Source organism: Streptomyces sp. NPDC001604 (genome assembly GCF_042893475.1).
Lineage (GTDB): Bacteria > Actinomycetota > Actinomycetes > Streptomycetales > Streptomycetaceae > Streptomyces.
This window is the reverse complement of record NZ_JBIAUY010000001.1, coordinates 1012352-1069284: the sequence shown is the minus strand read 5'-3', so window position 1 is coordinate 1069284 and position 56933 is coordinate 1012352. Positions and strand designations below refer to the sequence as shown.

General features: G+C 70.2%; 48 protein-coding genes and 1 other RNA gene (2 of these 49 running past the window's edge). 29 read left to right on the top strand and 20 right to left on the bottom strand.

Annotation, left to right across the window (positions count from 1 at the left end; translation table 11 throughout):
* The 5 genes from ACFY1E_RS04915 to ACFY1E_RS04895 all read right to left on the bottom strand — a co-directional run.
* Positions 1–740, bottom strand: partial view of a CDP-glycerol glycerophosphotransferase family protein gene (locus ACFY1E_RS04915; protein ID WP_389071432.1) — the beginning only. Its footprint begins 1468 nt before the window's first position; 740 of the gene's 2208 nt are visible here — the first part of the coding sequence; the start codon lies at positions 738–740; its stop codon lies off the left edge, out of view.
* A 158-nt stretch (positions 741–898) separates the two neighbouring features.
* Positions 899–1780, bottom strand: coding sequence for a carbohydrate ABC transporter permease (locus tag ACFY1E_RS04910; RefSeq protein WP_389071429.1), 882 nt, complete (start codon positions 1778–1780; stop codon positions 899–901).
* Positions 1777–3129 (bottom strand): carbohydrate ABC transporter permease, encoded by a 1353-nt coding sequence (locus tag ACFY1E_RS04905; RefSeq protein WP_389071427.1) that lies wholly within the window; start codon positions 3127–3129, stop codon positions 1777–1779. Before ACFY1E_RS04905 ends, ACFY1E_RS04910 begins: the two co-directional genes overlap by 4 nt.
* Before the next feature lie 10 nt (positions 3130–3139).
* Positions 3140–4519, bottom strand: coding sequence for an ABC transporter substrate-binding protein (locus tag ACFY1E_RS04900; protein WP_389071424.1), 1380 nt, complete (start codon positions 4517–4519; stop codon positions 3140–3142).
* A 240-nt stretch (positions 4520–4759) separates the two neighbouring features.
* Positions 4760–8212 (bottom strand): FHA domain-containing protein, encoded by a 3453-nt coding sequence (locus ACFY1E_RS04895; RefSeq protein ID WP_389071422.1) that lies wholly within the window; start codon positions 8210–8212, stop codon positions 4760–4762.
* Between the two features lie 369 nt (positions 8213–8581).
* Here ACFY1E_RS04895 and ACFY1E_RS04890 point away from each other — a divergent pair, with 369 nt between their 5' ends.
* The 4 genes from ACFY1E_RS04890 (at position 8582) to ACFY1E_RS04875 (ending at position 14029) form a co-directional block, all read left to right on the top strand.
* Positions 8582–10222, top strand: a complete 1641-nt coding sequence (locus tag ACFY1E_RS04890; RefSeq protein WP_389071420.1) for a serine/threonine-protein kinase — start codon at positions 8582–8584, stop codon at positions 10220–10222.
* Positions 10223–10377: 155 nt separating this feature from the next.
* Positions 10378–11619 (top strand): serine/threonine-protein kinase, encoded by a 1242-nt coding sequence (locus ACFY1E_RS04885; protein ID WP_389071418.1) that lies wholly within the window; start codon positions 10378–10380, stop codon positions 11617–11619.
* 177 nt (positions 11620–11796) lie between these two features.
* The gene (gene prfB / locus ACFY1E_RS04880; RefSeq protein WP_389071415.1) at positions 11797–12903 is read left to right on the top strand and encodes a peptide chain release factor 2; all 1107 of its coding nucleotides are present in this window, start codon (positions 11797–11799) and stop codon (positions 12901–12903) included.
* 292 nt (positions 12904–13195) lie between these two features.
* A complete protein-coding gene (locus tag ACFY1E_RS04875; RefSeq protein ID WP_389071413.1) occupies positions 13196–14029 on the top strand; it encodes a hypothetical protein in 834 nt (277 codons plus the stop codon).
* Between the two features lie 105 nt (positions 14030–14134).
* Here the strand turns inward: ACFY1E_RS04875 and ACFY1E_RS04870 are convergent, their stop codons facing one another.
* Positions 14135–14326, bottom strand: a complete 192-nt coding sequence (locus tag ACFY1E_RS04870) for a hypothetical protein (RefSeq protein WP_016438128.1) — start codon at positions 14324–14326, stop codon at positions 14135–14137.
* Between the two features lie 325 nt (positions 14327–14651).
* Here ACFY1E_RS04870 and ftsE point away from each other — a divergent pair, with 325 nt between their 5' ends.
* From ftsE to ACFY1E_RS04830, 8 genes are all read left to right on the top strand, one after another.
* Positions 14652–15341, top strand: coding sequence for a cell division ATP-binding protein FtsE (ftsE, locus tag ACFY1E_RS04865; protein ID WP_030943440.1), 690 nt, complete (start codon positions 14652–14654; stop codon positions 15339–15341).
* 34 nt (positions 15342–15375) lie between these two features.
* A complete protein-coding gene (gene ftsX / locus ACFY1E_RS04860) occupies positions 15376–16296 on the top strand; it encodes a permease-like cell division protein FtsX (protein WP_389071410.1) in 921 nt (306 codons plus the stop codon).
* 67 nt (positions 16297–16363) lie between these two features.
* Positions 16364–17542, top strand: coding sequence for a S41 family peptidase (locus tag ACFY1E_RS04855; protein ID WP_389071408.1), 1179 nt, complete (start codon positions 16364–16366; stop codon positions 17540–17542).
* A gap of 91 nt (positions 17543–17633) precedes the next feature.
* On the top strand, positions 17634–18176 hold the full coding sequence (gene smpB / locus ACFY1E_RS04850; protein ID WP_344402999.1) for an SsrA-binding protein SmpB: 543 nt from the start codon (positions 17634–17636) through the stop codon (positions 18174–18176).
* A gap of 100 nt (positions 18177–18276) precedes the next feature.
* Positions 18277–18671: a transfer-messenger RNA gene (ssrA, locus tag ACFY1E_RS04845) on the top strand.
* Between the two features lie 160 nt (positions 18672–18831).
* Positions 18832–20181, top strand: a complete 1350-nt coding sequence (locus tag ACFY1E_RS04840; RefSeq protein WP_389071407.1) for a hypothetical protein — start codon at positions 18832–18834, stop codon at positions 20179–20181.
* 70 nt (positions 20182–20251) lie between these two features.
* Positions 20252–20725, top strand: a complete 474-nt coding sequence (locus ACFY1E_RS04835) for a hypothetical protein (protein ID WP_389071405.1) — start codon at positions 20252–20254, stop codon at positions 20723–20725.
* Between the two features lie 90 nt (positions 20726–20815).
* Entirely contained in the window at positions 20816–21802 is a 987-nt protein-coding gene (locus ACFY1E_RS04830) for an alpha/beta hydrolase family esterase (RefSeq protein WP_389071403.1), read from the top strand.
* Here ACFY1E_RS04830 and ACFY1E_RS04825 read toward each other — a convergent pair.
* The 7 genes from ACFY1E_RS04825 to ACFY1E_RS04795 form a co-directional block, all read right to left on the bottom strand.
* Positions 21789–24698, bottom strand: a complete 2910-nt coding sequence (locus ACFY1E_RS04825; protein WP_389071400.1) for a glycoside hydrolase family 3 C-terminal domain-containing protein — start codon at positions 24696–24698, stop codon at positions 21789–21791. The two genes, ACFY1E_RS04830 and ACFY1E_RS04825, sit on opposite strands and share 14 nt — an antisense overlap.
* Before the next feature lie 41 nt (positions 24699–24739).
* Positions 24740–25747, bottom strand: coding sequence for a LacI family DNA-binding transcriptional regulator (locus ACFY1E_RS04820; protein ID WP_389071399.1), 1008 nt, complete (start codon positions 25745–25747; stop codon positions 24740–24742).
* Complete coding sequence (gene yicI, locus ACFY1E_RS04815; protein WP_389071396.1) at positions 25747–27996, bottom strand: alpha-xylosidase; 2250 nt, start codon at positions 27994–27996, stop codon at positions 25747–25749. The genes ACFY1E_RS04820 and yicI overlap by 1 nt, the downstream gene beginning before the upstream one ends.
* A gap of 11 nt (positions 27997–28007) precedes the next feature.
* Positions 28008–28832, bottom strand: a complete 825-nt coding sequence (locus ACFY1E_RS04810; protein ID WP_389071394.1) for a carbohydrate ABC transporter permease — start codon at positions 28830–28832, stop codon at positions 28008–28010.
* Positions 28829–29788 (bottom strand): carbohydrate ABC transporter permease, encoded by a 960-nt coding sequence (locus ACFY1E_RS04805; protein ID WP_389071392.1) that lies wholly within the window; start codon positions 29786–29788, stop codon positions 28829–28831. The genes ACFY1E_RS04810 and ACFY1E_RS04805 overlap by 4 nt, the downstream gene beginning before the upstream one ends.
* Positions 29785–31080 (bottom strand): ABC transporter substrate-binding protein, encoded by a 1296-nt coding sequence (locus ACFY1E_RS04800; protein WP_389071389.1) that lies wholly within the window; start codon positions 31078–31080, stop codon positions 29785–29787. The genes ACFY1E_RS04805 and ACFY1E_RS04800 overlap by 4 nt, the downstream gene beginning before the upstream one ends.
* A gap of 129 nt (positions 31081–31209) precedes the next feature.
* Positions 31210–32577, bottom strand: a complete 1368-nt coding sequence (locus ACFY1E_RS04795) for an MFS transporter (protein ID WP_389071386.1) — start codon at positions 32575–32577, stop codon at positions 31210–31212.
* A 96-nt stretch (positions 32578–32673) separates the two neighbouring features.
* Here ACFY1E_RS04795 and ACFY1E_RS04790 point away from each other — a divergent pair, with 96 nt between their 5' ends.
* Positions 32674–33657, top strand: a complete 984-nt coding sequence (locus ACFY1E_RS04790) for a LysR family transcriptional regulator (RefSeq protein ID WP_389071384.1) — start codon at positions 32674–32676, stop codon at positions 33655–33657.
* 95 nt (positions 33658–33752) lie between these two features.
* On the opposite strand, the gene ACFY1E_RS04785 is transcribed toward ACFY1E_RS04790, so the two are convergent.
* Genes ACFY1E_RS04785 through ACFY1E_RS04775 form a run of 3 tightly spaced genes read right to left on the bottom strand, consistent with a single transcriptional unit; the run spans position 33753 to position 36216 of the window.
* Positions 33753–34568, bottom strand: coding sequence for an ABC transporter permease (locus tag ACFY1E_RS04785; protein ID WP_389071381.1), 816 nt, complete (start codon positions 34566–34568; stop codon positions 33753–33755).
* Positions 34565–35512: an ATP-binding cassette domain-containing protein gene (locus ACFY1E_RS04780; protein WP_389071379.1), complete on the bottom strand. Its 948-nt coding sequence runs from the start codon at positions 35510–35512 to the stop codon at positions 34565–34567. Before ACFY1E_RS04780 ends, ACFY1E_RS04785 begins: the two co-directional genes overlap by 4 nt.
* 38 nt (positions 35513–35550) lie before the next feature.
* A complete protein-coding gene (locus ACFY1E_RS04775; RefSeq protein WP_389071376.1) occupies positions 35551–36216 on the bottom strand; it encodes a DUF4097 family beta strand repeat-containing protein in 666 nt (221 codons plus the stop codon).
* Between the two features lie 245 nt (positions 36217–36461).
* On the opposite strand from ACFY1E_RS04775, the gene ACFY1E_RS04770 reads away from it, so the two are divergent.
* Together ACFY1E_RS04770 and ACFY1E_RS04765 are read left to right on the top strand one after the other, a co-directional pair.
* Positions 36462–37214: a helix-turn-helix domain-containing protein gene (locus ACFY1E_RS04770; protein ID WP_389071373.1), complete on the top strand. Its 753-nt coding sequence runs from the start codon at positions 36462–36464 to the stop codon at positions 37212–37214.
* 96 nt (positions 37215–37310) lie between these two features.
* Entirely contained in the window at positions 37311–37925 is a 615-nt protein-coding gene (locus ACFY1E_RS04765) for a Uma2 family endonuclease (protein ID WP_389071371.1), read from the top strand.
* Between the two features lie 47 nt (positions 37926–37972).
* Here ACFY1E_RS04765 and ACFY1E_RS04760 read toward each other — a convergent pair whose 3' ends face one another.
* Together ACFY1E_RS04760 and ACFY1E_RS04755 are read right to left on the bottom strand one after the other, a co-directional pair.
* Positions 37973–38290, bottom strand: coding sequence for a helix-turn-helix domain-containing protein (locus tag ACFY1E_RS04760; RefSeq protein WP_389071368.1), 318 nt, complete (start codon positions 38288–38290; stop codon positions 37973–37975).
* Positions 38287–38673, bottom strand: coding sequence for a type II toxin-antitoxin system RelE/ParE family toxin (locus ACFY1E_RS04755; protein WP_389071366.1), 387 nt, complete (start codon positions 38671–38673; stop codon positions 38287–38289). The genes ACFY1E_RS04760 and ACFY1E_RS04755 overlap by 4 nt, the downstream gene beginning before the upstream one ends.
* Before the next feature lie 327 nt (positions 38674–39000).
* On the opposite strand from ACFY1E_RS04755, the gene ACFY1E_RS04750 reads away from it, so the two are divergent.
* Positions 39001–40380: a nitrate/nitrite transporter gene (locus ACFY1E_RS04750; RefSeq protein ID WP_389071363.1), complete on the top strand. Its 1380-nt coding sequence runs from the start codon at positions 39001–39003 to the stop codon at positions 40378–40380.
* Positions 40381–40496: 116 nt separating this feature from the next.
* On the top strand, positions 40497–41657 hold the full coding sequence (locus ACFY1E_RS04745) for a uroporphyrinogen-III synthase (RefSeq protein WP_389071361.1): 1161 nt from the start codon (positions 40497–40499) through the stop codon (positions 41655–41657).
* 100 nt (positions 41658–41757) lie between these two features.
* On the opposite strand, the gene ACFY1E_RS04740 is transcribed toward ACFY1E_RS04745, so the two are convergent.
* Positions 41758–42252 (bottom strand): DUF1772 domain-containing protein, encoded by a 495-nt coding sequence (locus ACFY1E_RS04740; RefSeq protein ID WP_389071358.1) that lies wholly within the window; start codon positions 42250–42252, stop codon positions 41758–41760.
* 188 nt (positions 42253–42440) lie between these two features.
* On the opposite strand from ACFY1E_RS04740, the gene ACFY1E_RS04735 reads away from it, so the two are divergent.
* From ACFY1E_RS04735 to ACFY1E_RS04710, 6 genes are all read left to right on the top strand, one after another.
* The gene (locus ACFY1E_RS04735; protein ID WP_389071357.1) at positions 42441–43040 is read left to right on the top strand and encodes a CGNR zinc finger domain-containing protein; all 600 of its coding nucleotides are present in this window, start codon (positions 42441–42443) and stop codon (positions 43038–43040) included.
* Positions 43041–43357: 317 nt separating this feature from the next.
* On the top strand, positions 43358–43879 hold the full coding sequence (locus tag ACFY1E_RS04730; RefSeq protein ID WP_010039908.1) for a sigma-70 family RNA polymerase sigma factor: 522 nt from the start codon (positions 43358–43360) through the stop codon (positions 43877–43879).
* Positions 43879–44700 carry an anti-sigma factor family protein gene (locus tag ACFY1E_RS04725; protein WP_389071354.1) on the top strand — a complete coding sequence of 274 codons (822 nt, stop codon included), beginning with the start codon at positions 43879–43881 and terminating at the stop codon, positions 44698–44700. The genes ACFY1E_RS04730 and ACFY1E_RS04725 overlap by 1 nt, the downstream gene beginning before the upstream one ends.
* A 92-nt stretch (positions 44701–44792) precedes the next feature.
* Positions 44793–47171 (top strand): HelD family protein, encoded by a 2379-nt coding sequence (locus ACFY1E_RS04720; protein WP_389071352.1) that lies wholly within the window; start codon positions 44793–44795, stop codon positions 47169–47171.
* Between the two features lie 324 nt (positions 47172–47495).
* Positions 47496–48908 carry an NAD-dependent malic enzyme gene (locus ACFY1E_RS04715; protein ID WP_389071349.1) on the top strand — a complete coding sequence of 471 codons (1413 nt, stop codon included), beginning with the start codon at positions 47496–47498 and terminating at the stop codon, positions 48906–48908.
* A 344-nt stretch (positions 48909–49252) separates the two neighbouring features.
* Entirely contained in the window at positions 49253–49534 is a 282-nt protein-coding gene (locus ACFY1E_RS04710; RefSeq protein ID WP_007382399.1) for an HU family DNA-binding protein, read from the top strand.
* A 166-nt stretch (positions 49535–49700) separates the two neighbouring features.
* Here the strand turns inward: ACFY1E_RS04710 and murA are convergent, their stop codons facing one another.
* Entirely contained in the window at positions 49701–51041 is a 1341-nt protein-coding gene (gene murA / locus ACFY1E_RS04705) for a UDP-N-acetylglucosamine 1-carboxyvinyltransferase (RefSeq protein WP_389071346.1), read from the bottom strand.
* A 252-nt stretch (positions 51042–51293) separates the two neighbouring features.
* Here murA and ACFY1E_RS04700 point away from each other — a divergent pair, with 252 nt between their 5' ends.
* From ACFY1E_RS04700 to ACFY1E_RS04675, 6 genes are all read left to right on the top strand, one after another.
* Positions 51294–51866 carry a YqgE/AlgH family protein gene (locus ACFY1E_RS04700; protein ID WP_266955832.1) on the top strand — a complete coding sequence of 191 codons (573 nt, stop codon included), beginning with the start codon at positions 51294–51296 and terminating at the stop codon, positions 51864–51866.
* A 30-nt stretch (positions 51867–51896) separates the two neighbouring features.
* Entirely contained in the window at positions 51897–52178 is a 282-nt protein-coding gene (locus ACFY1E_RS04695; RefSeq protein ID WP_078912757.1) for a DUF3039 domain-containing protein, read from the top strand.
* A 139-nt stretch (positions 52179–52317) separates the two neighbouring features.
* Positions 52318–53967 (top strand): beta-N-acetylhexosaminidase, encoded by a 1650-nt coding sequence (locus ACFY1E_RS04690; RefSeq protein WP_389071342.1) that lies wholly within the window; start codon positions 52318–52320, stop codon positions 53965–53967.
* A 245-nt stretch (positions 53968–54212) separates the two neighbouring features.
* Positions 54213–55106 carry a xanthine dehydrogenase family protein subunit M gene (locus ACFY1E_RS04685; protein ID WP_030943523.1) on the top strand — a complete coding sequence of 298 codons (894 nt, stop codon included), beginning with the start codon at positions 54213–54215 and terminating at the stop codon, positions 55104–55106.
* A complete protein-coding gene (locus ACFY1E_RS04680) occupies positions 55103–56878 on the top strand; it encodes a 2Fe-2S iron-sulfur cluster-binding protein (protein ID WP_389071340.1) in 1776 nt (591 codons plus the stop codon). The genes ACFY1E_RS04685 and ACFY1E_RS04680 overlap by 4 nt, the downstream gene beginning before the upstream one ends.
* Positions 56875–56933 carry the beginning of a xanthine dehydrogenase family protein molybdopterin-binding subunit gene (locus ACFY1E_RS04675; protein WP_389071338.1) on the top strand. The gene runs 2251 nt beyond the window's last position, so 59 of the gene's 2310 nt are visible here — the first part of the coding sequence; it begins with the start codon at positions 56875–56877; its stop codon lies off the right edge, out of view. Before ACFY1E_RS04680 ends, ACFY1E_RS04675 begins: the two co-directional genes overlap by 4 nt.

Sequence of the window (56933 nt, the reverse complement as noted above, 5' to 3'; positions counted from 1 at the left end):
TGGGCGAGTTGGGGGCGCGCGTCGAGGAACGCGAAGACACGGTCGTACTGTTCGAAGAGGTCGAAGTGCTTACGGCTGGTGGTGGAGAGGATGCTGCCCTGGCGGCGCTGCCGGTAGTGCACGCACACCCGGTCGAGGGTCGTGATGGACTCCGCGGCCATCAGCACCGGGAACGTCCACGGGGTGTCCTCGTAGTAGCCGGGCGGGAAGGTGAAGCCCTCGCGCTCGACGAACTCCCGCCGGTACGCCTTGTTCCAGGCCACCATCAGCAGCTTCAGCAGGCCCGGGCGGTCCTCCAGACGGAAGGGCGCCGGGCCCTGCTCGGTGAGCTGGTCGGCGGCGACGTTGCGGACGGTCTCGCCCGACCAGTAGGTGCGCGCGTAGTCGTAGACCACGACGTCCGGCTCGCCCGTCTCCTTGAGGCGGTCGGCGATGGCGCGCAGCGCGTGCGGGGTGAGGGTGTCGTCGCCGTCCAGGAAGACCAGGTAGTCGCCGCTCGCCCGCGCGAGACCCGCGTTGCGCGCGCGGCCCAGGCCCTGGTTCTCGGCCAGGTGCAGGGGCTGCACGCGCGGGTCGTGGGCCGCGAACTCGTCGATGATCGCGCCGCTCGCGTCCGGGGAGCAGTCGTCGACGGCGATCAGTTCGAGATCGGGATACGACTGCGACAGCACCGATTCCAGGCATTCGTGCAGATATGCCTGAACCTTGTACGCGGGGACGATGACACTGAACCTGGGCAAGGCACATCCATGGGGTCGGCGCGGACGACGGGGCCTTGCCCGGGAACGGCCGATGGAGTGACTTGGTTACGCCGGCTGCGGCATACGGGGGACCTCGGGTGAACGGAAGGGGGCGGGACCGTAACGTCCCACCCCCTGCGGCGCGTTGTCCCCCAGGACTATTTGACAGCGCCCGCCATGACACCCGAGACGAACTGCCGCTGGAACGCGAAGAACACCACCAGCGGGATCACCATCGAGATGAACGCGCCGGGGGCCAGGACGTCGATGTTGTTGCCGAACTGCCGTACCTGCTGCTGCAGGGCGACCGTCAGGGGCTGCGACTCGGCGTTCGAGAAGACCAGCGCCACCAGCATGTCGTTCCACACCCACAGGAACTGGAAGATGCCGAGCGACGCGATCGCCGGCGCGCCCAGCGGCATGACGACGGTGAGGAACAGCCGGGTCTCGCCCGCGCCGTCCAGCCGCGCCGCCTCCAGGAGTTCCCGCGGGATCTCCGCGAAGAAGTTCCTGAGCAGGAAGATCGCGAACGGCAGTCCGAAGCCGACGTGGAAGAGGACCACGCCGATGATGTCGCCGAAGATCCCGATCCTGCCGAAGAGGTCGGCGAGCGGGATCAGGGCCACCTGGACCGGCACGACCAGCAGCGCCACCACGACCAGGAACCACCAGTCGCGGCCCTTGAAGTCCATCCAGGCGAAGGCGTATCCGGCCATCGCGCCGAGCAGCACCACGAGAAGCGTGGCCGGCACCGTGATCCAGACCGTGTTGAACAGCGCGTGCGTGATCGCGTCCTTCTCCAGGAGCGACTGGTAGCTCTTGGCGGTCAGTTGGCTCGGCGCCGTGAACACCTTCCACCAGCCCGAGGTGGCGATGTCGGTCGGGTCGCGGAACGACGAGACCAGCAGGCCGAAGGTGGGCACCAGCCAGAACAGGGCGACCAGGATCAGGAAGATCCGCATCACCCCGCCCGCCGCGCCGCTCGCCACCCGCGTGGCGAAAGAGCGCTTGGCGCGCACGGTCGTGTCGAGGGCGGTCACCGCTGACGCTCCTTCCTCAGCCGGCGGATGTTCACGAACATCACCGGCAGCACGAGCAGCAGCAGGATGACGCCGATCGCGCTGCCGACACCCTCGTTGCCGCCGCCGCCGAAGGACGACAGGAACAGCTGCAGGGCAAGGACGTTGGCGTCGTCCTGACTGGGTTGCGGGGCGATGATGTAGACCAGGTCGAAGATCTTCATCACGTTGATCATCAGCGTGATGAGGACGACCACCAGGACCGGTGCGAGCAGCGGGACCGTGACCCTTCTGAAGACCTGCCACTCGTTGGCGCCGTCCACCCGGGCCGCCTCCAGCAGATTGCGGTCCACGCCCGCCAGGCCCGCCGCGATCAGCACCATCGCGAAGCCCGCCCACATCCACACGTACGCGCCGATGATGGCCGGGGTGACCAGCGTCGGACCGAGCCAGTCGATGCCGTTGTACGGAGCCGAGAAGTTCGAGGCGGGCAACCGCAGTCGGGCCCCGTCTGCCTCGGCCGGCAGGGAGAAGGTGCCGTCGGCGCCGCTCTTGGCGGAGGCGACCACCTTGCCGCCCTTCACGGCCTCCACCTTGACGCCCTTCAGCGCCTTCTCACCCGGGTCGACCCTGCCCTTCGTACCGCCGCCGCCCAGCTTGAAGTCCAGCCAGACGGTGCCGGTGACGCCCGAACCGCTCGCCGTCCTCGCGTTCTCCGGGGTGCCGGGCAGCCTGTTGGGCGCGATGCCGACCAGCGGGAGCAGGGCCGGGGTGCCCGCCTTCACGGTGCCGGTCGTCGTGAACGAGCCGCCGCCGGACGGCTTCAGATCGGTCGCCGTCCCGTTCGGCCGCGCACCCGGGTACACCGACGACGACACGAACGTGTCGTGGATGGACTTGGCGACCGCGTTGGCGGCACCGAGGTTGGGGTCCTGCTCGTAGACGAGCCGGAAGATGATCCCGGCGGCGAGCATCGAGATCGCCATCGGCATGAAGACGATCAGCTTGAACGCCGTTCCCCAGCGCACCCGTTCGGTCATCACGGCGAAGATCAGACCGAGCGCGGTGACGATCGCGGGCGCCACCGCCACCCAGATCGCGGTGTTGCGTACGGCGGTCAGAGTGGCGTCGTTGCTGAAGATGTCGCCGTAGTTCTTCAGCCCGACGAAACCGGAGCCGTCGGCGTCGTACAGACTGCGCCAGACGGAGTACCCGATCGGGTAGACCACGAGCGCCCCGAGAAGCACGAACGCGGGCAGCAGAAACAGCACCGCCACCCACAGCCGGGTCCCCGTGACGCTCTTGCGCGGCGAGACGGAGGGCGTCGGCAGTGCGCCGGCGCCCCCCGTCGAGTTCGCTACGGACGTCATGGCCGCGCCGTCAGCCCGCCGCGTATGCCTTGGCCGCGTCGGCCTCCAGCTTCTGCTGGGCGCCGGCGACGTCCTTCGGGTTCCTCAGGAAGTCCTGCAGGTCCTTCCACTCGCCGATGCCGGCCGTGCCACCGAAGGCGGCCGGGGCCTGGTCGGACATGTCGAAGCGGAAGTTGTCACCGGCCGCGAGGAGCTGCTTGGCGATCTGCGCGGTGATCGCGTCCTTGTACTTGGACTGGTCCATCTCCTTGTTCGGGGAGAGGATGCCGCCCTGCGCCGCCCAGATCTCCGCCGCGTCGGTGGAGGCCAGGAACGTCAGCAGTGCCTGGGCGCCCTTGTTGTCCTTCAGCGCCACGGCCACGTCGCCGCCGCTGACCACGGGGGCCTGGGAGCCGACCGCCGGGAACGGGAACACCTTCGCGTCCGTGCCCAGCTTCGCCTTGGTGTCGCCGTTGATGTTCGCGGCCACGAAGTCGCCCTCGAAGACCATCGCCGCCGGGGTGCTGCCGGAGAAGGTCTGGGTGACCGACTTCGGGAACTCCGTGTTCAGCGCGCCCTTGGTGCCGCCCGCGATCAGGTCGTTCTTGCCCCAGAGCTGGGCGAGCGTGGTGAGCGCGTCCTTGACGGACGGGTCCGTCCACTTGATCTTGTGCGCGGCCAGCTGGTCGTACTTCTCGGGGCCCGCCTGGGAGAGATAGACGTTCTCGAACCAGTCGGTGAGGGTCCAGCCGTCCGCGCCGCCGATCGACACGGCGGGCGAGCCGGCGTCGGAGAGCGTCTGCGCGGTGCTGAGGAAGTCCTTCCAGGTCTTCGGCGTCTGCGTGATGCCCGCCGCCTCGAAGGCCTTGGTGTTGTACCAGACCAGGGACTTGTTCGCGGCCTTGGCGTAGACGCCGTACTGCTTGCCCTTCCAGGCGCCGAGGTCGACCCAGCCCTTGCTGAAGTTCTTGTCCAACTGGGCCTTGGCGTCCGCGCCGAGCGGCTTGAGCCAGCCCTTGTCCGCGAACTGGTGCAACACGCCGACCTGCGGCAGGAACGCGACGTCCGGCGGCTGGCCGCCCTGGATCTTGGTACCGAGGAACGTGGAGGTGTTGTTGCCCGTCGGCACGAAGTTGACCTTCGCTCCGGTGCGCTTCTTGAACTCGTCCATGACCTTCATGAAGTTGTCCTGCTCGGCGCCGGTCCAGACGGCGGCCACTTCGAGGGTCTGGCCGTTCAGCTTGGGCAGCTTGACGGAGCCGGAGCTTCCCGAGCTGCTGCCGCCGCCGTCGCTGCTCTTGTTGTCATTGCCGCCGCACCCCGTGAGTGCCAGCGCGAGTGCCGCCGCCAAGAGGGCGGCTGCGGATTTGGCGGCCCTGCGTGTCCGGTTCTTGCTGCTCGTGCTGCGCATCACTGCCCCGTTCTCCGTTCTTCGTCGAACGTCGAGCGCTGTCCCGTGTGATCTGGTCTACGCCTGCGGGAATGGGTCGGCAAGTGTGCGTCCGCTGTCAACCGGGGGATCGTGACCGCCTCGTGACCAGGCGTCCGGCGGTGGTGTGGCCGTCGACTGGGGGCTGCCGCCCCCAGACCCCCTTTCGGCCTGAACGGCCTCGTCCTCAAACGCCGGACGGGCTGAATGGACCTACCGGCGCTAGAGAAGTGACGGGACTTCGGGCGCCGAGACCTCCCGTGCCGCTCGCTCCAGTGCGCTGGCCAGCAACGCCAGGTCCGTCGGGCCGTTGCCGAGTTCTCGTACGGGTCTGCGGGTCGGGGGGTCGCCCATGCGCTGCCAGTCCAGGGGGACGACCGTGGGGCGGAGCGTTGCCGTGCGGGGGATGCGGCCCGTGACGCGGCCGCCCTGGAAGGGGGTTGTCCGGCCGTCGGGGCGGGTCAGGCTGCCGCGGCCGGGTGCCGGGTCGTCAGGGCCGGTGCCCGGGGCGTCGAGGCTCACCCGGAGGGTGGCCTTCCGGGCCGGTTCCGTGTCCGCCGTACGGCCGCCGGGGGCGGTTGCGGCCACCAGGTGGACGCCGAGTCGCTCGCCCTCGCGGGCCACCGCCTCCAGCGCCCGCATGACGGAACCCGCGGCCGGGCGGCCCGGTGAGCCGAGTGCGGGGGAGACCAGGGCGTCCAGGTCGTCCACGACCACCACCAGCCGGGGGAGGGGCGGTGCGGCCTCCGTCTGGCGGCGCGCCGCCCCCGGACGCAGCCGAATGGTCGAGCTGGGCGGGGAGTCCAGATCGCCGGTCGCGGTCGTACCGGTCGCCCGCTGGGCCACCAGGCGGCCCGACAGCTCCCGGCCCGTGTGCCACTCGGCGAAGGTGGAGCGGCCCAGCAGCTCGGCCCGGCGCTTCAGCTCGGCGCTCAGGGACTGTGCGAACTCCCGCATCCGGACGGGGTCGTTGGCGTTGAGGTGGGTCGTGACGTGCGGGACATCCGTACAGACCCGCAGGCCGTCGCCGCTCCCGGAGGACGTACCCCCGGCGCTCACGCCGTCCCGGCCGTCCATCAGGACGATGCCGAGCCGGTCGGGGCGCTCGGCCGCGGCCAGCGAGGCGACCACGGCCCGCAGCAGCTCCGTACGACCGCTGCCCGCGGGCCCCTCGATCAGCAGGTGCGGGCCGTCGGCGGCGAGGTCCGCGCTGACCGGGCCGCGCGGACCGGCGCCGAGCACGGCCCAGGCCCGCCCGCCGAGCGACTCCGCGTCGTCCGCCGCATCCGCCCAGCGCGCCATCAGCGACGCCGGCGTGGCCCTCGCGAGCCCCAGCTCGTCCAGCAGCCGAGCCGCTTGGGGCAACGGCACCGACACGCGTGCGTGCCGCTCGGTCCCGGAACCGTCCGTCCTGAGCGGCGCCAGCGCCCGCGCGAACCGTTCGGCCCAGGCGGGCGAGACGGCGTCCACCGCGGCCACGGTGCCGGGGCCTATGGGGCCGGGGTGCGGATGGGCGGTGTCCGTGGTCACAGGCGCGGGCACGGGCCTGGGCATGGTGTGTGTGTCGGCCGGTGACGCCGCATCCGGGCGGACGGCCGGGTCCGCCGACGTCGGCGGGAGGTCCGCGGCCGCGCCTCCGGGGATCGCGGAACCGGTCCGCGCCACCCGCATCAGCCGCAGCGCCGTCGCCACGTCCCCGCTCAGCAGCGCGACCGCGCCGCAGTCCCGGAACGCCGGTGCCACCGCGCACGCCGCCTCGTACGTCTCCGTCACCGGCGACGCGGGCGAGGCCGACACCGTCTCGGCGAGGCAGACGACATGTATCCCGGCCCGCGGCCCGTCCAGGGCCAGCCGCGCCACCGCTTCCCGCACCGCGGCACCTCCGGGGTCGCCGTCCACGACGACCACGGTGTACGGCCCGGGGAAGCCGTCCGGTTCCTCCGCGCCGTCGTCCGTCCGGGCCCACGAGGGCCTGCGGGCCTGGGAACGGACGTCCGGGGTGCGGGGCGCCGGCCGTGTTCCTTGCCGTGCCTCCGTCTGCTGGTCCTCCAGGCGCCGCAGCAGCTCGTCGGTGCGGGCCGTGGCCTGTTCGCGGTCGTAGGCGAGGAGCAGGCGGCAGTCCTGGCCGTGGCCGGGGCGCAGATGGGGGAGCCAGCCGAGCCAGGACCATTCCGCGGTGCGCTCCTCCAGTGGGCGGGAGCGGTCCGCGGCGATCAGGACGATCTCCAGGGTTTCGGGCGAGTGCAGCGCGGCCAGCTGGGCCAGCACCGCACGCGCCAGCCCGGACAGCCGGGTGCGCGGGCCGGCCAGGCCCAGCGCACCGGCCTCGCGCAGATCCGCGGTCACCGGCACCGCGGGCAGCAGCCCGGAGCCGTCGGGCGCCGCCCGGTCCGCCGTGCCGAGCCGCACCGTGAGCGCCTCCGGGTGCCCCGGCCCGCGCTCCCACAGCCGGGGGCCGGGGCCGAGCGCCGTCAGCAGCAGCGCCGCCGGGTCGGGCCAGGTCTCCGGGAGCTGGGGGCCGGTGCGGGGTGCGGGCACCGCCGTCGGGTCCGGGCCGTCCTCCTCGTCGTACGCGTCATGCCCGGCCATGGCCTGCTCGCCGCGGCCGCCGGCCAGCCGTCGTGCCCATGCGGAGAGCCCCCCGCGCCTGCGCAGGCCCGGTGGTACGTCGGTCCCGCGGAGCGGGGTTCCCTTGCGGCGGCCGGTCTCGGGGGCGTCCGTGCCCTCCGGCGGGTCCCATACGACCGCGCCGAAGTGGCCTGCGTGAGTGTCGCCACCCGCTGCGGATGGTCCCGCGGCCCTCATCTCCATCCGCGGTGCACCGCCCTGCTCGGGTACCAGCGGGGATTCGCCGGAGACGTGTCCCTGGGCGGAGGGCAGGCCGCGGGAGGGGGTGGCAGAGGGGTCGCCGCCGTCGGCCACGCGTGCGTGAAGCGTCGCTTCGGGCGCCGGGGCGCCACTCACCGGGGCCGCCGGTGTCCCGTCGGCGGTCGCCGGCTCGCCATCGGAGACCACCCGGACGTGCCCTTCCCCGTCCGGGGCGGTCGGCACCCGCGCGCCCGGTCCCCCGGCCGGAGTAACCCGCAGCGCCGATTCGCCGATCCGGAGCAGGGCGCCCGGGACGAAGCGCACCGGCCGGTTGCTCAGGCGGGTGCCGTCCAGGGTCGTGCCGTTCGTGGAGTCGAGGTCGGCGACCGAGACCTGGCCGTCCGCGGCGACCGTGACCGCGCAGTGGAGGCGGGAGACGTCCGGGTCGTCGAGCGGGACGTCGGCGTCGGCGGAGCGGCCGATGCGGATCTCGCCGCCGTGCAGGAGATGCACGCCGCCCGCGTCCGGACCTGCGACGACATGCAGCTGGGTCGGGGCGTCGTCCAGCTCGGGGTGCGGCTCCGGCTCGGCCGGGGCGCCCAGGGAGAGCACCGCGCCGTCGATCAACGGGGGCTCGCCGAGCGTGCTGCGGCGGTCGTCCAGGCGCTCCGCGCCCGCGTACAGCACCACCGCGCCGCCCGAGGCCGAGGCGCTCGCGTCGCCGGCGACCGCAGAGGCCAGCGCCGACGCCACCGCGGCCAGGGCCGTACCCGCGGGCGCCGTGACCAGTACGTCACAGCCCGCCGTGCGGCCCCGCGCGCGGTCGTGCGGGCCCAGGGGGTCTACGACGGTCAGCCGGATCTGCATCGCCGTCAGCGGTCCCTTCTGCGCGGGTCTGCGCGGGCGCGGACTACCCCCACCCCACACGAGCACATCGGCCAGTACTGGTACTCAAGGCATCCTCGCATCTGCCACTGACAACGCGCCCGCCGCTCGGGGGCAAGTGATCTTGATTGGTCGGCTCTGCCCGCAAAAGTGCCTGACAGGTGACCTACCGGCGATCGCTTGAGATCGGTCACGTCTGCTTCGGGCAACCGGCGGACCAAGTCGAGCGTCTTTCCTTCGAACATGCACGGGGAGGCGTACGTAAGACGCTGGGACGGCGACAGGTCGGTGCCGCGCACAGCGGCACTACAGTGGGTCGGAACGGTAAGCAAGCAGCAGGGAGCACATGACGTGCGGCCGGTAGGCAGCAAGTACCTGCTCGAGGAGCCGCTCGGTCGCGGCGCCACGGGCACCGTCTGGCGGGCCCGCCAGCGAGAGACCGCGGGGGCCGAGGCCGCCGTGCCCGGTCAGCCCGGCGAGACCGTCGCGATCAAGGTCCTGAAGGAAGAGCTCGCCAGCGACGCGGACATCGTGATGCGCTTCCTCAGGGAGCGTTCCGTGCTGCTGCGTCTGACCCACCCGAACATCGTCCGGGTCCGCGACCTGGTCGTGGAGGGTGATCTGCTGGCGCTGGTCATGGACCTCGTCGAGGGCCCCGACCTGCACCGCTACCTGCGCGAGAACGGCCCCTTCAGCCCGGTGGCCGCATCCCTCCTCACCGCCCAGATCGCCGACGCGCTCGCCGCCAGCCACGCCGACGGCGTCGTACATCGCGATCTGAAGCCCGCCAACGTCCTGCTCAAGCAGGACAGCGGCCAGATGCACCCGATGCTCACCGACTTCGGCATCGCCCGCCTGGCCGACTCCCCGGGCCTGACCCGCACCCACGAGTTCGTCGGCACGCCCGCGTACGTCGCACCGGAGTCCGCCGAGGGCCGGCCGCAGACCTCCGCCGTCGACATCTACGGCGCCGGCATCCTGATGTACGAGCTGGTCACCGGCCGTCCCCCGTTCGGCGGCGGCTCGGCCCTCGAAGTACTGCACCAGCACCTGAGCGCCGAGCCGCGCCGCCCGTCCACGATTCCGGACCCGCTCTGGACGGTCATAGAGCGCTGCCTGCGCAAGAACCCGGACGAAAGGCCCAGCGCCGAGAACCTGGCGCGCGCCCTGCGCGTCGTCGCCGAGGGCGTCGGTGTGCACGCGAACGCCGCGCAGATCGCCGCCGCGGAGGCCGTCGGCACCCTGCTGGCCCCCGACCCCATGCCGGCCGCCGTTCCCGGCTCGGCCGACCCCACGCAGGTCCTGCAGCACGGAGCGGGCTCGTACGACCCGAACGCGGCGACCAGCTTCCTGCCCCACACCGGCGGCGCACCGGGCGCGGCCGACCCCACCGCCGTGCTCCCGAACACGGGGGCCGCGGACCCGACCGCCGTCATGCCGCCGATGCCCCAGGGACAGCCCGGGCAGCAGCCCGAGCAGCCGCATCCCTGGCAGAACCAGCTGCGCGCCGCCCGCGACCGCAACGAGCAGACACAGGTCCAGTACCTCGACCCCGACGAGGACCCGCTGCGCCGCCGCCCCCAGCGGCAGGCCGCCCGCCCGCAGCAGCAGCGCCCCCGGCAGCAGCGACCGCAGCAGGCGTACGGTTATCCGCAGCAGCAACAGCCGCAGCAGTACGCCCCGCCGCAGCACCAGCAGCCCCAGCGGTACGCACCTCCGCAGCAGCCGCAGCAGCCCGCGCGTGAGCCTCGCCGGTCGCGAGAGCCCAGCCCCAACCGCATGAAGATCCCCGGGCTCGGCTGTCTGAAGGGCTGCCTGTTCACGATCGTCATCCTGTTCGTCGCGGGCTGGCTGGTCTGGGAGCTGAGCCCGCTCCAGGAGTGGATCGGCACGACCAAGAGCTACTGGCAGCAGCTGTCCGACATGTTCAGCACCGTGAGCGGCTGGATCGGGAAACTGGGCGACCTCGTCGGCAGCAAAGGCGGCAAGTGAGCAGCGAGCTTGGTGATTTGTCGACACCTGGCGGGTGATTTCCGTCTCTGCGGTGAAGGTTGGCTCCTCGGACGCGTAGTTTTGTCGGCTGGGGGTCTGGGGGTTATCCCCCAGGAAGGCGCAGCAGCGACACAACGCGTCCCGTAGGAGCAGTCTTGGCACGGAAGATCGGCAGCCGGTACACCGCGAACCAGATCCTGGGGCGGGGCAGCGCCGGCACGGTGTGGCTGGGCGAGGGGCCCGAGGGACCCGTCGCCATCAAGCTGCTGCGCGAGGATCTCGCGTCCGACCAGGAACTCGTCGGCCGTTTCGTGCAGGAGCGCACGGCGCTGCTCGGCCTCGACCACCCGAACGTCGTCTCCGTACGCGACCTGGTGGTGGACGGCAACGACCTCGCGCTGGTCATGGACCTGGTCCGCGGCACCGACCTGCGCACCCGTCTCGACCGCGAACGCCGGCTCGCGCCCGCGGCGGCGGTGGCGATCGTGGCCGACGTCGCGGACGGCCTGGCTGCCGCGCACGCGGCGGGCGTCGTGCACCGCGACGTCAAGCCGGAGAACGTCCTGCTCGACATGCAGGGCCCGCTGGGCCCCGGCGGCTCCCATCCCGCCCTGCTGACCGACTTCGGCGTCGCGAAGCTGATCGACTCCCCGCGCCGCACCCGCGCGACGAAGATCATCGGCACCCCGGACTACCTGGCCCCGGAGATCGTGGAGGGCCTGCCCCCACGCGCGGCGGTCGACATCTACGCCCTCGCGACCGTCCTCTACGAGCTGCTGGCGGGCTTCACCCCGTTCGGCGGCGGCCACCCCGGCGCCGTGCTGCGCCGTCACGTCACGGAGACGGTGGTCCCGCTCCCGGGGATCCCGGACGAGCTCTGGCAGCTCCTCGTGCAGTGCCTGGCCAAGGCACCGGCCTCCCGGCTGCGCGCCTCGGAGCTGGGCGCCCGGCTGCGGGAACTGCTGCCGCTGGTCGCGGGCATGCCGCCACTGGACGTGGACGAACCGGACACGGAGCCGACGGAGGAGCCGGAGCCGGCGGCCGGGGAGACCGCGGCCCCGGCCCGCGAACGGGTACGGCGCGGCGCGGTCCCCCTGGTACCGGGCGCCAAGCCGGCCGACTCCAACCGGGACACCCATACGTCGATGAGGGTCCCGGCCCCGGACGAGCTGGCCGGCGGCGCCCGCGGCACGGCCCGGGTACCGCGGCCGACGGGCGCACCGCGGCCGGGTTCCGCCCGGCACCGCGCCGTGACGCGCCGTCGCCGGATGGTGCTGGGGACGGCCGCGGCGCTGCTGGTGGCGGCGGCCGGGGTGGGAACGTGGCTGGCGACCTCGGGGGACGACGCGGGGGCGACACCACAGGACTCGAACCACTCGGCACCGGCTTCACCCTGAGTTCTGTGCTGCCGGTCGGCGATCTCAGCCCGTCCGGCGTTTGAGGACGAGGCCCCTCAAGGGCCGAAGCGGGGGTCTGGAGGCGGCGGCCCCCAGCAGACGGCGCCGACACCCACGGCCAAAGCCCAGCGCAGCGGCCCGGCGCTGCTCGCTTGGCGGAGCCGTTACGCTGGAGGCGTGGCAGTCGTCGATGTATCCGAAGAGCTCAAGTCCCTCTCCTCGACCATGGAGTCGATCGAGGCCGTTCTGGACCTCGACAAGCTGAGGGCAGACATCGCCGTGCTCGAGGAGCAGGCGGCCGCGCCGTCCCTGTGGGACAACCCGGACGAGGCGCAGAAGATCACCAGCAAGCTGAGCCACCTGCAGGCCGAGGTCAGGAAGGCCGAGGCGCTGCGCGGGCGGATCGACGATCTCGCCGTGCTCTTCGAGATGGCCGAGGAGGAGGACGACCCGGACACCCGTGCCGAGGCCGAGTCCGAGCTCGCCGCCGTCCGGAAGGCGCTGGACGAGATGGAGGTCCGCACGCTTCTGAGCGGTGAGTACGACTCCCGTGAGGCGCTCGTCAACATCCGCGCCGAGGCCGGTGGCGTGGACGCCGCCGACTTCGCGGAGAAGCTGCAGCGGATGTATCTGCGCTGGGCGGAGCAGAAGGGCTACAAGACCGAGCTCATCGAGACCTCGTACGCGGAAGAGGCCGGCATCAAGTCGACCACCTTCGCCGTGCAGGTGCCGTACGCCTACGGCACGCTCTCGGTCGAGCAGGGCACCCACCGGCTGGTGCGCATCTCGCCGTTCGACAACCAGGGGCGGCGGCAGACCTCCTTCGCGGGCGTCGAGGTGCTTCCCGTGGTCGAGCAGACCGACCACATCGAGATCGACGAGTCCGAGCTGCGCGTGGACGTGTACCGCTCCTCGGGCCCCGGCGGCCAGGGCGTCAACACCACCGACTCCGCGGTGCGCCTCACCCACATCCCCACCGGCATCGTCGTCTCCTGCCAGAACGAGCGGTCGCAGATCCAGAACAAGGCCACCGCGATGAACGTCCTGCAGGCCAAGCTCCTCGAGCGCCGCCGCCAGGAGGAGCAGGCCAAGATGGACGCCCTGAAGGGCGACGGCGGCAACTCCTGGGGCAACCAGATGCGTTCGTACGTCCTGCACCCGTACCAGATGGTCAAGGACCTGCGCACCGACTTCGAAGTCGGAAACCCCGAAGCCGTGTTCAACGGTGAGATCGACGGGTTTCTCGAGGCCGGAATTCGCTGGCGCAAGCAGCAGGAGAAGTAGCCGAGCGAAGTAACTTTGTCGACTTGCCAACTGCCGCCCCATGGGCGGCAGTTGCTGTTTGTCTGGGTTTTACATCACACTCACAGGTTCCAACTCGCTGTAAACGGCCCGCAAGTGGACATTGCGCACGCAACGCCCTTGACGTTGCTTTGAAAAATGGGAAGGGTAAAGCGCGGCATGCGTATCTCTGGGGCGCATGTGAACCGGGGGAATGTGCAGCGTAGTTACCTCCGTCGATCACGGCCCCCGAGCGCCGCCTCAATGACGATGAGCTACTGGGGGTAGCAACCTTATGACGAAGAAGACGCGGCTCCGCGTCGCGCGGGTAGCCGCTGGCGCAGTGATCGCTGCCGGTGCCTCGCTGACCGCCGCCGGTGCCGCTTCCGCGGTGGGTATCGACGTGAACGTGGCCGGTGTCGGCGTGGGTGTGAACACCGGCGGCGACGACACCGGGGGTACGGGCGGCGGCCCGTGCGACGTCGTGGTCGACCCGACCTGCGACCCCGGCGGCACCACGGGTGGCAGCACGACCGGCGGTGACACCACGGGCGGTGCGACGACCGGCGGTGACACCACGGGCGGCGCGACGACCGGCGGTGACACCACGGGTGGCGCGACGACCGGCGGTGACACCACGGGTGGCGTGATCGGTGGCGTGATCGGTGGCGGCACCACGGGCGGTGACACGACCGGCGGTGCGACGACTGGCGGTGACACCACGGGCGGTGCGACGACCGGCGGTGAGACCACGGGCGGTGCGACGACCGGCGGTGCCACGACGGGCGGCGCGACGACCGGCGGTGAGACCACGGGCGGCGGCAACGGCAACTCGGGTGGCAACGGGAACGGCAACGGCAACGGCAACGGGCACAACGGTGGTGGCAACTCCAACACCAACCCCGATGGCAACGCCGGCACCTCCACCCAGGACCAGGGCTCCTCGGTCCTCACGGACACCGGCTCGAACACCGAGACCCAGACCAAGGGCAACGGTCAGCAGCTCGCCGAGACCGGTGCCGGCCAGACGACCTTCCTGATCATCGGTGCCGCCACCATGATCGCCGGTGGCGTCGGCTTCCGCATTCTGCCGCGCCTCGTGGGCGGCCGTGGCGGTGCGGCTGCCTGACGGTAGCCGTGCGCACACGCCATGTGTGCGACGACGTACGACGAGGGGCCCGGAGCGTGCATCGCTCCGGGCCCCTCGGGCGTCTCGGTGTCCCTGTGACGCGCTCTACGCGGTCTGGTGCGCCAGTAGCGCGACCGCGGCGATCAGCACTGCCAGCAGTGCGATCAGGGCCATGGGGTTGAGCCCCGCGAAGAAGTTCTCCTGCTGCAGCCGCTCGCGGTTCGCACGGCACACGGGGCACCGGCCCTCGCTCACGGGCGCCGCGCAGTTTGCGCACACCAGCCGGTCGTACGTCATGCGCTCGCCCTCCTTGCGAATACGTTCCACTGGGAGAACGGTTTGTGGTTGCCGAACGTTCCCCTCTCTACTGTGCCAGGTTCCTCCGGAGGTCGCGCGGTTCGCTCCCAGAGGGGTGCGTGGGCTTCGTCTCGCGGCTGCGGGCCGGTGGGGGCTTGTCGCGCAGTTCCCCGCGCCCCTCGGGCGGCTGCGCCTAGGCCGCCGGAGAGGTGCTCGGTGGCACAAATCGGCACAAGCCTCACCCAACCCCAACCGCTGCCTGCGCTTGTGCACCCGACTCGCGTATGGTCACGCTCATCTACCCCCGGCGACCCGTGGTGCATCCGTGATCCGATTCGACAACGTCTCCAAGGTCTACCCCAAGCAGACCCGTCCTGCACTCAGGGATGTGTCCCTGGAAGTGGAGAAGGGCGAGTTCGTGTTCCTCGTGGGGTCCTCGGGCTCCGGAAAGTCCACCTTTCTGCGGCTGATCCTCCGCGAGGAGCGGTGCAGTCACGGTCAGGTGCACGTTCTGGGCAAGGACCTCGCGCGCCTGTCCAACTGGAAGGTGCCGCAGATGCGCCGCCAGTTGGGGACGGTGTTCCAGGACTTCCGGCTGCTGCCGAACAAGACGGTGGCGGAGAACGTCGCCTTCGCGCAGGAGGTCATCGGCAAGTCGAAGGGCGAGATCCGCAAGTCCGTGCCCCAGGTGCTCGACCTGGTCGGCCTGGGCGGTAAAGAGGATCGGATGCCCGGTGAGTTGTCCGGTGGTGAACAGCAGCGCGTGGCCATCGCGCGCGCCTTCGTCAACCGGCCCAAACTGCTCATCGCGGACGAGCCGACCGGCAACCTCGACCCGCAGACCTCCGTCGGCATCATGAAGCTGCTCGACCGGATCAACCGGACGGGCACCACCGTGGTGATGGCTACGCACGACCAGAACATCGTGGACCAGATGCGCAAGCGCGTCATCGAGCTGGAGAAGGGCCGCCTCGTCCGCGACCAGGCACGCGGCGTCTACGGCTACCAGCACTGACCGCCACGTCCACGGAAAGGCTCAACCAGTCGCCATGCGCGCACAGTTCGTACTCTCCGAGATCGGTGTCGGTCTCCGCCGCAACATGACCATGACCTTCGCGGTCATCGTCTCCGTCGCCCTGTCCCTGGCCCTGTTCGGCGGGTCGCTCCTGATGAGCGACCAGGTCAGCACGATGAAGGGCTACTGGTACGACAAGGTCAACGTCTCGATCTTCCTCTGCAACAAGAGCGACGCCGAGTCCGACCCGAACTGCGCCAAGGGCGCGGTCACCGACGACCAGAAGAAGCAGATCCTCTCCGACCTGGAGAAGATGACCACGGTCGTCCAGAAGGTCACCTACGAGTCCCAGGACGCGGCGTACAAGCACTACAAGGAGCAGTTCGGCGACTCCCCGCTGGCCAGTTCCCTCACGCCGGACCAGATGCAGGAGTCGTACCGGATCAAGCTGAAGGACCCGGAGAAGTACCAGGTCATCGCGACCGCCTTCGACGGGCGCGACGGTGTGCAGTCCGTGCAGGACCAAAAGGGCATTCTGGACAATCTGTTCGGGCTGCTCAACGGCATGAACTGGGCCGCGCGGGCCGTGATGGCGCTGATGCTCGTGGTCGCGCTGATGCTGATCGTCAACACCGTGCGGGTGTCCGCGTTCAGCCGGCGGCGCGAGACCGGGATCATGCGCCTGGTCGGTGCCTCGGGCTTCTACATCCAGGCGCCGTTCATCATGGAGGCGGCGGTCGCCGGGCTCATCGGCGGGACGGTCGCCTGCGGGTTCCTGGTGGTGGCGCGGTACTTCATCATCGACCACGGTCTGGCCCTGTCCCAGAAGCTGAATCTGATCAACTTCATCGGCTGGGACGCGGTGTTGACCAAGCTGCCGCTCATCCTCGCCACGAGTCTGCTGATGCCTGCGCTTGCCGCGTTCTTCGCGCTGCGCAAGTACCTGAAGGTGTGACGCATGCCAAGAGGGCCGTACGGTCAACCGGCCGTACGGCCCTTCGCGTTGTCCTAGACTCACCGGCATGTCAGGTCGTGACCTGTTCTGCCAGCCCCGCCGCATTCGCCGCGGGGCCGTCCTGACATTGGTCTTCGCGAGCGTGCTCGTCGCGGGTGCGGCGACCGGCTCCTTCTCCGAGAGCGACCGGAAATCCCCGTCCGGCGCGGTCCGTTCGAGCGTGCCGGCCGGTCATCACGAGGACGTGGCGAAGGCGGCCGAGGAAGCCCTGGCCGACGGCAAGTCCCCGATGGAGGCCGCCGAGCGCGCGGTCAGCCGCAGCGGCGACCGCTGGGGCGCCGTCTACTCCGAGGACGAGTACCAGGAGTTCGAGGAGGCCCTCGACGGCCAGTACACCGGCGTCGGCCTGTGGGCCCGGCGTGAGCGGGACGGCCGTATCGAGGTGACCAGGGTGGCCGCCGACTCGCCCGCGGCCGCCGCCGGGATCCGCAGGGGCGACCGGCTGCGCAGCATCGACGGCGAGAAGGTGGACGGGCAGCCCGTCACCGAGGTCGTGTCGTTACTGCGCGGCGACGCCACCGACGCGGCCGCCGGTACGGCGGTGCGGCTGGGCCTGCAGCGCGGCACACGCGCGTGGACCGAGACCTTGCGCCGCGCGCATCTGTCCACCGACTCGGTCACCGTCCGAAAGCTTGCCGACGGGGTCACCGTGATCAGGATCGCCGCGTTCACCAAGGGCTCCGGCGACGTCGTCCGCACCGCGGTACGACGGGCCCCCGCAGGCGCCGGATTCATCCTCGACCTGCGCGGCAACTCCGGCGGCCTGGTCACCGAGGCCGTCACCGCCGCCTCCGCCTTCCTCGACGGCGGCCTCGTCGCCACGTACGACGTCAACGGCGAGCAGCAGGCCCTGCATGCCGCACCCGGCGGCGACACCACCAGACCCCTGGTCGCGCTCGTCGACGGCGGCACGATGAGCGCGGCCGAGCTGCTCACCGGCGCCCTCCAGGACCGCGGCCGTGCGGTCGTCGTGGGCTCGCGCACCTTCGGCAAGGGCTCGGTCCAGATGCCGAGGCAGCTCCCCGGCGGCTCCGTCGCCGAACTGACCGTCGGGCACTACCGCACCCCCTCCGGCCGCAGCGTCGACGGCCGGGGCATCACGCCGGACCTGGACGTCACTGCGCCCGGCCAGGCGGCCGTGGAGCGGGCCGAGACCGTGCTCGACGGACTGGGCGACGCCGACTAGACGCCGGTAGGACGCCGGACGGATGCCGGTTAAAGGACTGGCCCGGACACCCCTGCGTAGTGCGAAAATGGACGGCACTATGAGCAAGGGAATGTACGTACCGAAGGAGTCCCAGCCCAAGCAGGGCGGGGCGGCCGCGAAGGCCAGGGACGGCGAGAAGGGCGGCAAGCGCAAGATCGTCGCCCAGAACAAGAAGGCCCGGCACGACTACGCGATCGTCGACACCTACGAGGCCGGCCTCGTGCTGACCGGCACCGAGGTCAAGTCGCTGCGCGAAGGTCGCACCTCGCTGACCGACGGCTTCGTCCAGATCGACCGGGGTGAGGCGTGGCTGCACAACGCCCACATCCCGGAGTACCACCAGGGCAGCTGGACCAACCACTCCGCGCGCCGCAAGCGCAAGCTGCTGCTGCACCGTGAGGAGATCGACAAGCTGGAGTCCAAGGCGCAGGAGACGGGTCACACGATCGTGCCCCTCGCGCTGTACTTCAAGGACGGCCGGGCGAAGGCCGAGATCGCCCTCGCGCGAGGCAAGAAGGAGTACGACAAGCGCCAGACCCTGCGGGAGAAGCAGGACCGGCGGGAGTCGGACCGGGCGATCGCGGCGGCGAAGCGCAGGCAGCGCGGCGTGTAGCCGGTAGGTCGCGGGGAATACGGTGGCATCCGACCTCGTTGGTTCTGTACGATGGCATCAACACCGGTTGAACCCGGTGTGAGCATTGAAAACACAACATGGGGATGATCGGTTTCGACAGCGGCTGTCGAAGCAGGGGAAGCGTGTCGAGGAAGCGGCAATGATCTCGTAAACCATATGTCGCAAAAAATAATCGCCAATTCCAAGAGCGATTCTCCCGAGCTTTTCGCTCTCGCTGCCTGATCAGGTAGTGATCGAATAGCTCCTTAATGGGAGTGTCAGCCCGGGGCTGTTCCCGACCCGGATCCTGGCATCAGCTAGGGGACTAAACCTTGATCCCGGTCACGGGGTGAAGAGGGAAATCAAACAGTGACTGGGCCCGTCGGCGACTTGTTCGCGTGATCGCCGGGGCCGAGAAAATCACAGCGAACTGCACACGGAGAAGCCCTGATTCCGCACCGTTGGACGCGGGTTCGATTCCCGCCATCTCCACTCATCCCATGTGGGCAAGGCCCCGTCGCTTCCCAGCGGCGGGGCCTTTGTCGTGTACACCTTCACAGATCCCACACATGTGCCATAAGGTGATCGCCGCGCCCGGCGGAGCCCGACCACTCCGCCCTCGTGCGCGTCGACCTGCGACCGGGGGGACCAGATCGTGCGGGAGCAGCTCTGCCCCTACTTCGAGACGTACGACTCCGACTTCGGGCTCAGCGGCCTGACCGAGTTGTTCGCTCTGTCGACGCCGCCGGGCACGGAGGAGAAGGCGCTCGGACTCGTCACCGAGAAGCTCTCCGCATACGACGGTGAGACGCCCGTCGACACCTCGGGCATCGAGCGGCTCAGCGAGGACGAACGGCACATCCTGGGGTTCGACGTGTTCCACGAGGACTTCGGGTATGCCGAGGAACTCCGCAGGGACCTGGGCAAGCTCCTGGACTCCCCGCTCTCCGACGAGGTGCTCGGTGCCGTGTGGCTCGCCGCCACGGGAGGCATGTGGGATCCGCAGGCGCACGGAATCGGCGTGCGCGACTGGCTCGCGCGGATGGACGCGATCTGCGCTGCCCGTCCGCCCCGGGCGGTGGCGGGCCGTGAACCGGGTCCGTCGTGGTCGTACTGGCGGCTGCCGGCCGTCGAAACCGTGCGCGACGCGATCCTGGCGGAGATCCGCGCGTCCGCCGGTGAACTCCCTGGTCTGGCGCCGGCGCTGGAGGAGGTCGCCGCCCGGGCCGACCTCGATCTCGGGTTCCGGCTCTATCTGCGGGCGCTCAAGACGGCAGCGGTGCCGGTCCCGGAGGAGCGCTGCAACAGGCTCTGCGACCTCAGCGAACCGTTCGGATATCCCTTCCCGGTCGTCTACGAGGGGCTCACCGTGGTGTGGCGGCCCCTGGAGGTCGCGCGGCGCCTCTTCGACGGGGACTTCGGGTTCTCCGGGCTCGCCGGGGAGTTCCACCCGCAGTGGGAGCGGGACGTGCCGGCGCCCGAACTTCTCCACCGGACCGTCGTCGCGGACGGCTGTCGCATCCCCGGCGTCCAGGCGCTCGTGCTGTGGGAGGACACCGCCCGGCTGCTCCGTTCCCCGCTGTCCGGCGTCACCCTCACCACGCTCTGGGTCGCCGCCTCGCACACGGACCCCGGCCGCTTCGCAACCGACGGACCGGGCTGGCTGCGCCGGATCGCCGAGGCGTGCCGGGCGCGGCTGACCGAGGTCGCCCCCGAGCACACCCCCGCCCTGCCCCCCGTCCGGGCCGAACTGGCGGACGCGGTCCTGCACGAACTCCGGGAAGCCGCACCGCTGTTGGAGCCCGAGCATGCGACCGCCCTGGAGCAGGTCGTCGTCAAGGTCGACCCCGACCTCGGCTTCCGGCTGCTGCTGAGGGTCCTGCACACGGCGTCCGGATCACTCACCAAGCGGCAGTACGCCCGCTGCCGGGCCCTTGGCGAACGCTTCGGCCACGGCGAGGACCACGTGTCCGATGCGATCGAGTACCTCGTCCAGGACGAGTGACCGCCCGACCCGCCCCGCCCGCACCTCTGCACGGTCGCACGACCTCACCCCACGAAGGACCCCTCCCCGCATGTTCCTCATCCGTCTCCTGCCCAAGCTGCCCCGTGAGATCTGCCTCGCCGTCATCGGGCTCATCGGCGGCGTCTTCCTCGCCGGTCACGGCATCGTCCAGGCCCACGCCGAACTCACCGGCATGCCCGGGACTGTCCAGGTCACCGACTGCCATCGCGCCACCGGAGCGTGGAGCGACCTCTGGGAGGACGGATGGGCCTGTGCCGGGTCGTTCGAGTCCGACGACCACAGCGTGCGGATCCCTGCGGTCGGCATCGACGGCATCCTGACGTCCCCTCCCGGCAAACCCCTCGCCGCCCGCGTCGACGGGGCCTCCGCCCGCACCGCGACCCAGGACAGCTCCGGCCGGTGGAAGTGGCCCGCCCTCACCGGCGTCGTCGTGCTCGCCTTCTCCGCCTGGCGGATCCGCTCCATCCGCGGCCTTCTCCGCGAGCGCCGCGCCGATGCGGCCGTAAGCCCGGTCCCGGCCTGAGGGTCCGGCGCGGCGGCCCACAACCACGGCGCCTGATGTGGTGCCGCGCCATATGTCGACGGACCGTTCACGCTTCTACGGTCCCTCCCCATGACCCAGACCAGAGCCGCACGTCACCTCACCGTCCTCGCGACCCTCCTGGTCGCCCTGATCGCCGCCTTCCTCACCCCGGGCAGGGCGGCCGCCGCCTCCCTCCAGGAAGTCACCGGCTTCGGCACCAACCCCGGAGCCCTGCGCATGTTCCGCTACGTCCCCGACGGGCTGCCCGCCGGGCGGCCCGTCGTCGTAGCGCTGCACGGCTGCACGCAGGACGCCTCCGGCTACGGCACCGGCAGCGGCTGGCTCCAGCTCGCCGACCGGTGGCGGTTCTCCGTCGTCCTGCCGCAGCAGCAGAGCAGCAACAACGCCTCGAACTGCTTCGACTGGTTCCAGAGCGGGGACATCGAGCGGGGCCAGGGCGAGGCCGCGAGTATCGCGCAGATGGTGGACCGGCAGCTCACCGACGTCGGCGGCGACGCCTCACGCGTGTACGTGACCGGGCTGTCCGCCGGCGGTGGCATGACCGCCGTGATGATGGCGGACTACCCGGAGAAGTTTGCCGCGGGCGGGATCGCCGCCGGGCTGCCGTACGGATGCGCGCAGGCCGCCGGATCGCCGTATGTGTGCATGTACGTCGGTGCCACGCAGACGGCGAAGCAGTGGGGCGACCGGGTGCGCGCCGCCAGGCCGGGCTACACCGGCCCCTGGCCCACGCTCACCGTCTTCCAGGGCAGCGCCGACTACACCGTCAAGCCCGTCAACATGACCGACCTGATGAAGCAGTGGACCGATGTGCACGGGGCCGACCAGACGGCGGACGTCAGCGACACCGTCGCCGGCTATCCCCACCAGGTCTTCCGGGACCCGGCGGGGAACGCCGCCGTCGAGACGTACAGCATCACCGGCATGGGGCACGGGCAGCCGGTCGACCCCGGCAGCGGCACCGCGCAGTGCGGTGCCGCCGGGGCCTACCTCCTCGATGTGAACTTGTGCGCCGCGTACCGGTTCGGGCTCGCCTGGGGCCTCAGCGCAGGGTGAACGTCGACAGGCGTACGCCCTTGCTCAGGACCAGGTAGACGTCCGTACGGCCCTTCGTCGCGCCCGACAGCCTCGCGGTCACCGTCGTGTAGTCGTACGGCGACGAGGTGCCCGAGAAGTGCGCGGTGCCGACGAGGGTGCCGGTCGGTGAGCCGAGCCGCACCTCCACCGTGCCGGACGAGGTCCCGGCGACCCGTGCGCCGAACTCGCTCGCGCCCGCGACCGGTCGGGTGTCCGCGAACTTCAGCCACGTGCCGTCGGAGGCCGCCGACACCGCCGTACCGCTCGCCTTGGACTCGTCGACGAGAGAAATGCCGGCGGAGTAGTCGTCGAAGTTCTCCGCGCGGGTCGTCTTCGACAGGTCGCGGGGCGGGATCGTCTCGCCCTTCACCTGCCAGGACGTACGGGCGCGGATGTCGGCGGACGACGAGCCCACAAGGACGTCGTAAGTGCCGCTCTCCACCACCCACTTGGAGCGGGTGACGTCCCAGTGCGCCAGGTCCGACGGCCGTACCTTCAGCCGGACCGTCCGCGTCTCACCCGGCTTGAGCGACACCCGCTGGAAGGACTTGAGCTGCTTGAGCGGCTGCTTGTCGCGGGAGGTGCGCTGGTGGGTGTAGAGCTGGACGACCTCCGCGCCCGCCCGGCTGCCGGTGTTGGTGACCGCGACCTCGTAGCCGTCGCCCACCCGCCGCAGACCGGAGTACGCGAACGTCGTGTACGAGAGGCCGTAGCCGAACGGATAGAGCGCCTGCCCCGTGAAGTACTGGTAGGTGCGGTCCGACTTGATGATGTCGTAGTCGAGGATCGACGGGAGGTCCGCGTCCGACCGGTACCAGGTCTGGGTGAGGCGGCCCGACGGGTTGGCGTCGCCGTAGAGGAGGTCGGCGAGGGCGTTGCCGGTTTCCTGGCCCGCGTGGGTGGTCCAGAGCAGCGCGGGGACCTCCTTCTGCAAGGAGCCCAGCGTGGTCGGGTAGCTGTTCTCGACGATCACGACCGTGTGCGGGTTGGCCGCTCGCACCGCCTTGACCAGGGCTTCCTGGGTCGGAGCCAGGGCCAGGTCCGTGCGGTCGTGGGCCTCGCGGCCGTTGATCGACGGGTCGGAGCCGACCACCACGACCGCCTGGTCCTTGTCCTTGACCGCGGCGACCGCCTCCTCGACACCGCTGCGGACCACGTCCTTGGTGTAGTGGGCCGCCTGGTCCTTGGCGACCAGGCCGAGGGTGCCGTCCGTGCCCGTCGGGCCCAGGTAGACCGGGTTCGACCACCAGGACTCGGAGGTCTCGTAGCCGGCGTAGCGGAGCAGGTACGTGCCGTCGTCCTGGCGTTCCAGCTTGAACTGCTGCTGTACGTACCAGCCGTTCGGCTGTTTCTGGTCGTTGACGAAGTTCGACCAGTTGTAGCCGACGTACTTGCCGTTCGCCGCGGAGCGCAGGGTCACGACGCCGGAGCCCCAGTCGAAGACGTCGAACTGGGCTCCCGTACCGGAGTCCGCCGTCTCCTTCAGGGGCGCGCCCGCCTCTCCCGTCCCCGCCGTCACGTACTTGCCGGTCGCGGTGTCCTTCAGGGCGATCCGGTCCACGCCCTCGCTGCTCGCGACCGGGGTGCCGAGCTTGGACTCGATGCCGTCCTTCGGGGTGACGGCGTAGGGGAGGGTGCCGGAGTACCAGTCCGTGTAGAGGGTGTCGGCGAGCGGGCCGACGACGGCGGCACTGCCCGTCTTCTTCAGCGGAAGCGCGCCGTCGTTCTTCAGCAGGACCGCCGACTCGGTGGCCGCCTTGCGGGCCAGGGCGCGGTGGGCGGGGCTGTCGATGACGGACGCGTCGATGGAGCCGTACTTCCCGCCGCCGGGGTCGAACTCGCCGAGGCGGACGCGGATGCTCAGCACGTCTCCCGCGGCCTTGTCGACGTCCGACTCCTTCAACAGGCCTGTGGACAGCGCCGACTTGATCGCCGTGGTCGTCGGGCCGGAGTCGGTGTCGTCCTCGGTGAAGCTGTCGATGCCCGCCTTGAGCGCCGCCGCATCGGCCTCGGTCTGGGTGCCGTAGTACTTCTGGCTGCCGACCAGGTTGCCGGGCGCGTAGGCGTCCGTGACGTTGAGCAGCCGCTCGGGGGTCCAGGTGCGGACGGTGTCGTCGAGGGCCGGATTCACCGTGTTCGGGCGGCCGTTGACCAGGTTGTACGAGGACATCACGCCCGTCGCCGCGTCCGCCTCGATGGCGGGCTTGAAGGCCTGCTCGTCGTACTCCTTCAGCACGCGCGGCCGCAGTTCGGAGCTCGTGGTGTCGCGGTGCTCCTCGTTGTTGTTGGCGAGGAAGTGCTTGATCGTCGGGGCCGTCTTGAGGTGGTCGGGGTCGCCTCCCGTCAGGCCCGTGCCGTACGCCGTGGAGATCGCGCCGGTCAGATACGGGTCCTCGGAGTAGCCCTCCTCGTTGCGGCCCCAGCGCGGGTCGCGCAGCAGGTTGACCACGGGCGCCCACAGGTTCAGGCCCCAGCCCGCGGGGCGGGTCTGCTGGAAGCCGCGTGCCTCGTCGCCGACCGCCGAGCCGACCTGACGGAGCAGGGCCGGGTCCCAGGTCGAGGCAAGGCCCACGGCCTGCGGAAACACGGTTGTCTTGCCGAGCCAGGCCACGCCGTGCAGGGCCTCGGTGCCGGTGCGGAAGGACTGGATGCCGAGGCGCGGGATGGCGGGTTCGTACTGGTGGAGGAGGGAGATCTTCTCGTCGAGGGTGAGGCGGGAGAGGAGGTCGGAGACCCGGGCGTCCACCGACAGGTTCGGGTCGCGGAAGGGGTAGGCCGGGTCGTCGGCGTGGGCGGGGACGGTGGCGCCCAGACCCGCGATCAGGGTCAGGGCCGCCAGCAGCGTGGTCCTCTGTCTTCTTCGCTTGCCCTTCATGTCACGGCTCCTTCAAGTAGGGCCTTGCACAGATGAGTTGGTCAGGCACTGCGTGGAGTGGTGCTCGCCCGCTCCGTCAGCCGCGGCGGCAGCAGCGTGGCCTCGGGCACGGTGCTGCCGCCGAGCTTCTTCATCAGGAGCTCCACCGCTCGCTCGCCCACCTCGGCGGAGGGCAGGGCGACGGAGGTGACGGGGACGCGGACGGACTCGGCGAGTTCGTCGGGGCAGATGGCGGTGACGGAGAGGTCGCCGGGCACCCGCAGGCCCAGCTGCTCGAAGGCCTCGATGAGCGGTTCGAGGATCGGCTCGTTGTGGACCACGACCCCCGTCAACGCGGGGTGTTCGCGCAGCAGTTGCTCGGCCACCAGTCGGGCGGCCGCGGGCGAGGCCTCGCAGGGGTGCACGGAGGAGGACAGCCCGCTGCGGTCGGCGGCGGCCGTGAAGCCCTGCACCACCCGCTGGGCGAACGCGGTCTGCCGTACGTACACCTCCGGCGGCGAGCCGACCAGCGCCACCACTCGGTGGCCGAGCCGCGCCAGATGCTCCACGCACGCCTCACCGGCCGCCTTGAAGTCGAGGTCGATGCAGGTCAGGCCCTCGGAGTCGGCCGGGAAGCCGATCAGTACGGACGGCCGTTCCAGCGAGCGCAGCAACGGCAGCCGGGGCTCACGGAGCTGGACGTCCATCACGATCAGCGCGTCCACCAGCGCCGTGTCCGCGACCCGCCTGAGCCCCTCCTCGCCCTCCTCCTGCGTCAGCAGCAGCACGTCGTGGTCGTGCTTGCGGGCCGTCGTCACCACCGACACCGCGAACTGCATCACCACCGGGACGTGGATGCCCGCCCGTAAGGGGATCACGAGTGCCAGGACGTTCGACCTGCTGCTGGCCAGGGCGCGGGCGCCCGCGTGCGGCCGGTAGCCCAGCTCGCGGGCGGCCGCCTCGACCCGCTGCCGGGTCTCCTCGGAGATCGGGCGCTTGCCGCTGAGCGCGTAGGACACGGTGCTGGGGGAGACCCCGGCGTGCCGCGCCACGTCGGTGATCTTCACCATCAGCCCAGCTCCAGGGAGAGGAATCCGGTACCCGCCCGCGCCCGCGCCGTCCGCTCCCCGGCGGCCAGATTCCACTCCGCCACCGGCTCACTGCACGAGGCCCGCAGCGTGTCCCCTTCGCGTACGACGGTGAAGGTCACGGCTCCCACCTGCACCGTCACCTGCGCGCCCCGCTCCAGGCCGTAGGCCCGCAGGGTGACCCCGTCGGCATGGTCGTAGTCCGGGCGGTCGGCCACCGCGCCCACCGGGATCACCGTGCCCGGCCGTACCAGCAGGGGCACGCTCAGGAAGCCGTGCCGCTCGCGCACCCAGCGCGGGCCGGTCACCGTCCGGCCGCTCAGGAAGTGCGTCCAGGTGCCCTCGGGCACGTAGTAGGACACGTCTCCTTCGTCGTCGAAGACCGGCGCGACCAGCAGGTCCGGCCCCAGCATGTACTGCCGCTCCAGATGCGCGCACCCGGGGTCGTCCGGGAACTCCAGCACCATCGCCCGCATCATGGGCACGCCCTCGGTGTGGGCGGTGCGCGCGGCCTCGTACAGATACGGCATGAGCTGGAGCTTCAGCCGGGTGAACTGCCGCAGCACGTCCACCGACTCCTCGTCGAACAGCCAGGGCACGCGGTAGGAGGAGCTGCCGTGCAGCCGGCTGTGAGAGGACAGCAGTCCGAAGGCCAGCCACCGCTTGAACAGGGCGGGGGTCGGGGTGCCCTCGAAGCCGCCGATGTCATGGCTCCAGTAGCCGAAGCCGGACAGGCCGAGCGAGAGGCCGCCGCGCAGCGACTCCGCCATCGACTCGTAGGTCGCCTCGCAGTCGCCGCCCCAGTGCACCGGGAACTTCTGGCTGCCGGTGGTCGCCGAGCGGGCGAAGAGCACGGCCTCGCCCTCGCCGCGGTGCTTGCGCAGCACGTCGAAGACGGTGCGGTTGTAGAGGTACGTGTAGTAGTTGTGCATCCGCTCCGGATCGGAGCCGTCGGACCACTCCACGTCGACGGGGACCCGCTCGCCGAAGTCGGTCTTGAAGCAGTCGACGCCCTGCGCGAGCAACGCCTCCAGCTTCGAGGCGTACCAGTCGCGGGCGGCCGGGCTGGTGAAGTCGACCAGCGCCATGCCCGGCTGCCACATGTCCCACTGCCAGACGCTCCCGTCGGGCCGCTTCAGCAGATGGCCGAGCGCCTTGCCCTCAGCGAACAGCGGCGAGCGCTGGGCGATGTACGGGTTGATCCACACGCACACGCGCAGGCCACGCGCCTTCAGCCGGGCCAGCATGCCCTCCGGGTCCGGGAAGACCCGCGGGTCCCACTCGAAGTCGCACCACTGGAACTCCCGCATCCAGAAGCAGTCGAAGTGGAAGACGGACAGCGGGAGTTCACGCTCCCGCATGCCCTCGATGAAGGACGTCACCGTCTCCTCGTCGTACGAGGTCGTGAAGGACGTCGACAGCCACAGGCCGAACGACCAGGCGGGCGGCAGGGCCGGGCGGCCGGTGAGGGCCGTGTACTTGCGGAGGATCTCCTTCGGGCTGGGGCCGTAGATGACGTAGTACGTCAGCTCCTGGGTCTCCGCGCTGAACTGGACCCGGGACACCGCCTCCGATCCGACCTCGAAGGACACCTTGCCGGGGTGGTCGACGAAGACGCCGTAGCCCGCGTCCGTCAGATAGAACGGGACGTTCTTGTAGGCCTGCTCGGTGGCCGTGCCGCCGTCGGCGTTCCAGATGTCGACGACCTGGCCGTTCTTGACCAGCGGGCCGAAGCGCTCGCCGAGGCCGTAGACGGACGTACCGACCCCGAGGCCCAGCTGTTCCCGCAGGTAGTGGGCCCCCTCCGCGTTCCGGATGATGCCCATGCCCTTGGGGCCGCTGGAGGTCAGGGTGCGGCCGTCGGCGAGGAAGTCGACGTGCCAGGAGCCGGTACGGGCGACTCGGACGGACAGGGCGCCGGAGGTGAGGGTCGCGTGCTCGTCGTCGTATCCGACCTGCGGGGCGAACCCTTCCTCCGTGAGGTCGAATTCGGGGCCCCGCGGCTGCTCGCCCTCGAAGTGGGTGAAGGTGAGGCCGATGACGTCGGGCATCGGGGTGTGCGCGCTGATCGTCACGACCGGTCCCTTCAGCAGGTCGCCGCGGTGGCGGATGGGCTGGGTCGGCGCATGGACCTCCAGCGAGCCGTCCTTGGCGGTGACGTCGAGGACCTCGACGGGGTGGGCCGCGGTGACTCCCTCGCGCAGCAGCCAGTAACCATCGGTGAACTTCACGTGGGGGGTCCTTACTTCACAGCACCCACGGCGATGCCGCGGGTGAGGGTCCGTTGGAAGACGAGGAAGAACACGATCGCCGGGAGCACGCCGAGCAGGGCCGCCGCATTGGTCATCGTGGCGTCCATCAGGCGCTGGCCCTGGAGGACACCGAGGGCCACCGACACGGTCTGGTTGTCGTTGGAGATCAGCATGACCAGGGGGAGCAGGAACTCGTTCCAGGTCCAGATGAAGAAGAAGACCAGGAGCACGCCGATGGTCGGCCGGCTGACCGGGACGACGATCCGCCACAGCACCTGCCACTTGTTCGCCCCGTCGATACGGGCCGCCTCGATGATCTCGCGCGGGAACTGCCCCAGTACCGACGAGAGCAGATACGTGCCGAAGGCCGCCTGGATCACCGTGAAGACGATGATCACGCTCAGCCTGGTGTCGTACAGGCCGACTTGCTTGGCCAGGTAGTAGATCGGGTAGACCAGCGCCTCCTGCGGCAGCACGTTGGCGAGGACGAAGAAGGCCAGGACCCAGGTGCGGCCCCTGATCCGCCCGATCCCGATGGCGTACGCGTTGAGGACGGACAGGATCACCGCGAGCACCGCCACCGAGCCGCTGATCAGCACCGAGTTGACCAGCTTCTGGCCGAAGTCGACGCGCTGCCAGAAGCTCTTGAGGCCGTCCAGGTACAGGCCCTCGGGCAGGCTGAGCGGGCCGTGCTGGGAGTACTCGGCCGGCGACTTGAACGCGTTGACGGCGACGATCAGGAACGGGACCACCATGAAGAGGGCGGCTATGCACAGCGCGATCAGCACCGGGTAGCGGCGCAGGGCGGTCGTCATGCGCGGTCCCCTTCCTCGTCGCGGGTCTGGAGCTTCAGCAGGACGAGGGAGAGCACCAGGATGATCACCGTGAGGATCGTGGAGATCGCGGCGCCGTAGCCGACCTGGGTCTTCTCGAAGAAGGTGGAGAAGGAGAAGTAGGACGGGACGTCGGTCGCGCCGCCCGGGCCGCCCTTGGTCAGCACGTACACCGCCCCGAACACCTTGAGCGCGGCGATCGTGCACCAGGTCAGGACGACATAGATCTCCGGGCGGATCTGCGGCAGCGTGATGTGCCAGAAGCGGCGCCACCAGCCCGCGCCGTCGAGTTCGGCCGCCTCGTACAGCTGTGGGTCGACGCGCTGCAGGCCCGCCATGAACACCACCAGCGGGAAGCCGATCTGCACCCAGACCATGACCCCCATGACGCTGTACAGCGCGATGTCGGGGTCACCGAGCCAGTCCTGCCGCCAGGAGCCCAGCCCGACCGCCTTCAGCAGCTCGTTGAGAGAGCCGTTGTCGGGGGCGAGGATCCAGCTCCAGACGATCCCGGCGACCGCGATCGGCAGTACCTGTGGCAGGTAGAAGCAGGCGCGCAGCACCGCGGCCCACCTCGATCCGAAGTGCTTGCCGATGTAGTCGAACAGGGCGGCCGCCAGGACGAGGCCGATCACCGTCGGTACGGCCGCCATGGCGACGACCATGAACAGGCTGTGCCGGAACGACGCCCAGAACTCCGAGTCGTCCATCAGCTCGCGGTAGTTGGCGAGCCCGGTCCACTTGGGGCTGCCGATGCCCTGCCACTCCGTGAAGCTGACGCCCGTGTTCATCAGGAACGGGACCACGATGATCGCCGTGAAGGCCAGGATGCCGGGGAGCAGGAACAGGGCGTACGAGTCGCGGGTACGGGGGCGGCGCGGGCCGGCGTCCGGGTGCTTGCCGGCGGCCCGCGCACCCCGTTCGACGGTCACCGTCATTTCGTCGGCGCGCCCTTGTCGTAGGCCTGCTGCAGTGCACTCAGGTAGGCGTCCGGCTTCTCGCTGCCCGTCATCAGCTTCTGCGTCTCGGAGACGAGGACGTCGTAGAAGCCGTTCACCGGCCAGTCCGGGTAGAAGGCCAGGCCGTCACGCCCGCTGAGGGTGTTGAAGTTGGCGATGAGCTGCTTGGACTTCGGGTCCGTGATGGCGGAGGTGTCGGCCGCGACCGGGATGCCGCCCTTGTTGCCGAGCAGGTTCTGGATCTTCTTCGACATGGTGATGTCGATGAAGTCGTAGGCCAGGTCCTTGTTCTTGGCGTTCTTGGGGACCACCCAGATGTTGCCGCCGGAGCCCAGGGTCAGGTTCGAGCCGGGCCACAGGGTGGTGTCCCAGTCGAACTTGGCCTCCTGCTGGAAGCGGCCGTACCACCAGCTGCCGGAGAACAGGATCGGCGACTTGCCCTGGATCCAGGAGACGCCCGCGTCCTCGGCCTTGGTGCTGGTGGACTTCTTGCTGATGTAGCCCTTCTTCACCCAGTCGGCGAAGGTGTTCGCCGCGTACGTCCAGGCCGTGTCGTGGAAGTCGGTCTTGCCCTTGTACAGCTCGTACTTGTCGACCCAGGAGCGGTCGGCCTTGGAGAGGGCCAGCTGGTAGAGGTACTGCTGGGCCATGTACTCGGCGCCCGCGTTGGCGAGCGGGGTGACGCCCTTGGCGACGAACTTGTCCATGGCGGCGGTCAGTTCGTCGAACGTCTTCGGCTCGGTGATCCCGTACTTCTTGAAGAGGTCCTTGTTGTAGAAGACCATCGTGTACTCGGCGTAGTTGGGGACGCCGTACCAGTTGCCGGAGCCCATCACGCCGTTCGTGTCGTACGTGCTGGTCGTACGGACGCCCGCGCTGAGCTTCTTGTCCCAGCCACGCTTGGTGGCCTCGGCGGTGAGATCGGTCAGCAGGCCCTGTTTAGCGAGGACGCCGGCGGTCGCGTTGCCCTTGTTGTACTCCATGATGTCGGGCACGTCCGAGGAGTTCAGGATCATGGGGGCCGTCTTCTGGATCTGTTCGAAGCCCTTCTCCTCGAACTTCACCTTCACGCCCGGGTGCTTCGCCTCGAACTCCTTGATCGCCTCGTTCCAGGCCACGCCCATCGCGCTGTCGGGGCCCTCGTAGTGCCAGAGCTTCAGCGTCTTGGCGTCGGAGGACCCGCTGTCCGAGCCGCCGCATGCCGTGACCAGCAGCGATCCGCCGAGGAGCGCGGCCGTGACCGTCATCACACGCCTTCGTGCCGTCAACATCCCGTGCCTCCAGGAGAGCCGGATGGGTAGTCGGGTGTCACGCGGCGGACGGATCCGGTCGTCGAATCGATTCGATGCGTGACGTCGAAGCGCTTCGACGGGCGAAGGTATGTGCGCCCGGTGGGCGCGTCAATGGCTTGCGCGAGAATCGCTCCGCGGGGTGGGCGGTGAGGGGTTGTCGATTTTCTGCCGGTTAGTCGTGGCTTGTCGCGCAGTTCCCCGCGCCCCTTTGGGGCGCGGTGCAGCACCGGCGATCAACAGTGCCGCGGCGGCGGCCGTCACCGGGACCCCGAATCCTGCCGTCGGGGACAGCTGGTCCACCAGCCAGCCGCCGGTCGCGGAGCCGCAGGCGATCCCGCCGAGCAGGCCGGTCACCGCGAGGGTCATGCCCTCGTTGAGGCGGGCTTCGGGGGTGCGCTGCTGCACCAGCGTCATCGTCGTGACCATGGTCGGGGCGGTCGCCATGCCCGCGACCAGTAGCGCACCCGACAGCAGCAGGAGCGAGCCCGTGAGGGAGGCGGCGAGGAGCGGGGCGGCCATCAAGGCGGTCATCGCGGCGATGCACCACGGCAGTCGGACAGCGGCCGGACCGCTCGGCTCGAGGGCTCCGTACAGCAGACCCGCCGCGCACGAACCCGCCGCCTGCAGCGCGAGCACGAGGCCCGCCGCCGAACGGTGTCCCTGTGCGTCCGCGAACGCGATCGTGACGACCTCCAGGGAGCCGAACACCGTGCCCATGGCCAGGCAGACGGCAAGCAGCGGCGGCATTCCTGGCGCACGGAACGGGGACCTGGCCCTAGCGTGCCGCTGCACGGGCGGCTCGGTCGAGCGCTGCGCGGCGAACAGGAGTATGCCGGTCAGCAGCAGCACCGCCCCGACCAGCGTGCCCGCCTCCGGGAAGAACGTCCCGCACAGGAAGGCCGCGAGCACCGGGCCCAGCATGAAGCAGAGCTCGTCGGCGGCCTGTTCGAAGGAGTTCGCGATGTGCAGCGTACTGTCGTCGCCCTTCAGCAGGTGGGCCCAGCGGGCGCGGGACATGCCACCGGTGTTCGGGGTCGTCGCGGTGGCGGCGTAGGAGGCGAACAGGGTCCAGGTGGGGGCGTCGAAGTGCACGCAGAGCAGGAGGGCGAGGGAGCCGAGGGCTGCGATCACCGTGGCGGGTACGGCGATACGGGCCTGGCCGTGCCGGTCGACGAGCCGCGCGGTCCACGGGGCCACCACGGCCCTCGTCGCGAGGCCGGTCGCGGTGACGGCGCCGGCGAGGGCGTACGAACCCCGCGCACCCGCGATCATCACGACCGCGCTCACGCTGAACATGCCCATGGGGAGCCGGGCCAGCAGATTCCCGAACGTGAAGGCGCAGGCGCCCCGGGTGGCGAAGAGCCGGCGGTAGGGACCAGGCGGGCGGTCGCGGGTGCGGGGACTGAAGTCGATGGCGACGAGGGTGTCGGCGGTGACCGTGAGCAACGGGGCTTTCGTGGGCGTCGGTTGCGGCATGGGCACTACGGTCGCCCGTAGGCGATCAAGGGGTCCAACACCTTCTCCGCGCCGATTCACGCACCTGTGTTGTAAGTCCTGTTGTACGTTCGCCGGATGCCCGCGCCCCGCCATCTCGACCCCCGCCTCCTGCGTGCCTTCCTCGCCGTCGCCGAGGAACTGCACTTCACACGTGCCGCCGCCCGGCTCTACGTCGCCCAGCAGGCGCTCAGCCGGGATGTGCGGCGCCTGGAACGGGAGTTGGGGACCGAACTGTTCGTACGCAGCACCCGGCAGGTGACGCTCACGGCCGACGGTGAGCGGCTGGTGCCGTATGCGCGTCGGGTGCTTCAGGCGCAGGACGAGTTGCTGGCTGCGTTCGGGCAGGCCAGGCCGCTGCTGGTGGACCTCAACTACCGGGGGGCGGCCACCGCGCGCCGCGTCCTGCACCGGACCCGCGAACTCGCCCCCGACCACGAGCTGATGGCGCGCTACGAGAGCGGGCTGACCGGTGCGGCGGAAGAGCTGCTCGCCGGGCGGCTGGACGCGTCGTTCGGCCGCTTCGCAGGCCTGGACCCCGCGCTGCGGGCCCGGCTGGAGCACCAGCCCGTGCGCTACGAGCCGATGGCGGTCGTGCTGCCCGAGGACCACCGGCTGGCGTCGCTGGACGCGGTGCCGCTCGCCGCGCTGGCGAGGGAGACGGTGTATGCGGGGGCGGGAAATCCGCGGACACCGGAGTGGACGGATCTCGCCCGCCGGCTGTTCGACGGGCGGGGCATCGAGATCGCGGCGCCCGTTCCGCTGGCCGTAGGGGAGGAGGAGTTCGAGCGGATCATGGCCAAGACGCGCAACCCGATCCTCGCCGTGGTGGGTTTTCCGGCCATGCCTGGGAGGGTGCTGCGGCCCCTGACCGATCCCGTGCCTCTGTCGCCGGTGTCACTTGTGTGGCGGAAGGGGCTGGGGCACCCCGCATTCGATGCGCTTCGACGGGCGGCGGCCGAACTCGCGGCGCAGGAGGCTTGGCTGCGGGTGCCTTCCGATGGATGGCTTCCGGCCGTCGATGCGGACGTCATGCCCGCCGGGCCCTGGCGGCGGAGCTGACCGGACGCGAACAGGGCGGCGTGTTCCGACGGGTGTCGGTGTACGCCGCCCTGGTGGGGACGGGTTGCGGGGCGTGGCCCGCGCTGTCATGACGGTTACTTCGGATCGCTGTTGAACTTCGACGCCGACCAGAGGTAGCCGAGGACCGCGAGGCCGACGCACCAGGCGATGGCGAGCCACCCGTTGTGGCCGATCGGGGTGCCGAGGAGGAGCCCGCGCAGGGTCTCGATGGCGGGAGTGAAGGGCTGGTACTCGGCGATCGGCTGGAACCAGCCCGGCATGGTGTGCAGCGGGACGAAGGTGCTGGAGATGAGCGGGAGGAAGATCAGCGGCATCGCGTTGTTACTGGCGGCCTCGGCGTTCGGGCTGACCAGGCCCATGCCGACCGCGATCCAGGTGAGGGCGAGTGCGAACAGGGTCACCAGGCCGAAGGCCGCCAGCCAATCCAGCACGGTGGCGTCGGTGGAGCGGAAGCCGATGGCCACGGCGACGGCGCCGACCAGGACCACGCTCATCAGGCACTGCAGCACGCTGCCGAGGACGTGCCCGATGAGCACCGAGCCGCGGTGGATGGCCATGGTGCGGAAACGGGCGATGATGCCCTCCGCCATGTCCGTGGAGACGGACACTGCGGTGCCGATCGTGGTGGAGCCGACGGTCATCAGCAGCAGGCCCGGCACGAGGTAGGCGATGTAGTCGGAGCGGCCGGCGCCGCCGCCGAGGCCCGCGCTCATCGCGTCACCGAAGATGTAGACGAAGAGCAGGAGCAGCATGACCGGGGTGAGCAGCAGGTTCAGGGTGAGCGACGGGTAGCGCCGGGCGTGCAGCAGGTTGCGGCGCAGCATCGTGGACGCGTCGCGCACGGCGAGGGAGATCCGGGCCGGGCGGGCGGGAGCCGCAGGGGTGGTCATCGCAGGGCCTCCTCGGGCCGGGTGCTGTTGGTCAGGGCGAAGAAGACGTCGTCGAGGTCGGGGGTGTGCACGGTCAGCTCGTCGGCCTCGACGCCGGCGGAGTCGAGCCAGTCGAGGATGGAGCGCAGTTCGCGCTGGCTGCCGTCGCTGGGGAGCTGCAGGGCGAGGGCTTCGTCGTCCCGGGCCGCCTCGCCGAGGGCGGAGGCGGCGCTCTGATACGCGGCCGGGTCGGTGAAGCGGAGCCGGACGTGGCCGCCGGGGACGATCCGCTTGAGCTGTGCGGCGGTGCCTTCGGCGGCGATCTGGCCGTCGTGGAGGACGGCGATACGGTCGGCGAGCTCGTCGGCCTCCTCCAGGTACTGGGTGGTGAGGAAGACGGTCACGCCGTCACCCGTGACGAGGTCGCGGATGATCTGCCACATGGTGTGCCGTGAGCGCGGGTCGAGGCCGGTGGTCGGCTCGTCGAGGAAGATGATCCGTGGACTGCCGACCAGGGTCATGGCGATGTCGAGGCGGCGCTTCATGCCGCCGGAGTAGGTGGAGGCGGGCTTCTTCGCGGCCTCCGTGAGGTCGAAACGCTCCAGCAGTTCGGCGGTGACCTGCCGCCCCTCCCGCCTGGAGAGGTGGTGCAGGTCCGCCATCAGGAGCATGTTCTCCTCGCCGGTGATCAGGTTGTCGACGGCGGAGAACTGCCCCGTGACGCCGATCGCGGCGCGCACGGCCTGCGCGTCGGTGGCGAGGCTGTGCCCGCCGACGTACAGGTCGCCGGCGTCGGCGCCGATCAGAGTGGAGAGGATCTTGACTGCGGTGGTCTTGCCGGCGCCGTTCGGGCCGAGCAGCGAGAAGATCGTTCCTTCCGCGACGGCCAGGTCGATGCCGTCCAGGACGGTCTTGTCGCCGTAGGACTTGCGCAGCCCGTTCGCGGCGATGGCCAGGTCGGTCATGGGGAGTGCTCCTTCAAGGGCTGGGAGACCGCGAGCGGTCAGAGGCTGCGGGCGGTGATGTCGCCGGACGAGGTGGTGGCACGGATGTCGAGCTCGGCGCTGCCGTCGTTCTTGAGTGCGTTGCTGATACGGCCGTGGCCGGTGCCGGCGTCCAGGACCGCGGAGACTCCGGCGGCGGCGCCGACCGAGATGTCGCCGGACTGGGTGCTGAGCGTCACCGTGCCGCGCACGGCCTCGGTGATGCGGATGTCGCCGCGTGCGGTGCTGATCTCGGCGGGGCCGCCCAGCCGGCCGACCTCGACGTCGCCGTCGACCGCGGTGAGGCGGAGGCTCGCGGCCTCGTCGATCTTGATCTGGCGGTAGGCGCCTTCGAAGACGACGTCACCGAGCCGGCCGACGGTCCGCAGCTCGGCGCCGGCCGTCCTCGCCTCGATGCGGGAGCCGGCGGGCAGCTGGACGGTGACCTCCACGGATCCGGACGGGCCGAGGTACTGGTTCTTCGCCGGCTTCGCCTCGATCCGCACAACCCCGTCCCGGTAGACGGCCTCCAGCTGTTCGGCCGCCTTCACATCGCGGTTCCGGGAGGCGTTGGCGGGCCGGACCTCGACCGTGGTGTCGGTCCGGTCGGCGGCGATGAACTGGATGCGTCCGGCGGGGATGTCGAGGACGGCGGAGACGGCGGCGGGGGTGTCGAACTTCTGCATGGTGCTCTCCTTCGTGTACAGCGGGCGCTCTGTCGGCCCGCTGTTTCTGATAACGGAAAGCTACGTTGCATTCATGGATCCAGCAACATGCTTGTTGCGTAGAAGAGCAATCAATGCAGGTGAGAGCAGGTAAATCGTTGCAACGGTTCAAAATTTAACGCAACGTCAGCGCTTTGATCGTTGCAATGGAATGAAGGTGAACGCTAGAGTGGGGGCGCCGAAGCGGGCGTACGAAGGAGAAGACGATGCCGGGAGGCAGGCTCACCCAGCAGGACCGCCAGCAGATCGCGCTCGGGCTGGCCGACGGCCTCGCCTACGCGGAGATCGCCCGACGCCTGGACCGCCCGACCTCGACCGTCACGCGCGAGGTGCTGCGCAACGGCGGCCCCACCGCCTACCGCGCCGAGATCGCCCACCGCGCGACGGCACACCGCGCCCACCGCCGCAAGCAGGCCGCACCCCGAAGCTCGCAGGCGTCCCCCCAGCCCTACGGGCGTGACGCCGAGGCGGTGCGCGCCTACGAGGAGACGCTCGCCACCGTGTTCGTGCAGTCGGGCACGCCGCAGATGATGGCCCGGGTACTGGCCGCCGTCTGCCTCAGCGACGCCGGCAGCCTCACCGCCGCCGAACTCGTCCAGCGCCTCCAGGTCAGCCCGGCGTCCATCTCCAAAGCGGTCGCGTTCCTCGAGGAACAGGGCATGATCCGACGGGAACGCGACGCACGCCGCCGGGAACGGTACGTCGTCGACTCCGACGTCTGGTACCAGTCGATGATGGCCAGCGTCCGCGGCACCGCCCAGGTCGCCGAGACCGCACGGCAGGGCGTCTCCGTCCTCGGCGCCGGCACCCCGGCCGCCGTCCGCCTGGAGAACATCGCCCGCTTCCTCGACTTCGTCTCGGAGAGCATCGCCCGCGCGGCGGACCAGGCCCGGGACGTGCTGCATGCGCGGCCCGAAACGGGGTCGGGCGGCAGCGCGGAGCCAAGTTCGGATCGCTGACGGACAAGGTTCGGATCACTCATTGAGGTGAGGCAGCCACGATTCCCCCTGGGTACGCTGAACCGACAGTCGAGACTCCGTCCCATGGGAGCACCGATGAGCGCCGTATCCGACGACGGGCCGGCCGACGAGCTGGCGTACCGCTGGCCGATTCCGCCCGCCGGCGGTTGGACCGCGGACGACCTCGACCGGATTCCGGGCCTCCCGCCGCACACGGAGTTGATCGACGGGAGTCTCGTCTTCATGAGTCCGCAGACCGCATTCCACGTTCGGTGCATGCGCCTGCTTGAGCACACTCTTCTCGGACAGGCGCCGGATCACCTGGATGTCATGCGGGAGATGACGGTCAAGCTGGATACGAAGAACCGGCCTGAACCGGACATCCTGGTCCTCCCCCTGGAGGCGACCACCGGGCCGGACCAGACCTGGTACAAGCCCGAGGACGTCATCCTCGCCGTAGAAGTCGTCTCCGCCGATTCCCGCGAACGCGACCGCGAGGTCAAGCCCCGCAAGTACGCGGCGGCAGGCGTTCCGCACTTCTGGCGGGTCGAGCAGGACGAGGACAAGGGATACCCCGTCGTGTACGTCTACGAGCTCGACCCCGCCACCAAGTCCTACGGCCTGACCGGCATCTTCCACGACAGGCTCAAGGTCTCCGTGCCCTTCGACATCGAGATCGACCTGACGGCCGTCGACCGCCGCGGTCGGTGAGTGTCCGTGACTCGCACCCCTACCCGGTAGCCCTGCGGGTCGTGGACCTACGCGACCACGACCCGGGTCCCGTTGAAGTTGGCAACGATCTCCAACTCCCCGCCCAGGGCTGCGACGTAAGCCGCGACCGTGCCCAATTCTGTTGACGCTGTCCTGCCGCGCTCGATGGCGGAGACCCGCTCCTGCCTCACATGCATGCGGTCGGCGATCTCGCGTTGTGTGAGCCCGAGTTGCCGACGCATCTCAGCCAGTCGGTGGGCTCGCGCCTCGGCCACCATGCGGCGGGCTCCGGCAGCGATTTCGTCGAGGTCGTCGGGGTCGAAGATCTCGTGCTTGCCCTCGTCCCAGGAGTGGAAACTGGTCACTTCTGTGTCCCCTTCTCATGGCGCTGGGCCAGATGAACCAGCCACAAGGCATAGCGTTCTTCGGCGAGCGGGATCGCGTGCCGGTACCACTCTGTCCATCGTCCGGACTTGTCACCCGCGACCAGCAGGACGGCGTTGCGTTCCGGGTCGAAAGCGGACAAGACGCGAATTTCTGTGCTCCCGCTCGACCCGGGACGCAGTTCTTTGAGGTGGTGCAGGGAGGACCCCTTGATCCGATCCACCAGAGGGCGTCCGAGGTCAGGGCCTTCTTCAGTCAGTGCCTCGATCGCCTGACCCACGAGACGTGCTGTGGTGCGGTCCTCCTTGCGGAGCGCGTGCAGCCAGTCGCGCACCTCCCCTGTCATTTCAAGATGCCAGGTCATGAGTGACCTTTGTGTAGTACGTAGCCATACTAGTACCCTGAAGTACTGACGGCATTCGGGCGTGAAACGCCGATCCGAGTCACCCGGTGGGGTGATCTGTGCCGGGACGTGTCCCGCGACCCTTCACAGAGACCTCTCCGTGATGCGGAGCTCTTCGTAACGCACGGCTGCGGAACCTCTCATCCCCCCTCCCGGCGGGGTGAGAGCAACGTTCCCTTCCGGTCACCCAGTGCCACAGGCCGGAAACGCTGCCTCCCTACCTTCGGGACTCATCACCGCTCATCTGCCCCCAAGCACGACCGAGCCCCGGAGCACCGTGGAGGCGTCATGACAGCCCCTAGCACAGCCCCCGCACCCAGCAGGGGAGGCCGCTGGATCCAGCAGTGGGATCCCGAGGACGAGACCTTCTGGAACGAGACCGGAGAGAAGGTCGCCAAGCGGAACCTCTACTTCTCCGTCCTCTCCGAGCACATCGGGTTCTCGATCTGGACCCTGTGGTCCGTGCTCGTGCTGTTCATGGGCCCGGAGTACGGGCTCACCCCGGCCGACAAGTTCCTGCTGACCTCGATGGTGACCCTGGTCGGCGCGGTCGTCCGCGTCCCCTACACCTTCGCCGTCGCCGTCTTCGGCGGCCGGAACTGGACGATCATCTCGGCCAGTCTGCTGCTCATCCCGACGATCGCCGCGTTCGCGGTGATGAAGCCGGGCACGTCCTTCGACACCTTCCTCTGGATCGGCCTGCTGGCCGGCATCGGCGGCGGCAACTTCGCCTCCTCGATGACCAACATCAACGCCTTCTTCCCGCTGCGGAAGAAGGGGTGGGCGCTCGGGCTCAACGCGGGCGGCGGCAACATCGGCGTGGCGGCGATCCAGCTCGTGGCGCTCGCGGTCATCGGCGCGAGCGGCGGGCCGCGCGTGCTGCTCGGGATCTACATCCCGCTGATCGTGGTCGCGGCCGTCCTCGCCGCACTGTTCATGGACAACATCGAGAACGTCAAGAACGACACGGGCGCCGCCAAGGACGCCGTGAAGGACGCCCACACCTGGATCATGTCCGTCCTCTACATCGGGACGTTCGGCTCCTTCATCGGCTACAGCTTCGCCTTCGGGCAGGTGCTGACGAACCAGTTCGGCCGTACGCCGCTGCAGGCCACCTACCTCACCTTCATGGGCCCGCTGCTCGGCTCGCTGATCCGTCCGGTGGGCGGCTGGCTCGCCGACAAGTACGGCGGCGCGAAGATCACGCTCTACAACTACATCGCCATGGGCGCTGCGACCGCCGTCCTGGTCGTCGCCAGCATGCAGAAGTCGCTGCCGCTGTTCGTCGTCGCCTTCGCGGTCCTGTTCTCGCTCACCGGCATCGGCAACGGATCCACGTTCAAGATGATCCCCGGCATCTTCCAGACCAAGGCCCTCGCCAAGGGGCTGGAAGGTGAGGAGGCGGCCAAGTACGGGCGCCGGCTCTCCGGCGCCTCCATGGGCCTCATCGGCGCGGTCGGCGCGCTCGGCGGCGTCGGCATCAACCTCGCCTTCCGGCAGTCCTTCCTCTCCTACGGCTCCGGCACCGGCGCGTTCGTCGCCTTCCTCGGCTACTACGCCCTCTGCTTCGGTGTCACCTGGGCCGTATACCTTCGCCGCCCTGCCGCGGCGGCGCAGTCCGAAGCCGCCGCAGAGGCGAAGCCGCAGCTCAGCTACGCCGAGGTGTGACGTAACACCGGCGACATGAAGCCGAACCGAGCCTGTCACGCACCGTTGACAGGCTCGTTCGGCATGTAGTTACCGCACTACTGCATGTACGACGACTCGAGTTCGGGACGAGAGCCATGTACGAGGAACAGCAGCGACCAGACCCGGGCCGGCAAAGCCCGCTGGCCGGATTCACGGTGGGCGTGACCGCCGCCCGCCGTGCCGACGAGCTGGGCGCGCTGCTGCAGCGACGGGGAGCCGCCGTCCTGCATGCACCCGCCCTGCGCATCGTGCCGCTCGCCGACGACAGCGAACTGCTGGCGGCGACGAAGGACCTGATCGACCAGGCGCCGGACGTGGTGGTGGCCACGACCGCCATCGGATTCCGCGGGTGGGTCGAGGCCGCCGAGGGATGGGGGCTCGGCGAGCCGCTCCTCGACCGGCTGCGGCACGTGGAGCTGCTGGCGCGCGGGCCCAAGGTCAAGGGTGCGATACGGGCCGCCGGGCTGACCGAGGAGTGGTCGCCGTCGAGCGAGTCCATGGCCGAGGTGCTGGACCGGCTGCTCGAGGAGGGCGTCGACGGGCGCCGTATCGCCGTACAGCTGCACGGTGAGCCGCTGCCGGGGTTCGTGGAGGCGCTGCGGGCCGCGGGAGGGGAGGTCGTCGGGGTGCCGGTGTACCGGTGGATGCCGCCGGAGGACCTGGCGCCGCTGGACCGGCTGCTGGACGCGGCCGTCTCCCGGGGCCTTGACGCGATCACCTTCACCAGCGCGCCCGCCGCCGTGTCGCTGCTGAACCGGGCCGAGGAGCGCGGGCTGCTGCCCGAGCTGCTCGCCGCCCTCCACCACGACGTCCTGCCGGCCTGTGTGGGCCCGGTCACCGCGCTGCCGCTGCAGGCCCACGGCATCGACACGGTCCAGCCCGAACGCTTCCGGCTCGGCCCGCTCGTCCAGTTGCTGTGCCAGGAGCTTCCGAACCGGGCGCGGTCCCTGCCCATCGCCGGGCACCGGGTGGAGATCCGCGGCCACGCGGTCCTCGTCGACGGCGACCTCAAGCCCGTACCGCCCGCCGGGATGTCGCTGCTTCGGGCACTGTCGCGGCGGCCGGGGTGGGTGGTGGCCCGGGCCGAGCTGCTGCGGGCGCTGCCCGGTGCCGGACGGGACGAGCATGCGGTGGAGACCGCGATGGCCCGGCTGCGGACGGCTCTCGGTGCGCCGAAGTTGATCCAGACGGTGGTGAAGCGGGGGTATCGGCTGGCGCTGGATCCCGCGGCGGACGCGAAGTACGCGGACGTGTGACCCTGCGCGAGCCTGCGGGCAGTCGTGCCGCTGGGGCGGCTCCCGACCCAAAGAAAGGCGGCACCCCCCGCAGCGCCGGGTTGCGCAGCCTGCCTGTGGCTCACCCCGATGCCGGTACAGGCTCACGCCCGTAGAGAAGCAGCGCCCGCACCAAACACCCCACCGCCACCGTCGACACAACCGCCCGCACCACATTCCACGCCACCCACACGTGCTCGAAGTGCTCCCGTGCCGCCGCCGGATCCTTCATGTGTGCCAGGTCGTCGTTGAGCGGGATGTTGACGGCGACCGTGGTGAGGAAGCCGAGCGTGTAGGACGCCAGGGCCGCCCACACCCACCAGCGGTACGGCATCCCGCGCAGCTGCCACGAGGACACCGCCGTCAGCAGCAGCGCCCCCATGAAACCGAGGAAGAACACCGGGTTCTGGATCACGTCGTTGATGTTCCGCATCACCTCGACGTAGACCCGGTCCTCGCTGCGGGCCAGCGCCGGCATCACACAGCACGCGAAGATGTAGTAGACCCCCGCGATCAGACCCATCGCGACCGTGGCCGCACCCAGTACGAATCCCGTGCTCCTGCTGTGGGTTGTCATGCTCTCCAGTCAACGGACGGCGGCGCGCCCGGAACATCGCCGAGAAGCGCAGCCGCATAAGCGCGCGTCCAGCCGTCGCCCCGCCCACCGCCGGTACGAGGGGTTCCGGCCGCGCGAGCGGGAAGGCACTGTAAGAGGGATCGGTTGCTTCAGCCCTCAGGTTTCCCGAGCCAGGCGGTGACAGGCACATGGCACTGGGTACGGCCACGGTCGCGTACGAGCTGCGGTTCGACGCCGGGCGGATCTGTCTCGACCTCCTCGCCACCACCCACCCCGAGGAGCGGTTCGACTCCCTCGAGGTGCTGTGCGCCTGGATCACCGGGGCAGGACTGGTCCCCGCGACCACCCCGCTGGCCCACGCCGACCCCTCCTGGCTGGTCGGCTTCCGCGAACTGCGCGGACAGATCGGACAGTTGGTGCACGCGGGACTCGCACCGGCAGCGCTTCGGCCGTCGTACGACCTCGCGCTCGCCCGTGTGAACGAGATCGCCCGTGTCTCACCTCCCGCCCCACGCGCCGTGCGCGGCGAGGACGGCTCGCTCGTACGCGAGGTGGACGGCCCGCCCGAGTGCGCGGCGCTGCTCGCCGCCATCGCCCGGGACGCCGTGGAGCTCCTCACGGACCCCGTCGCGCGGGCGGGACTGCGGCAGTGCGAGGGGGACAACTGCCCGATCGTTTACGTGGATTCGTCCCGGGGGCGCAGGAGGCGCTGGTGCTCCAGTGAGGTCTGTGGGAACCGGGAAAGGGTGGCCCGGCACCGTCGGCGGGCGGCTGTGGCGCGCGCCTGACGTCCGGTATGCGGCTTCTGCGAAGGAGCCGTCGAAGTGATTTCGATTACACACCGTTTACCTCATCCGTGACATGGGCAGCGGTTGCGATCTCGCCAATGTGGCGGAAATGTAAAGATCGCGAGGTGGGAATGTGCGCCCATGTCCACCTCGTCACGTCACTCAGAAGAAAACTGTCATCTCACGTTGAACATGACCTGGCCCACATCCGTACCCGTGGAGGAGCGACCGACTGGGGGAACCCCCGGACATCGGAGGTGGGCGTGCGCAAGGATTCCGTCGTGGCCAATGAACGTGGATCGAGGGCCCGACATCGCATGTCCCAGCCCTCGGAACCTGATGAGGAGCTGATGCGTGCGCTCTATCGCGAGCACGCCGGACCTCTCCTTGCATACGTACTGCGCCTGGTGGCCGGAGACCGGCAACGCGCCGAGGACGTGGTCCAGGAGACATTGATCCGTGCCTGGAAGAACGCCGGTCAGCTCAATCGGGCGACCGGATCTGTACGCCCCTGGCTGGTGACGGTCGCGCGCCGCATCGTCATCGACGGCCACCGCAGCCGGCAGGCCCGGCCGCAGGAGGTCGATCCGTCGCCGCTGGAGGTCATCCCCGCGGAGGACGAGATCGACAAGGCGCTGTGGTTGATGACGCTGTCGGACGCGCTGGACGACCTGACCCCGGCCCACCGGGAGGTGCTCGTCGAGACGTATTTCAAGGGGCGTACCGTCAACGAGGCCGCCGAGACGCTGGGCATTCCCAGTGGCACCGTGCGGTCCCGGGTGTTCTATGCCCTGCGGTCGATGAAGCTCGCACTGGAGGAGCGGGGGGTGACGGCGTGATGAGTGTTTACGGGGGAAACCAGGGATTCGGTACAGGTGGTTCGGGTATGTCTGGCTCCATGATGGGATCTCCGGGCCCGAGCGAACACGAGACGGTCGGCGCCTACGCTCTCGGCATCCTCGACGACGCCGAGGCAACCGCTTTCGAGGCGCACCTCGCGACCTGTGAATGGTGCGCCCAGCAACTCGACGAGCTGGCCGGGATGGAACCGATGCTCGCCGCCCTCGCGGATCTGCCGGGGACCGGTTCGCCCGCGATCGGGGAGTCCCTGTCCGCCAGGCCCAGCCCGCGGCTCGCGGAGAAGCTGGTCGACGAGGTCGCCGAGCGCCGGGCGCAGAAGCGCCGCAAGGGCTTCTACCTGGTGGCGGCCGCGGCAGCGCTGATCATCGGCGGTCCGCTGGGTGTCATGGCGGTCAACGGCGGCGGTGACTCGGGTACGACCGCCACACCGCTGGCGGCCGGAGCCAAGGCCGCCTTCGGCACCATCTCCGACAAGGTCTCGGCCACGGACGCGTCCACCAAGGTCAAGGCGACCGTGGCGATGGAGCAGAAGGACTGGGGCACCTGGGGTGTCGTCGAGCTCAGCAACGTCAAGGGCCCGCTGAAGTGCTCGCTCATCGCCGTCGGCAAGAACGGCGAGCGCGAGACCATGTCCTCCTGGTCGGTCCCCAAGTGGGGCTACGGCATCCCGAACGGCAAGACCGAGGAGGCGAAGCAACCGCTCTACGCCCAGGGCGGCGCGGCCCTCAAGCCCAATGAGATCGACCACTTCGAGGTCATGACCTTCCAGGGCAAGAAGCTCGTCCAGGTCGACGCGTAGTTCTCGTGGAGATCGACGCGTAGCTTACGTAGCTTTGCCGGGTCCCCTTCGCGTACGGTTGACGGCTGCCATGCACGTCAGAAGGGGGCCCGGTGGCCGCTCAGGCTCAACCCGAAACCGCCGTCGGCTCGGATCACGACTCCGTACGCGACCGAGAGATCAGCGTCGAACAGGAACACCTCGACCGGGTGTACCGGCGTCTCGAGGAGAAGATCCACGAGGCCGAGTTCCTGATGAACGACGCGGCCAAGCGCGGTCAGGTCGGCACGCCCGGCGCCCTCGCCGAGCGGGACGCGCAGGTCTTCCGGGCGGGAATCCATCTCAACCGGCTCAACAACGAGTTCGAGGACTTCCTCTTCGGGCGCATCGACCTGCTGCTCGGCAAGGACGGCAAGAAGGGGCCCGACGGCGCCTACACCGCCGTAGAGCCTGCTGAGGGCGCCGTGCGGGACGACGACACCGCCGACATCGCCGAGACCCTGCACATTGGGCGGATCGGTGTCCTGGACTCCGAGTACGCGCCGCTGGTCATCGACTGGCGGGCGCCCGCCGCCGCACCCTTCTACCGCTCCACCCCCGTCGACCCCGGCCGGGTGGTGCGCCGCCGTGTCATCCGCTCCAAGGGCCGCAAGGTGCTCGGCGTCGAGGACGACCTGATGCGTCCCGAGCTCAAGGCCTTCCTCGACGGCAACGAGCTGCCCGTCATCGGCGACGGCGCCCTGATGGCCGCCCTCGGCCAGGCCCGCAGCCACACCATGCGGGACATCGTCGCCTCCATCCAGGCCGAACAGGACCTGGTCATCCGCGCCCCCGCCGCCTCGGTGACGTATGTCGAGGGCGGGCCGGGCACCGGCAAGACGGCCGTGGCACTCCACCGCGCCGCCTACCTCCTCTACCAGGACCGCCGCCGGTACGCGGGCGGCATCCTGATCGTCTCCCCGACCCCCCTGCTCGTCGCCTACACGGAGGGTGTCCTCCCCTCCCTCGGCGAGGAGGGCCAGGTCGCCATCCGCGCGATCGGCTCGCTCGTCGACGGCGCGGAGGCCACGCTCTACGACTCCCCGTCCACGGCCCGCGCCAAGGGCTCGTACCGCATGCTCAAGGTCCTGCGGAAGGCGGCGCGCGGAGCACTGGAGCTGGGGCCGACGGCCGACTCCGGACGCGCAGCCTCCGGTCAGCTCGCCTTCGGTGAGGACGACACGGACGCGTCCGCAGCCCCGGCCGGCCCGCCCACCCGTCTGCGGGTCGTCGCCTTCGGCCGCCGTCTGGAGCTGGAGGCCGCCGAGCTGGGCCGTATCCGGCAGGCCGTGCTCGGCGGCACCGCGCCGGTGAACCTGCTGCGCCCCCGCGCCCGCAAGCTGCTCCTCGACGCCCTGTGGGCGCAGTCGGGCGCGGCGAGCCGCCACACCGACCCGGAGCTGGCCGCCGAACTGCGCTCCTCCTTCGACGAGGACGTGTCGAGCGAGGACAGCTTCCTCACCTTCCTGGACGCCTGGTGGCCCGAGCTCACGCCCAGGGCGGTCCTCGCCGCCATGGCCGACGAGCGGCGCCTCGGCCGCTGGGCCCGCCGGATCCTCAACCCGGGCGAGGTCCGCAGGGTCGCCCGCTCGCTGCGCCGCGACGGCCACTCCGTGCACGACATCGCCATGCTCGACGAGCTCCAGTCGATCCTCGGCACCCCGGCCCGCCCCAGGAAGAAGCGCGAACTGGACCCGCTGGACCAGCTCACCGGCCTGGAGGAGCTGATGCCGGTGCGTGAGGAGTCGCAGCGCGAGCGCGCCGAGCGGCTCGCCCAGGAGCGCACCGAGTACGCCCACGTCATCGTGGACGAGGCCCAGGACCTCACCCCGATGCAGTGGCGCATGGTCGGCCGCCGCGGCCGGCACGCCACCTGGACCGTCGTCGGCGACCCGGCCCAGTCCTCCTGGTCCGACCCCGACGAGGCCGCCGAGGCGAGGGACGAGGCCCTCGGCACCCGCCCCCGCCGCCGCTTCGAGCTCACCGTCAACTACCGCAACCCGGCCGAGATCGCCGAGCTCGCCTCCAAGGTGCTCGCCCTCGCCATGCCGGGTGCCAAGTCCCCGTCGGCCGTACGGTCGACCGGTGTGAAGCCCCGCTTCACCGTCGTGCGGGACTCCCTCGCGCAGTCCGTCCGCGAGGAGGCCGCCCGTCTCCTCGACCGTGTCGACGGCACGGTCGGCGTCGTCGTCGCCATGCAGCGCCGCGAGGAGGCAGCCCGCTGGCTCGCCGGGCTCGGCGACCGGGTGGTGGCCCTGGGCAGCCTGGAGGCGAAGGGCCTGGAGTACGACGCGACGGTCGTCGTCTCGCCCGCGGAGATCGCCGACGAGTCCCCGGCCGGCCTGCGGGTCCTGTACGTCGCCCTCACCCGCGCGACCCAGCAGCTGACCATCGTCTCGACCGACCGCGACGCCCCGGACGCGAACGCCGTCCCCGACCTGCTCCGGGACTAGCCCGTGCTCCATCGAAGTTAAGAACCGGATGAACTCTCGGCACGGGAATGGCCTTACGGGATCTGTTTGTTAGCCTGGGTGTGGCACCGGCCCGATCCAAGCCCCCGGGCCCAACCTTCGTCGCTACGAGCGACCACTTGCCGCGAGGCGAGCATGGCGGGTCGGTGCCACTGAGCATCGAGAGGCCCGCGTCACCCTGTGACGCGGGCCTCTTTTGCTGTGAACAAAACGATCGCAACTCGGAGCGGCTAACGCCTACTCGGCAGTAGGTGCGACCATCGGACGGCATACCCAGCGTCACGGTGAAAGCAGAGGAAGTCGGCCATGGCAACGGCGCCCAGCGTCTCCTACTCCATTACGGTCCGGTTGGAGGTGCCCGCGAGCGGAACCGCGGTCTCCCAGATCACCACGGCCGTAGAGTCCCACGGAGGCTCGGTGACCGGCCTCGACGTGACCGCCTCCGGCCACGAGAAACTCCGTATCGACGTCACCATCGCGGCGAGCTCCACGGCCCACGCCGACGAGATCGTCACGCAGCTGCGCGGCATCGAGGGCGTCACCCTCGGCAAGGTCTCCGACCGTACGTTCCTGATGCACCTCGGCGGCAAGATCGAGATGGCGTCGAAGCACCCCATCCGCAACCGTGACGACCTGTCCATGATCTACACGCCGGGTGTGGCCCGCGTCTGCATGGCGATCGCCGAGAACCCGGAGGACGCCCGCCGCCTCACCATCAAGCGCAACTCCGTTGCGGTCGTGACGGACGGCTCGGCCGTGCTGGGCCTCGGCAACATCGGCCCCAAGGCCGCTCTCCCGGTCATGGAGGGCAAGGCGGCCCTCTTCAAGCGGTTCGCCGGCATCGACGCCTGGCCGCTGTGCCTCGACACCCAGGACACCGACGCGATCGTCGAGATCGTGAAGGCGATCGCCCCCGGGTTCGCCGGCATCAACCTCGAGGACATCTCCGCGCCCCGCTGCTTCGAGATCGAGGCGCGGCTGCGCGAGGCCCTCGACATCCCCGTCTTCCACGACGACCAGCACGGCACCGCGATCGTCGTCCTCGCCGCCCTGACGAACGCACTCCGCGTCACCGGCAAGGCAATTGAGAACATCCGGGTCGTCATGTCCGGCGCCGGGGCGGCCGGTACGGCCATCCTCAAGCTGCTGCTCGCGGCGGGCGTCAAGAACGCCGTCGTCGCCGACATCCACGGCGTCGTGCACACCGGCCGCGAGGACCTGCGGGAGGCCGCGGTCGACTCGCCGCTGCGCTGGATCGCCGACAACACCAACCCCGAGGGCCTGACCGGCACCCTCAAGGAGGCCGTCCGCGGCGCCGACGTCTTCATCGGCGTCTCCGCCCCGAACGTCCTCGACGGCGACGACGTGGCCGCCATGGCCGACGACGCCATCGTGTTCGCGCTCGCGAACCCCGACCCCGAGGTCGACCCGGCAATCGCCCGTCAGACGGCGGCCGTTGTGGCCACCGGCCGCTCCGACTTCCCGAACCAGATCAACAACGTGCTGGTCTTCCCGGGCGTCTTCCGCGGTCTGCTGGACGCCCAGTCCCGCACGGTCAACACCGAGATGATGCTGGCCGCCGCAACCGCTCTCGCGGACGTGGTGACCGAGGACGAGCTGAACCCGAACTACATCATCCCGAGCGTCTTCAACGACAAGGTCGCGGGCGCGGTGGCCGGTGCGGTGCGGGAAGCGGCGAAGGCCGCGGCAGCGTCGTAAGGGCTTGCGAGGCCCTTTCCCGGGGCTGTGAGGATCGCCACGGCAAGGCCTTGCACCGGCGCGTCGTGGAACCTGACCCTCCTGGTCGCCGTTTATCGTGTCGGCCAGGCTCAGGCCCTCTTTTCGTGTGACTCCCAAGGGTGTTCTCACGACTCCTGCGGGTGCCGGATTGGCTTTCGCGCCGCAGGTAGGGGCAGGATGCGTCCCTGGGCGCGAGGGGTCTGACCACGGACCCGGGCCCGGGGCCTCTCCGAGGACCCTGGCAGCATCGGCTTCACCGTGCCCGATATGCGGCTCCGCCGCGTGGCACGCCTCAACGGCAAGAAGAACACGGGAGTAACAACATGAACCGCAGTGAGCTGGTGGCCGCGCTGGCCGACCGCGCCGAGGTGACCCGCAAGGACGCCGACGCCGTGCTGGCCGCGTTCGCCGAGACCGTCGGCGAGATCGTCGCCAAGGGCGACGAGAAGGTCACCATCCCCGGCTTCCTGACCTTCGAGCGCACCCACCGTGCCGCTCGCACCGCGCGCAACCCGCAGACCGGCGACCCGATCCAGATCCCGGCCGGCTACAGCGTCAAGGTCTCCGCGGGCAGCAAGCTGAAGGAAGCCGCGAAGGGCAAGTAAGCGCTCCGCTTCGAGCGCCGGGTAACTGCGGGCTGTCTCTCGGCTGACGGGACCGCCGTGGCTGGTCGCGCAGTTCCCCGCGCCCCTTTGGGGCGCTCCCACAACGCCGATGGGGCGGTCACCCGGACTTGGGTGACCGCCCCATCAGCGTTCGTACGACAGCGGCTCAGCCGAGCGCCTTGCCCGGCAGTTCCACCTTCGCGCCGAGCTCCACGAGCTTCTCCATGAAGTTCTCGTAGCCACGGTTGATGAGGTCGATGCCGTGGACGCGGGACGTGCCCTGGGCCGCGAGCGCGGCGATGAGGTACGAGAAACCGCCGCGGAGGTCCGGGATGACCAGGTCGGCGCCCTGGAGCTTCGTCGGGCCCGAGACGACGGCCGAGTGCAGGAAGTTGCGCTGGCCGAAGCGGCAGTCCGAGCCGCCCAGGCACTCGCGGTAGAGCTGGATGTGCGCGCCCATCTGGTTCAGCGCGGAGGTGAAGCCGAGACGGGACTCGTAGACCGTCTCGTGGATGATCGACAGGCCCGTCGCCTGCGTCAGCGCGACCACCAGCGGCTGCTGCCAGTCCGTCTGGAAGCCCGGGTGCACGTCCGTTTCGAGCGCGATGGACTTCAACTGGCCGCCGGGGTGCCAGAAACGGATGCCCTCGTCGTCGATCTCGAAGGCACCGCCCACCTTCCGGTAGGTGTTCAGGAACGTCATCATCGAGCGCTGCTGGGCGCCGCGGACGTAGATGTTGCCGTTGGTCGCGAGCGCCGCGGAAGCCCAGGAGGCGGCCTCCAGGCGGTCCGGGAGCGCGCGGTGGTTGTAGCCGCCGAGCCGGTCCACACCGGTGATGCGGATGGTGCGGTCGGTGTCCATCGCGATGATGGCGCCCATCTTCTGCAGGACGCAGATCAGGTCCTCGATCTCCGGCTCCACGGCCGCGTTCGAGAGCTCCGTGACGCCCTCCGCGAGGACGGCCGTCAGGAGTACCTGCTCGGTCGCGCCCACCGACGGGTACGGCAGCCGGATCTTCGTGCCGCGCAGCCGCTGCGGCGCCTCAAGGTACTGTCCGTCGGCACGCTTCTCGATGCGCGCGCCGAACTGCCGCAGCACCTCGAAGTGGAAGTCGATCGGCCGTCCGCCGATGTCGCAGCCGCCGAGGCCCGGGATGAACGCGTGCCCGAGGCGGTGCAGCAGCGGACCGCAGAACAGGATCGGGATACGGCTGGAACCCGCGTGCGCGTCGATGTCCGCGACATTCGCGCTTTCCACATGGGACGGGTCCATCACCAGTTCGCCCGGCTCCTCACCCGGACGGACCGTCACGCCGTGCAGCTGCAGCAGTCCGCGTACGACACGAACGTCCCGGATGTCCGGAACATTGCGCAGTCGACTCGGTTCACTGCCCAGCAGGGCGGCGACCATTGCCTTCGGTACGAGGTTCTTCGCACCGCGGACACGGATCTCGCCCTCCAGCGGGGTTCCGCCGTGGACAAGCAGGACATCGTCGTTGACGGTCATGTATCTCGCGTTCCGATGAGTGGGGCAGGGGCCAGAAGGGAAAGGGTAATCGCCGCCCACCCCCCTTCTGTAAGCCCAAGGGCGGCCCAGCTACGTCATAGCTGTGTCACAACACGAACGGTTCCCTGGTGGGCACATGGGGTCACCGGCCCTCCCGTGCGCCCGGGCCGCTTCATTCCGCCCTGAGCTGCATTCACCCGGTAACCGCCATTGCCTCCCCACGCGGAGGCAAGATGCGGGATCATGTCTGCCATGACCGAGGTGTCCTCGCTCACAGGGCGGTTGCTCGTGGCAACGCCCGCCCTGGCGGACCCGAACTTCGACCGTGCGGTGGTGCTCCTTCTCGACCACGACGAGGAGGGCTCCCTCGGTGTCGTCCTCAACCGGCCCACCCCGGTGGACGTCGGCGACATCCTGGAGGGCTGGGCGGATCTCGCGGGTGAACCCGGCGTCGTCTTCCAGGGCGGCCCGGTGTCCCTGGACTCGGCCCTGGGGGTCGCCGTCATCCCGGGCGGCGCGACCGTCGACGGGGCGCCGCTGGGCTGGCGCAGAGTGCACGGCGCGATCGGTCTGGTCGACCTGGAGGCACCGCCCGAGCTGCTCGCCTCGGCCCTCGGCTCCCTGAGGATCTTCGCCGGTTACGCCGGCTGGGGCCCCGGCCAGCTGGAGGACGAGCTGGTCGAGGGCGCCTGGTACGTGGTCGAGTCCGAGCCCGGTGACGTCTCCTCGCCGTCCCCGGAGAGACTCTGGCGCGAGGTACTGCGCCGCCAGCGCAACGAGCTGGCGATGGTGGCCACGTATCCGGACGACCCGTCGCTCAACTGATCCGTGTGACCTTCAGTACCCTTGGCACTTATGAGCACTCTTGAGCCCGAGCGCGGGACTGGGACGGGGACCCTCGTAGAGCCGACGCCACAGGTGTCCCACGGCGACGGCGACCACGAGCGCTTCGCCCACTACGTCCAGAAGGACAAGATCATGGCGAGCGCCCTCGACGGGACCCCCGTCGTGGCGCTGTGCGGCAAGGTGTGGGTGCCCGGCCGCGACCCGAAGAAGTACCCCGTGTGTCCCATGTGCAAGGAGATCTACGAGTCCATGGGCGCCGGCGGCGACAAGGGCAAGGACGGCGACAAGTAGTCCTGCCTTCGGCCCGGGGCAGGTGATCCCGCCTCCGGTTCGAGCTCGGCGAGGCCCCGGGCGCGTTTCGGCGCGTTTTCGGGGCCTCGGTTCGTGTGCAGAGGCCCCGGCAGTCGAGCCGCTTCCCGCGAGGACCGACGTGACTTCACAGACGGAACTGATCCCTGCGCCCCGCAGCGTCGTCACCGGCGTCGGGGAGGTGCGGCTGACGGACGCTTCCCGGTTCTGCGCCGGTACGGCGACGGAGGGCGTCGGCCGCTGGCTGCGCACCGTCCTCTGGCAGGCCACCGGGCTGCCCCTGCCGGAGGGGCGGGAACTCGACGACGCACACGGCGACGGCATCGCGCTGCGGCTCGACCCAGGGCTCGGTCCCGAGGAGTACCGCCTCGTCAGCGACCGGAACGGCGTCCTCATCGAGGGCGGCAGCGCAGCCGGTGTCTTCTGGGGCGCCCAGACGCTGCGGCAGCTCCTCGGCCCCGACGCCTACCGCAGGGCCCCGCTCGACCGCGACCGCACATGGGCCGTGCCGCACCTCACGGTCGAGGACTCCCCCCGCTTCCGCTGGCGCGGTCTCATGCTCGACGTCGCCCGGCACTTCATGCCCAAGGAAGGCGTCCTGCGCCACCTCGACCTGATGGCCGCGCACAAACTCAACGTCCTCCACTTCCACTTGACGGACGACCAGGGCTGGCGTGTCGAGATCAAGAGGTACCCACGGCTGACCGAGATCGGCTCCTGGCGGGCGCGCACGAAATTCGGCCACCGGGCCTCACCGCTGTGGGAGGAGAAGCCACACGGTGGCTTCTACACCCAGGACGACATCCGCGAGATCGTCTCCTACGCCGCCGAGCGGCATATCACCGTGGTCCCCGAAATCGACGTACCCGGCCACTCACAGGCCGCCATCGCCGCATACCCGGAACTGGGCAACACCGACGTCATCACCGCATCCTCCAAGGGGGACACCGCCCTCTCCGTCTGGGACGACTGGGGGATCTCCGCCAACGTACTCGCCCCCACTGACAACACCCTGCGTTTCTACGAGGGGGTGTTCGAGGAACTCCTCGGACTGTTTCCGTCGGAGTTCATCCATGTCGGCGGTGACGAATGCCTCAAGGACCAGTGGCGGCAGTCGCCGGCCGCGCAGGCCCGCATCAAGGAACTCGGGCTCGCGGACGAGGACGAGTTGCAGGCGTGGTTCATCGGTCACTTCGACAAGTGGCTGACCGCGCGCGGGCGCAGGCTCATCGGCTGGGACGAGATCCTGGAGGGCGGGCTCGCGCCGGGTGCGGCCGTGTCGTCCTGGCGCGGGTACGGGGGCGGGGTCGCCGCGGCCCGGGCCGGCCACGACGTGGTCATGTGCCCCGAGCAGTACGTGTACTTGGACCACCGCCAGGCGGCGGGCGAGGACGAGCCGGTGCCGATCGGCTACGTGCGCACCCTGGAGGACGTCTACCGGTTCGAGCCCGTTCCACCGGAGTTGACATCCGCCCAGGCGAAACACGTGCTCGGCACGCAGGCCAACGTGTGGACCGAGGTGATGGAGGACCCCGCACGGGTGGACTACCAGACGTACCCGCGGCTTTCGGCCTTCTCGGAGGTGGCCTGGAGTGCGCTCCCGGCCCCGGCGGAACGGGACTTCGCCGGCTTCGAGCGGCGGATGGCGGTCCACTACCGGCGCCTTGACGCCCTGGGAGTGGGCTACCGGCCGCCGACCGGGCCACTGGCCTGGCAGAAGCGTCCCGGCGTGCTCGGGCGGCCGCTGGGCGGGGCGCCCCCGAACAGGTAGGTGAGCCCCCGAACAGGTAAGGCAAAAACGTCGTAAGCATCACCGAAGAGTGGCAATTCGTGCGCACCGGTGATGCCGTACGAAAACGGACCATCTCCCTGGTGAAGTGGGCGAATGCCTCCTAGCGGACCCCCGTCTTCGGGGCTTGCGAAGATGTGCCAGAGTTGCCACGTCCGCCCTGTCAGCACGTACCGTACGGCAGCACAGGTGGGACCAGGTGGGGCAGCGGGAAGGGGCAGCCGGTTTTGACCACGCACGCACCGCAGGCGGCGCAGGCCGTCACGCTGCCCACGACGCTGGACGAGGCCGTGGCGGCACTCACCGCCGTGCCCGCCGCCGTCCCGGTGGCCGGCGGCACCGACCTCATGGCAGCCGTCAACTCGGGGCAGCTCAGGCCCGCCGCACTGGTCGGTCTCGGCAGGATCAGCGAGATCCGCGGCTGGCAGTACCAGGACGGACACGCCCTGCTCGGCGCCGGGCTCACACACGCGCGCATGGGGCGCCCGGACTTCGCGGCCCTGATCCCGGCGCTCGCCGCCGCCGCGCGCGCCGCGGGCCCGCCGCAGATCCGCAACGCGGGCACCCTGGGCGGCAACATCGCCTCGGCGTCCCCCACCGGGGACGCGCTGCCGGTGCTGGCCGCCCTGGAGGCGACACTGATCATCGCGGGCCCGGGCGGAGCCCGCCGGGAGATCCCGGTGTCGCACCTGCTGGCCGCGGTCGACATGCTGCGCGCCGGCGAACTCATCGGGTACGTGCGCGTGCCGCTGCTGCACGCGCCCCAGGTCTTCCTGAAGGCGACCGGCAGGACCGGCCCCGGACGCGCGGTCGCGTCCGTCGCGCTCGTCCTCGACCCCGCCCGGCGCGGAGTCAGGTGCGCCGTCGGTGCCATAGCGCCGATGCCGCTCAGGCCCCTGGACGCCGAGCAGTGGGTCGCCCGGCTCATCGACTGGGACAACGGCCGGACGATCGTCCCGGAGGCGCTGACCGCCTTCGGCGAGTACGTCGCGGCGGCCTGCATCCCCGACCCCGTTCCCGAACCGGACGGCACCGTCCAACAGCTTCCGCCCGCCGTACTGCACCTGCGGCGCACCGTCGCCGCGCTGGCCCGACGAGCACTGGGGAGGGCGCTGTCGTGACCGACGACCAGCACGGAGAGGGCACACCCCACGGCGGCGGCCGCTGGGACCCGCTGCCCCAGGGCGACTACGACGACGGCGCCACCGCCTTCGTGAAACTCCCCGAAGGCGGCATCGACGCCCTCCTGGCCTCCGCCGACAGTCCGCTGGCGGCGCCCGGCCACGGCTATGTGCCGCCGCCGATAACGCCCGATCCCGGCGCGGGCGCGGGGGCCGACCCGGCGGCGACCGGCAACTGGGCCGCGCCCGCCGACGGCGCCCGGTGGCCCGACCCCAACGCCGTGCCGCAGGACACCACGGGCGAGCGGTTCGCGTACAACCCCGCGGCCACCCAGCAGTGGAACTTCGAGGAGACGGCGCCCCAGGAGTCCGCTCCCGCGCCGGGCCACGATGTGACCGGGCAGTGGTCGATCCCCGTGGCCGGAGGCGACCTTCCGGACGAATCGGGCGAGTTCACCACCTCGTCCCTGGTCCAGCAGTGGGGCGGCACTCCGCCGGCCACGCTCCCGGGCGGCGCGCCCGCCCCCTGGGCGACGGAGGCCGCGGGACAGCCCTGGGGGCAGCCGCAGACCGAGGAGCCGGCGGCGCCCGAGGACGGCTCCGGGCGCGCGCGCGAACACGCCGCCGAGCCTGCGGCCGGTGCGGGACACGCGTACGAGCAGGCCCCCGCCCACACCGACGGCCGGTCTGCCGAGCATGCAGGCGCCGCGCACGCGCCCGTGGAGCCGGATGCGGCCGCGCGCGAGTCGGAGAACGCCCGGGCGCACCATCCCGAGCCGTCCGGTGCTCGGGCCGACGAATACGGAACTCCGCCCGCACGCGCCTACACGGAGACACCCGCCGGTGCAGCCGCCTCACGGCCCGCGCACGGGCCCGGTGAGACCGCCGGGGCGGCGGAGAGTGCCCAGGGGGCCGCAGAGGCGCCTGAGGGGGCCGTGGAGCCCCTCGTGGAGCCCGCCGCGGACGCCGGGCCGGACGAGGCCGTATCGTCCCCGCGGACGTCCGCCGAATCAGCCGGCCCCAACGCACCGGACTCTCCGGACACTTCGGGCGCTTCGGTCGCCCCGGACACGGCCGACGCTTCCGGTGCCGAAGCCGCCGACGAGGCCCCGCCGCCCCCCGGCGAGGAGCACCCTCTCGCCTCCTACGTCCTGCGCGTCAACGGCGTCGAGCGCCCCGTCTCCGACGCCTGGATCGGCGAATCGCTGCTCTACGTGCTGCGCGAGCGGCTCGGTCTCGCGGGCGCCAAGGACGGTTGCTCCCAGGGCGAGTGCGGGGCCTGCAACGTCCAGGTCGACGGCCGCCTCGTGGCCTCCTGCCTGGTACCCGCGGTGACCGCCGCCGGCAGCGAGGTCCGTACCGTCGAGGGCCTCGCCGTCGACGGACAGCCCTCGGACGTGCAGCGCGCGCTCGCCCGGTGCGGCGCCGTGCAGTGCGGTTTCTGCGTGCCCGGCATGGCGATGACCGTGCACGACCTGCTGGAGGGCAACCCGGCGCCGACCGAGCTGGAGACCCGCCAGGCCCTGTGCGGCAACCTGTGCCGCTGCTCCGGCTACCGGGGCGTCGTGCAGGCCGTCCAGGAGGTCGTCGCCGAACGCGAGGCGCACTCCGAAGGCGACGCCTCCGAACAGGACGGCGACGAGGCACGTATCCCTCACCAGGCGGGTCCCGGAGCCGGCGGTGTCAACGCGTCGGCGTTCGAGTCACCCGGGTTCCCCGCGCCGTCGGGACCCCATGACCAGGCGTACGGACAGGACGGAGGCCAGGCGTGAGCAACGAAGCCGCCACCGCGACCACCGCCGCGGAGGCCGCACCCGCTCCCGAGCA

What these genes read in the sequence shown, in the direction of transcription:
- ACFY1E_RS04905 (WP_389071427.1), bottom strand. Translation starts at nt 3,129, where the DNA reads ATGACGTCCGTAGCGAACTCGACGGGGGGCGCCGGCGCACTGCCGACG.
- ACFY1E_RS04745 (WP_389071361.1), top strand. Translation starts at nt 40,497, where the DNA reads ATGTACGAGGAACAGCAGCGACCAGACCCGGGCCGGCAAAGCCCGCTG.
- ACFY1E_RS04810 (WP_389071394.1), bottom strand. Translation starts at nt 28,832, where the DNA reads ATGACGACCGCCCTGCGCCGCTACCCGGTGCTGATCGCGCTGTGCATA.
- ACFY1E_RS04730 (WP_010039908.1), top strand. Translation starts at nt 43,358, where the DNA reads ATGTCCCAGCCCTCGGAACCTGATGAGGAGCTGATGCGTGCGCTCTAT.
- ACFY1E_RS04770 (WP_389071373.1), top strand. Translation starts at nt 36,462, where the DNA reads ATGCCGGGAGGCAGGCTCACCCAGCAGGACCGCCAGCAGATCGCGCTC.
- ftsX (WP_389071410.1), top strand. Translation starts at nt 15,376, where the DNA reads ATGCGCGCACAGTTCGTACTCTCCGAGATCGGTGTCGGTCTCCGCCGC.
- ACFY1E_RS04725 (WP_389071354.1), top strand. Translation starts at nt 43,879, where the DNA reads ATGAGTGTTTACGGGGGAAACCAGGGATTCGGTACAGGTGGTTCGGGT.
- ACFY1E_RS04740 (WP_389071358.1), bottom strand. Translation starts at nt 42,252, where the DNA reads ATGACAACCCACAGCAGGAGCACGGGATTCGTACTGGGTGCGGCCACG.
- ACFY1E_RS04900 (WP_389071424.1), bottom strand. Translation starts at nt 4,519, where the DNA reads ATGCGCAGCACGAGCAGCAAGAACCGGACACGCAGGGCCGCCAAATCC.
- ACFY1E_RS04870 (WP_016438128.1), bottom strand. Translation starts at nt 14,326, where the DNA reads ATGACGTACGACCGGCTGGTGTGCGCAAACTGCGCGGCGCCCGTGAGC.
- ACFY1E_RS04835 (WP_389071405.1), top strand. Translation starts at nt 20,252, where the DNA reads ATGTTCCTCATCCGTCTCCTGCCCAAGCTGCCCCGTGAGATCTGCCTC.
- ACFY1E_RS04785 (WP_389071381.1), bottom strand. Translation starts at nt 34,568, where the DNA reads ATGACCACCCCTGCGGCTCCCGCCCGCCCGGCCCGGATCTCCCTCGCC.
- ACFY1E_RS04780 (WP_389071379.1), bottom strand. Translation starts at nt 35,512, where the DNA reads ATGACCGACCTGGCCATCGCCGCGAACGGGCTGCGCAAGTCCTACGGC.
- ACFY1E_RS04710 (WP_007382399.1), top strand. Translation starts at nt 49,253, where the DNA reads ATGAACCGCAGTGAGCTGGTGGCCGCGCTGGCCGACCGCGCCGAGGTG.
- ACFY1E_RS04825 (WP_389071400.1), bottom strand. Translation starts at nt 24,698, where the DNA reads ATGAAGGGCAAGCGAAGAAGACAGAGGACCACGCTGCTGGCGGCCCTG.
- ACFY1E_RS04750 (WP_389071363.1), top strand. Translation starts at nt 39,001, where the DNA reads ATGACAGCCCCTAGCACAGCCCCCGCACCCAGCAGGGGAGGCCGCTGG.
- ACFY1E_RS04805 (WP_389071392.1), bottom strand. Translation starts at nt 29,788, where the DNA reads ATGACGGTGACCGTCGAACGGGGTGCGCGGGCCGCCGGCAAGCACCCG.
- ACFY1E_RS04790 (WP_389071384.1), top strand. Translation starts at nt 32,674, where the DNA reads ATGCCCGCGCCCCGCCATCTCGACCCCCGCCTCCTGCGTGCCTTCCTC.
- ACFY1E_RS04820 (WP_389071399.1), bottom strand. Translation starts at nt 25,747, where the DNA reads ATGGTGAAGATCACCGACGTGGCGCGGCACGCCGGGGTCTCCCCCAGC.
- ACFY1E_RS04715 (WP_389071349.1), top strand. Translation starts at nt 47,496, where the DNA reads ATGGCAACGGCGCCCAGCGTCTCCTACTCCATTACGGTCCGGTTGGAG.
- ACFY1E_RS04800 (WP_389071389.1), bottom strand. Translation starts at nt 31,080, where the DNA reads ATGTTGACGGCACGAAGGCGTGTGATGACGGTCACGGCCGCGCTCCTC.
- ACFY1E_RS04765 (WP_389071371.1), top strand. Translation starts at nt 37,311, where the DNA reads ATGAGCGCCGTATCCGACGACGGGCCGGCCGACGAGCTGGCGTACCGC.
- ACFY1E_RS04875 (WP_389071413.1), top strand. Translation starts at nt 13,196, where the DNA reads ATGACGAAGAAGACGCGGCTCCGCGTCGCGCGGGTAGCCGCTGGCGCA.
- ACFY1E_RS04700 (WP_266955832.1), top strand. Translation starts at nt 51,294, where the DNA reads ATGACCGAGGTGTCCTCGCTCACAGGGCGGTTGCTCGTGGCAACGCCC.
- ACFY1E_RS04735 (WP_389071357.1), top strand. Translation starts at nt 42,441, where the DNA reads ATGGCACTGGGTACGGCCACGGTCGCGTACGAGCTGCGGTTCGACGCC.
- ACFY1E_RS04775 (WP_389071376.1), bottom strand. Translation starts at nt 36,216, where the DNA reads ATGCAGAAGTTCGACACCCCCGCCGCCGTCTCCGCCGTCCTCGACATC.
- ACFY1E_RS04695 (WP_078912757.1), top strand. Translation starts at nt 51,897, where the DNA reads ATGAGCACTCTTGAGCCCGAGCGCGGGACTGGGACGGGGACCCTCGTA.
- ACFY1E_RS04755 (WP_389071366.1), bottom strand. Translation starts at nt 38,673, where the DNA reads ATGACCTGGCATCTTGAAATGACAGGGGAGGTGCGCGACTGGCTGCAC.
- ACFY1E_RS04830 (WP_389071403.1), top strand. Translation starts at nt 20,816, where the DNA reads ATGACCCAGACCAGAGCCGCACGTCACCTCACCGTCCTCGCGACCCTC.
- murA (WP_389071346.1), bottom strand. Translation starts at nt 51,041, where the DNA reads ATGACCGTCAACGACGATGTCCTGCTTGTCCACGGCGGAACCCCGCTG.
- ACFY1E_RS04795 (WP_389071386.1), bottom strand. Translation starts at nt 32,577, where the DNA reads ATGCCGCAACCGACGCCCACGAAAGCCCCGTTGCTCACGGTCACCGCC.
- ACFY1E_RS04855 (WP_389071408.1), top strand. Translation starts at nt 16,364, where the DNA reads ATGTCAGGTCGTGACCTGTTCTGCCAGCCCCGCCGCATTCGCCGCGGG.
- ACFY1E_RS04895 (WP_389071422.1), bottom strand. Translation starts at nt 8,212, where the DNA reads ATGCAGATCCGGCTGACCGTCGTAGACCCCCTGGGCCCGCACGACCGC.
- smpB (WP_344402999.1), top strand. Translation starts at nt 17,634, where the DNA reads ATGTACGTACCGAAGGAGTCCCAGCCCAAGCAGGGCGGGGCGGCCGCG.